General features: G+C 54.6%; 40 protein-coding genes. 30 read left to right on the top strand and 10 right to left on the bottom strand.

Annotated features, from left to right (window positions below):
- Positions 1 to 309: 309 nt before the first annotated feature.
- The gene (locus IAD09_00005) at positions 310 to 2,499 is read right to left on the bottom strand and encodes a glutamine synthetase III (protein HIT80620.1); all 2,190 of its coding nucleotides are present in this window, start codon (positions 2,497 to 2,499) and stop codon (positions 310 to 312) included.
- Positions 2,500 to 2,680: 181 nt separating this feature from the next.
- Here IAD09_00005 and glmS point away from each other — a divergent pair, with 181 nt between their 5' ends.
- From glmS to IAD09_00075, 14 genes are all read left to right on the top strand, one after another.
- Positions 2,681 to 4,525, top strand: coding sequence for a glutamine--fructose-6-phosphate transaminase (isomerizing) (glmS, locus tag IAD09_00010; GenBank protein HIT80621.1), 1,845 nt, complete (start codon positions 2,681 to 2,683; stop codon positions 4,523 to 4,525).
- A gap of 42 nt (positions 4,526 to 4,567) precedes the next feature.
- On the top strand, positions 4,568 to 6,463 hold the full coding sequence (locus IAD09_00015; protein HIT80622.1) for an amidophosphoribosyltransferase: 1,896 nt from the start codon (positions 4,568 to 4,570) through the stop codon (positions 6,461 to 6,463).
- Positions 6,464 to 6,473: 10 nt separating this feature from the next.
- The gene (carA, locus tag IAD09_00020; GenBank protein HIT80623.1) at positions 6,474 to 7,547 is read left to right on the top strand and encodes a glutamine-hydrolyzing carbamoyl-phosphate synthase small subunit; all 1,074 of its coding nucleotides are present in this window, start codon (positions 6,474 to 6,476) and stop codon (positions 7,545 to 7,547) included.
- 12 nt (positions 7,548 to 7,559) lie between these two features.
- The gene (carB, locus tag IAD09_00025; GenBank protein ID HIT80624.1) at positions 7,560 to 10,781 is read left to right on the top strand and encodes a carbamoyl-phosphate synthase (glutamine-hydrolyzing) large subunit; all 3,222 of its coding nucleotides are present in this window, start codon (positions 7,560 to 7,562) and stop codon (positions 10,779 to 10,781) included.
- Positions 10,782 to 11,014: 233 nt separating this feature from the next.
- Positions 11,015 to 13,366 carry a glycoside hydrolase family 127 protein gene (locus tag IAD09_00030; protein HIT80625.1) on the top strand — a complete coding sequence of 784 codons (2,352 nt, stop codon included), beginning with the start codon at positions 11,015 to 11,017 and terminating at the stop codon, positions 13,364 to 13,366.
- A gap of 320 nt (positions 13,367 to 13,686) precedes the next feature.
- Positions 13,687 to 13,965 (top strand): hypothetical protein, encoded by a 279-nt coding sequence (locus IAD09_00035; protein ID HIT80626.1) that lies wholly within the window; start codon positions 13,687 to 13,689, stop codon positions 13,963 to 13,965.
- Positions 13,966 to 13,979: 14 nt separating this feature from the next.
- On the top strand, positions 13,980 to 14,510 hold the full coding sequence (locus tag IAD09_00040) for a DUF2807 domain-containing protein (protein HIT80627.1): 531 nt from the start codon (positions 13,980 to 13,982) through the stop codon (positions 14,508 to 14,510).
- Between the two features lie 86 nt (positions 14,511 to 14,596).
- A complete protein-coding gene (locus IAD09_00045) occupies positions 14,597 to 14,998 on the top strand; it encodes a hypothetical protein (protein ID HIT80628.1) in 402 nt (133 codons plus the stop codon).
- 101 nt (positions 14,999 to 15,099) lie between these two features.
- A complete protein-coding gene (locus tag IAD09_00050; protein ID HIT80629.1) occupies positions 15,100 to 16,056 on the top strand; it encodes a type IX secretion system membrane protein PorP/SprF in 957 nt (318 codons plus the stop codon).
- A gap of 8 nt (positions 16,057 to 16,064) precedes the next feature.
- Positions 16,065 to 17,480 carry an SUMF1/EgtB/PvdO family nonheme iron enzyme gene (locus IAD09_00055; protein ID HIT80630.1) on the top strand — a complete coding sequence of 472 codons (1,416 nt, stop codon included), beginning with the start codon at positions 16,065 to 16,067 and terminating at the stop codon, positions 17,478 to 17,480.
- Positions 17,481 to 17,504: 24 nt separating this feature from the next.
- Positions 17,505 to 18,491: a gliding motility protein GldL gene (gene gldL / locus IAD09_00060; GenBank protein ID HIT80631.1), complete on the top strand. Its 987-nt coding sequence runs from the start codon at positions 17,505 to 17,507 to the stop codon at positions 18,489 to 18,491.
- A 21-nt stretch (positions 18,492 to 18,512) separates the two neighbouring features.
- Positions 18,513 to 20,081 carry a gliding motility protein GldM gene (gene gldM, locus IAD09_00065; GenBank protein ID HIT80632.1) on the top strand — a complete coding sequence of 523 codons (1,569 nt, stop codon included), beginning with the start codon at positions 18,513 to 18,515 and terminating at the stop codon, positions 20,079 to 20,081.
- Positions 20,082 to 20,107: 26 nt separating this feature from the next.
- Positions 20,108 to 21,220, top strand: a complete 1,113-nt coding sequence (gene gldN, locus IAD09_00070; protein ID HIT80633.1) for a gliding motility protein GldN — start codon at positions 20,108 to 20,110, stop codon at positions 21,218 to 21,220.
- A 200-nt stretch (positions 21,221 to 21,420) separates the two neighbouring features.
- Positions 21,421 to 21,912 (top strand): PaaI family thioesterase, encoded by a 492-nt coding sequence (locus IAD09_00075; protein HIT80634.1) that lies wholly within the window; start codon positions 21,421 to 21,423, stop codon positions 21,910 to 21,912.
- A gap of 111 nt (positions 21,913 to 22,023) precedes the next feature.
- Here IAD09_00075 and IAD09_00080 read toward each other — a convergent pair whose 3' ends face one another.
- Positions 22,024 to 23,433: an undecaprenyl-phosphate glucose phosphotransferase gene (locus IAD09_00080; GenBank protein HIT80635.1), complete on the bottom strand. Its 1,410-nt coding sequence runs from the start codon at positions 23,431 to 23,433 to the stop codon at positions 22,024 to 22,026.
- Between the two features lie 647 nt (positions 23,434 to 24,080).
- Between IAD09_00080 and IAD09_00085 the strand changes: the two genes are divergently transcribed.
- The 7 genes from IAD09_00085 (at position 24,081) to IAD09_00115 (ending at position 32,091) form a co-directional block, all read left to right on the top strand.
- Positions 24,081 to 25,757 (top strand): nucleoside kinase, encoded by a 1,677-nt coding sequence (locus tag IAD09_00085; GenBank protein ID HIT80636.1) that lies wholly within the window; start codon positions 24,081 to 24,083, stop codon positions 25,755 to 25,757.
- Positions 25,758 to 25,765: 8 nt separating this feature from the next.
- Positions 25,766 to 26,398, top strand: a complete 633-nt coding sequence (locus IAD09_00090) for an HAD family phosphatase (GenBank protein ID HIT80637.1) — start codon at positions 25,766 to 25,768, stop codon at positions 26,396 to 26,398.
- A gap of 54 nt (positions 26,399 to 26,452) precedes the next feature.
- A complete protein-coding gene (gene rpoN, locus IAD09_00095; GenBank protein HIT80638.1) occupies positions 26,453 to 27,907 on the top strand; it encodes an RNA polymerase factor sigma-54 in 1,455 nt (484 codons plus the stop codon).
- 9 nt (positions 27,908 to 27,916) lie between these two features.
- A complete protein-coding gene (locus IAD09_00100) occupies positions 27,917 to 28,540 on the top strand; it encodes a hypothetical protein (protein HIT80639.1) in 624 nt (207 codons plus the stop codon).
- A gap of 9 nt (positions 28,541 to 28,549) precedes the next feature.
- Positions 28,550 to 29,056, top strand: coding sequence for a 5-(carboxyamino)imidazole ribonucleotide mutase (gene purE, locus IAD09_00105; protein ID HIT80640.1), 507 nt, complete (start codon positions 28,550 to 28,552; stop codon positions 29,054 to 29,056).
- 88 nt (positions 29,057 to 29,144) lie between these two features.
- Complete coding sequence (locus IAD09_00110) at positions 29,145 to 30,935, top strand: 4-hydroxy-3-methylbut-2-en-1-yl diphosphate synthase (protein ID HIT80641.1); 1,791 nt, start codon at positions 29,145 to 29,147, stop codon at positions 30,933 to 30,935.
- Positions 30,936 to 31,005: 70 nt separating this feature from the next.
- Positions 31,006 to 32,091 carry a choloylglycine hydrolase family protein gene (locus IAD09_00115; GenBank protein HIT80642.1) on the top strand — a complete coding sequence of 362 codons (1,086 nt, stop codon included), beginning with the start codon at positions 31,006 to 31,008 and terminating at the stop codon, positions 32,089 to 32,091.
- 59 nt (positions 32,092 to 32,150) lie between these two features.
- On the opposite strand, the gene IAD09_00120 is transcribed toward IAD09_00115, so the two are convergent.
- Positions 32,151 to 33,995 (bottom strand): silent information regulator protein Sir2, encoded by a 1,845-nt coding sequence (locus IAD09_00120; GenBank protein ID HIT80643.1) that lies wholly within the window; start codon positions 33,993 to 33,995, stop codon positions 32,151 to 32,153.
- A 241-nt stretch (positions 33,996 to 34,236) separates the two neighbouring features.
- On the opposite strand from IAD09_00120, the gene IAD09_00125 reads away from it, so the two are divergent.
- From IAD09_00125 to IAD09_00140, 4 genes are all read left to right on the top strand, one after another.
- On the top strand, positions 34,237 to 34,794 hold the full coding sequence (locus tag IAD09_00125; GenBank protein ID HIT80644.1) for a DUF308 domain-containing protein: 558 nt from the start codon (positions 34,237 to 34,239) through the stop codon (positions 34,792 to 34,794).
- A 187-nt stretch (positions 34,795 to 34,981) separates the two neighbouring features.
- Entirely contained in the window at positions 34,982 to 36,037 is a 1,056-nt protein-coding gene (locus IAD09_00130) for a hypothetical protein (protein ID HIT80645.1), read from the top strand.
- 49 nt (positions 36,038 to 36,086) lie between these two features.
- Complete coding sequence (locus IAD09_00135; GenBank protein ID HIT80646.1) at positions 36,087 to 37,706, top strand: outer membrane protein transport protein; 1,620 nt, start codon at positions 36,087 to 36,089, stop codon at positions 37,704 to 37,706.
- A gap of 77 nt (positions 37,707 to 37,783) precedes the next feature.
- Positions 37,784 to 39,877, top strand: coding sequence for a thioredoxin family protein (locus IAD09_00140; GenBank protein HIT80647.1), 2,094 nt, complete (start codon positions 37,784 to 37,786; stop codon positions 39,875 to 39,877).
- A gap of 118 nt (positions 39,878 to 39,995) precedes the next feature.
- On the opposite strand, the gene IAD09_00145 is transcribed toward IAD09_00140, so the two are convergent.
- From IAD09_00145 to IAD09_00175, 7 genes are all read right to left on the bottom strand, one after another.
- Complete coding sequence (locus tag IAD09_00145; GenBank protein ID HIT80648.1) at positions 39,996 to 40,490, bottom strand: dihydrofolate reductase; 495 nt, start codon at positions 40,488 to 40,490, stop codon at positions 39,996 to 39,998.
- Between the two features lie 10 nt (positions 40,491 to 40,500).
- Positions 40,501 to 41,295 carry a thymidylate synthase gene (locus tag IAD09_00150; protein ID HIT80649.1) on the bottom strand — a complete coding sequence of 265 codons (795 nt, stop codon included), beginning with the start codon at positions 41,293 to 41,295 and terminating at the stop codon, positions 40,501 to 40,503.
- 12 nt (positions 41,296 to 41,307) lie between these two features.
- A complete protein-coding gene (gene rsgA / locus IAD09_00155; GenBank protein ID HIT80650.1) occupies positions 41,308 to 42,243 on the bottom strand; it encodes a ribosome small subunit-dependent GTPase A in 936 nt (311 codons plus the stop codon).
- A gap of 78 nt (positions 42,244 to 42,321) precedes the next feature.
- Complete coding sequence (gene frr, locus IAD09_00160) at positions 42,322 to 42,882, bottom strand: ribosome recycling factor (protein HIT80651.1); 561 nt, start codon at positions 42,880 to 42,882, stop codon at positions 42,322 to 42,324.
- Positions 42,883 to 42,957: 75 nt separating this feature from the next.
- The gene (locus tag IAD09_00165) at positions 42,958 to 43,668 is read right to left on the bottom strand and encodes a UMP kinase (GenBank protein ID HIT80652.1); all 711 of its coding nucleotides are present in this window, start codon (positions 43,666 to 43,668) and stop codon (positions 42,958 to 42,960) included.
- A gap of 609 nt (positions 43,669 to 44,277) precedes the next feature.
- Positions 44,278 to 44,691, bottom strand: coding sequence for a nucleoside deaminase (locus tag IAD09_00170; GenBank protein ID HIT80653.1), 414 nt, complete (start codon positions 44,689 to 44,691; stop codon positions 44,278 to 44,280).
- Positions 44,692 to 44,741: 50 nt separating this feature from the next.
- Positions 44,742 to 45,452: an SIMPL domain-containing protein gene (locus IAD09_00175; protein ID HIT80654.1), complete on the bottom strand. Its 711-nt coding sequence runs from the start codon at positions 45,450 to 45,452 to the stop codon at positions 44,742 to 44,744.
- Positions 45,453 to 45,586: 134 nt separating this feature from the next.
- On the opposite strand from IAD09_00175, the gene IAD09_00180 reads away from it, so the two are divergent.
- The 5 genes from IAD09_00180 to IAD09_00200 are packed head-to-tail and all read left to right on the top strand — an operon-like array spanning position 45,587 to position 49,676.
- A complete protein-coding gene (locus IAD09_00180; GenBank protein HIT80655.1) occupies positions 45,587 to 45,955 on the top strand; it encodes a YraN family protein in 369 nt (122 codons plus the stop codon).
- A 6-nt stretch (positions 45,956 to 45,961) separates the two neighbouring features.
- A complete protein-coding gene (locus IAD09_00185; GenBank protein ID HIT80656.1) occupies positions 45,962 to 46,357 on the top strand; it encodes an MmcQ/YjbR family DNA-binding protein in 396 nt (131 codons plus the stop codon).
- Positions 46,347 to 47,093, top strand: coding sequence for a biotin--[acetyl-CoA-carboxylase] ligase (locus IAD09_00190; GenBank protein HIT80657.1), 747 nt, complete (start codon positions 46,347 to 46,349; stop codon positions 47,091 to 47,093). The genes IAD09_00185 and IAD09_00190 overlap by 11 nt, the downstream gene beginning before the upstream one ends.
- 5 nt (positions 47,094 to 47,098) lie before the next feature.
- Positions 47,099 to 48,361 carry a zinc-dependent metalloproteinase lipoprotein gene (locus IAD09_00195; GenBank protein HIT80658.1) on the top strand — a complete coding sequence of 421 codons (1,263 nt, stop codon included), beginning with the start codon at positions 47,099 to 47,101 and terminating at the stop codon, positions 48,359 to 48,361.
- Between the two features lies 1 nt (position 48,362).
- A complete protein-coding gene (locus IAD09_00200; GenBank protein ID HIT80659.1) occupies positions 48,363 to 49,676 on the top strand; it encodes an MATE family efflux transporter in 1,314 nt (437 codons plus the stop codon).
- Positions 49,677 to 50,879 lie beyond the last annotated feature (1,203 nt).

Below are 50,879 nucleotides of genomic sequence, written 5' to 3' on the forward strand. Positions count from 1 at the left end.
CAGCGAGTTCCGCAGCCCCCGCGCGAGGCGTCGGCGACCGAGCGAAAAAGCCCGATACCGGGCGGCGGTTCTTCTTGGTTCGTTCTTCTCACCGAAGAGAAGAATGAACAAAAAAGCCCCTTGGATTCCCCATCGAGCGGGGAATGACAATACCCTTAAATTCTGTGAGATGCCCGGCGCACGCCTCTTGGAGGCTACTTACGCCGGTATTTGGGGCGCACGACTGCGACGCACCGCTCGTCACACTTCGGCATAAAACAACAGGTCTGCCCCGAGATCGGGGCAGACCTGTTGTTTTATGCAACGTTATCAACGAATGAAAAGGAGTTCGCGATACTTGGGCAGCGTCCACAGCCGGTCGTCGACAGCCAGTTCGAGCTTGTCGATGTGGTAACGTATCTCATCGAGTTTGGGAGCAATCACATCGTGATAGGCAATAGCCTTTTCGCGTTCACCGACGATGCGGTTGGCCACCTTGCGGGCCTCAATCAGTTCGTCGACCTTAGCCTTGATGGCGATTTCGCGCTCGGCAATGTCCTCGATGATTTCGAGGTTCTTGGCCGAGAGACGCGCAGCCTTCTCGGCGGGGAAGAGGTCGCGCATCTTGTAGACGTTGTCGATGAGGGTCGACTGGTAGGAGGTGGCCACGGGTATGATGTGGTTCATGACCAGGTCGCCCAGGACGCGAGCCTCAATCTGTATCTTCTTGGTGTAGGTTTCCCACTTGACTTCGTTGCGGGCTTCGAGCTCCTTGCGGGTCATGACGCCGGTCTCCTCGAACATCTTCACCGAGCTCTCTTTGAGGTAGTTGTCGAAGATGAGGGGCACACTCGTCTCGCAATCGAGACCGCGGCGGGCGGCTTCGGCCTTCCATTCATCGCTGTAACCGTTGCCGTCGAAATGTATGGCCTTGCACTCCTTGATGTAGCGGCGCAACACATGCAAGATGGACACCTGCTGGTCGGTGCCCTCTGCAATCAAGGCGTCGACATCGTGCTTGAACCGGGTCAACTGATGAGCCACGGCGGCATTGAGGGCAATCATGGCCGAGGCGCAGTTGGCCTCGGAACCGACGGCGCGGAACTCGAAACGGTTGCCGGTGAAGGCAAAGGGCGAGGTGCGGTTGCGGTCGGTATTGTCGATGAGCAGCTCGGGTATGAGCGGAATGTTGAGGCGCATGCCGTGTTTGCCGCCGAGCGAGGAGAAGTCGTTGTCGTCGCTCTCCTCGATATGGTCGAGCACCTGCGAGAGCTGTGAGCCGAGGAAACTCGATATGATGGCGGGAGGTGCCTCGTTGGCTCCCAGACGGTGGGCGTTGGTAGCGCTCGAAATGGAGGCTTTCAACAGGCCGTTGTGTTTGTAGACGGCCATCAGCGTGTTCACGACAAAGGTGATGAAGCGCAGGTTGTCGAGCGGTGTTTTGCCGGGGGCCATGAGCAACTCGCCGGTATCGGTACCGAGCGACCAGTTGTTGTGCTTGCCCGAGCCGTTCACCCCCTTGAAGGGTTTCTCATGCAACAGCACGCGGAAACCGTGGTTGCGGGCCAGTTTGCGCATGAGGGCCATGATGAGGAGGTTGTGGTCGTTGGCCAAGTTGCACTCCTCGTAAATGGGTGCCAACTCGAACTGGTTGGGCGCCACCTCGTTGTGACGGGTCTTGACGGGGATTCCGAATTTCAAGGCTTCGATTTCGAGCTCTTTCATGAAGGCGGCCACCCGGCTGGGAATGGCACCGAAATAGTGGTCTTCGAGCTGCTGGTTTTTGGAGCTCTCGTGCCCCATGAGGGTGCGGCCGGTCAGGAGCAAGTCGGGACGGGCGGCATAAAGGCCCTCATCGACCAAGAAATATTCCTGTTCCCAACCCAGATAGGCGTAGACTTTCTTGACTTCGGGATTGAAATAATGGCACACGTCGACGGCGGCCTTGTCGACAGCCCGCAGGGCTTTGAGCAAGGGGGCCTTGTAGTCGAGCGATTCGCCGGTGTAGGCGATGAATATGGTGGGAATGCAGAGCGTGTCGTCGACGATGAACGCGGGTGAAGAGGGGTCCCAAGCCGAATAGCCGCGTGCCTCGAAGGTGTTGCGGATACCGCCGTTGGGGAAGCTCGACGCATCGGATTCCTGCTGGGCCAGCAGTTTGCCCGAGAACTCCTGAATGACGCCTCCGTGGCCGTCGGGTTCGATAAAAGAGTCGTGCTTCTCGGCCGTTCCCTCGGTAAGGGGGGCAAACCAGTGGGTATAATGGGTGGCGCCCATCTCCACAGCCCAGGTCTTCATGCCCTCGGCTATGCGGTCGGCAATGGAACGGTCGAGCGGAGCGCCGTTGCAGATGACATTCATCAACTGCTCGTAGACGTCGGGCGAGAGATACTGCTGCATCTTGGCCTGATTGAAGACATATTTTCCGAAATATTCCGAAGGGTGTTCCGCGGGAGTCGGAACCTCGACCGGCTTTTTCTTGAAAGCCGTCTCGACAACTCTGAATCGAAGTGTTGACATTTTTCTGTTGCTTTTTTAGTAAAATGGTCTCCCCCAATGACGAGCAAGGGAGTATCTGTTGCAGCGACAAAGGTACGCAAAAAAATTTTATCCGATTCGCTCGTCAATTATTTTTAGAGATAACTTTAAAATGCCATAGAATATCACTACCTTTGCCCAAATTTTAAAGAGACTCGACAGTATGTGCGGAATAGTAGGATATTTAGGTGATCAAGAAGCATATCCGATACTCATCAAATCTCTGAAACGACTGGAATACAGAGGTTACGACAGTGCCGGAATTGCCCTTATCAATAATGATGATGAACTGAACGTGTACAAAACCAAAGGCAAAGTAGCCGATTTGGTGCACATGGTCGAAAACAAAGACACGACCGGACACATCGGTATCGCCCACACCCGTTGGGCCACCCACGGCGAGCCGAACCAAATCAATGCCCACCCCCACTATTCGGCTTCGGGCAACTTGGCGCTCATACACAACGGCATCATCGAGAACTACGCCACCATCAAGGAGAAACTCCAAGGCGTGGGCTACACTTTCAAGAGCAGCACCGACACCGAAGTCCTCGTGCAACTCATCGAATACATACAAGTCTCGCACAACCTCGACCTGCTGGCCGCCGTGCAGTTGACGCTGCACGAAGTCATCGGCGCCTACGCCATCGCCATTCTCGACCGTCGGAACCCCGACACCATCATTGCTGCCCGCCAAAGCAGCCCGCTGGCCATAGGCATAGGCAAAGATGAATTTTTCCTGGCGTCGGACGCGTCGCCCATCGTGGAATACACCAACCGCGTGGTGTATCTCGAAGATGGAGAAATCGCCGTGCTGAAAAGAGGCGAGAAACTGCGTGTCGTCACACAAAACAATGCCAAGGTAAATCCCAAAATCAACACGATAAAACTCAATATCGGCCAACTCGAAAAGGGGGGCTATCCGCATTTCATGCTGAAAGAAATCTTCGAGCAACCCGATTGCATCAAAGACTGCATGCGGGGTCGCGTGAACATCGAAGGCACCGACATCGCTCTCTCGGCCATCATCGACAACAAGAAACGCCTGCTCCAAGCACGCCGATTCATCATCGTGGCCTGCGGCACCTCATGGCACGCCGCGTTGATAGGGAAATATCTCATCGAACAGTTCTGCCGGTTCCCCGTAGAGGTGGAATATGCCTCGGAGTTCCGCTACCGCAACCCCGTCATCAACGAAGACGACGTGGTCATCGCCATCTCCCAGTCGGGAGAGACGGCCGACACGCTGGCCGCCATCGAAGAAGCCCGCAAAAGAGGAGCCTTCGTCTACGGCATCTGCAACGCCATCGGCTCGTCGATTGCCCGAGCCACCAACACGGGGTCGTTCATACATGTAGGTCCCGAAATCGGTGTGGCATCGACCAAAGCATTTACGGGACAAGTCACCGTACTCACCATGCTGGCCCTCTCGCTGGCACACGCCAAAGACTGCATCTCGCCCGAAGAGTTGCAGAAAATCGTCTGCGAGTTGAACCAGATTCCCAATAAGATGAAACAAGTGCTGAAACTCAACGACAGCATCGCCCAACTCTCAAAAATCTTCACCTATGCCCATAACTTCATCTATCTGGGCCGCGGCTACAACTACCCGGTAGCACTGGAAGGGGCATTGAAGTTGAAGGAGATTTCTTATATCCATGCCGAAGGGTACCCGGCCGCCGAAATGAAACACGGCCCCATCGCCCTCATCGACACCGAAATGCCGGTCGTGGTGATTGCCACCCACAACCAGCAGTACAAAAAAATCATCAGCAACATACAAGAGATAAAGGCCCGTCACGGCAAGGTCATCGCCTTTGTAAACGAAGGCGACACCGAGATAAAGAAGATTGCCGACTTCTGCATCGAACTGCCGCATACCCTGCCTTGTCTCGAACCCCTTATCACGACCATACCCCTGCAACTGCTCGCCTACCACATCGCCATTTGCAAGGGCAAAGATGTAGACCAGCCACGAAACCTCGCCAAATCGGTCACTGTCGAATAAGAATAACGAGAAAAGATTGGAATAATTTATAGGTTATAATTTATGGAACTCCTCAAACACGAATGCGGCGTAGCCATGATAAGACTACTGAAACCGCTATCGTACTACAAAGAAAAATACGGCACATGGTTGTATGGGCTCAACAAGCTCTATCTGCTCATGGAGAAGCAGCACAACCGCGGGCAGGAGGGCGCCGGGCTCACTTGCGTGAAGATGCAGTCGCAGCCGGGCGAAGAGTACATGTTCCGCGAACGGGCTTTGGGCACGAGCGCCATCACCGAAATTTTCGAAGCCGTGCATCGCAACATCGCCTCTTCGACGACCGACAAGGCCCTTCTCAACGATGCCGACTACGCCCAACGCTACATACCTTTTGCAGGCGAACTGTATATGGGACACCTGCGATACAGCACGACCGGCAAATCGGGGCTCTCGTATGTGCACCCGTTCCTGCGCCGCGATAATTGGAGGGTCAAGAACCTGAGCCTCTGCGGGAACTTCAACCTGACCAATGTCGATGAAATCTTTGCCGAAATCACCGGACAAGGCCAGCACCCCCGCCAATACGCCGACACCTATATCATGCTCGAACAGGTAGGACACCGCCTCGACCGGGAAGTGGACAAAATGTATGACCGTCTCAAAGCCACCGGGCTCTCGGGCACGGAACTCACCCGTGCCATCGAAGACCATATCGACCTGGCACAGGTACTGCGCCGCACCAGTCCGGCCTGGGACGGAGGATACGTCATCTGCGGAGTCAACGGCAGCGGCGAGATGTTCTCGATACGCGACCCGTGGGGACTGAGACCGGCCTTCTGGTATGCCGATGACGAAGTGGTTGTCGTGGCATCGGAACGCCCCGTCATACAGACCACGTTCAACCTCTCGGCCGACACCATTCACGAATTGCAACCCGGCCAGGCCCTGCTCATCGACAAACACGGGAAATACCGCACCGAAGCAATCAACACTCCCCGCGAGAAAAAAGCCTGTTCGTTCGAGCGCATCTATTTCTCCCGGGGCTCGGACAAAGACATTTATCAAGAACGCAAACAATTAGGGAAAAATCTGGTAGGACCGTTGCTCAAAGCTGTCGATAACGACATTGAGCACACGGTCTTTTCTTTCATTCCCAACACGGCCGAAGTAGCCTTTTTCGGTATGATGGAAGGTTTTGAAGAATACCTCAACCGGTTGAAAACCGACTACATACTCTCCCACCCCAACGTCACGCGCGAAGACTTGGAGCGCATACTCTCCATGCGTGTGCGTCCCGAGAAAGTCGTCATCAAAGACATCAAGTTGCGCACCTTCATCGCCGAGGGCAACACGCGCAACGACCTCGCCGCACACGTCTACGACATCACCTACGGCAGCCTCACGCCGCATGTCGACAACCTGGTCGCCATCGACGACAGCATTGTGCGAGGCACAACATTGAAACAGAGTATCATCGGCATACTCGACCGTTTGCACCCGAAGAAAATCGTCATCGTGTCGTCATCGCCACAAGTGCGTTATCCCGACTATTACGGCATCGACATGGCCCGCATGGACGAGTTCATCGCCTTCAAAGCCGCCATCGCACTGCTGCGGGAGCGCAAGATGGACGACCGCATTCTCGATGTTTACCACCGCTCGCTGGCCCAACGGGCCCTTCCCAAAGAGAAGATGGTAAACCTCGTGAAGGAAATTTATGCCCCCTTCACCGACGAAGAGATTTCGGCCAAGATTGCCGAATTGCTCACGCCGGCCGGGACACAGGCCGAAGTACAAATCGTGTACCAAACCCAGGAAGGTCTGCGCGCGGCTTGTCCCAATCACACCGGCGACTGGTACTTCTCGGGCAACTATCCCACGCCCGGCGGCACCAAACTGGTAAACGAAGCCTACATCAATTATATTGAAAAAGAGATATTATCCCACAAAAACTAAGCGCACGACAATGCAAGCAAGAAAAGAAGTTCAATTGATTCTCGACGACGGAAGCCGTTTCAGCGGGTACTCGTTCGGCTACGACAAGCCCGTGGCCGGAGAGGTGGTATTCAACACCGCCATGACCGGATATCCCGAAAGCCTCACCGACCCCTCCTATTCGGGGCAGATGATGGTACTCACCTTTCCGCTGGTAGGAAACTACGGCGTACCCCGCCAGACGTTTGAAGCCAACGGACTATCGACGTTTCTCGAATCGGAAAAAATCCATGCCGAAGCCATCATCGTATCGGACTACTCCGAAAATTACAGTCACTGGAATGCCGTGGAAAGCCTCGGTGAATGGCTGAAAAAAGAGAAAATAGCAGGCATCACCGGCATCGACACGCGCGCACTCACCAAACTGCTCCGCGAAAAGGGCAGCATGAAAGGCAAAATCGTTTTCGAAAACGAGAACGAAATCGACTTTGTCGACCCCAACCTCATCAACCAGGTAGCCCGTGTGAGCTGCCGGGAGGTCATCACCTACGGCAACGGAAAGAAACGCGTGCTTCTCGTCGACTGCGGCGTGAAACACAACATCATTCGCTGCTTGTTGAAACGCGACGTCACGGTCGTGAGAGTACCTTGGGACTACGACTTCAACACCCTCGAATATGACGGGCTCTTCATCTCCAACGGCCCCGGCGACCCCGATATGTGCGACATCACCGTAGGACATATCCGTGAAGCGATGAAGAAAGAGAAACCCATCTTCGGCATCTGCATGGGCAACCAGCTCCTGGCCAAAGCCGGCGGTGCAAAAACCTTCAAACTCAAATACGGGCACCGCAGCCACAACCAACCCGTGCGCATGGTAGGCACCAACAAATGCTTCATCACCTCGCAGAACCACGGATACGCCGTCGACAACAACACGCTGGGCGACGACTGGGAACCGCTCTTCCTGAACATGAACGACGGCACCAACGAGGGCATACGCCACAAACGCCTGCCCTTCTTCTCGGCGCAGTTCCACCCCGAAGCCGCCAGCGGCCCCACCGACACCGAGTTCCTGTTCGACACATTTATTGACATGATTTAAAGCCTTGCCCCTATGGATACTACGATAAAAAAAGTTTTGCTATTAGGCTCAGGAGCCTTGAAAATAGGTGAAGCCGGAGAGTTCGACTATTCGGGTTCGCAAGCCCTCAAAGCACTGCGCGAAGAGGGTATCGAGACCGTGCTCATCAACCCCAACATCGCCACGGTACAAACCTCGGAAGGGGTGGCCGACCACATCTACTTTCTCCCGGTAACCCCCTTTTTCGTGGAGAAGGTCATCGCCAAAGAGCGTCCGCAAGGCATTCTGCTCTCCTTCGGCGGACAGACGGCCCTCAACTGCGGCGTTGCCCTCTACCAAAGCGGCATACTCGAACGCTACAACGTGCAGGTGCTGGGCACCCCGGTGCAGGCCATCATGGACACCGAAGACCGTGAGCTCTTTGTCAAGAAGCTCGACGAGATAAACGTGAAGACCATCAAGAGCGAGGCCGTCGAGAACATCGCCGATGCCCGTGCGGCCGCCGCACGGCTGGGCTATCCCGTCATCATACGCGCCGCCTACGCACTGGGCGGACTGGGCAGCGGCTTCTGCGACAACGAAGAGGAGCTCGACCGGCTGGTCGAGAAAGCCTTCTCGTTCTCCCCGCAAGTGCTGGTGGAGAAATCGCTCAAAGGCTGGAAAGAAATCGAATATGAGGTGGTGCGCGACCGCTTCGACAACTGCATCACGGTGTGCAACATGGAGAACTTCGACCCGCTGGGTATCCACACCGGCGAAAGCATCGTCATCGCCCCGTCGCAGACCCTCACCAACAGCGAATACCACAAATTGCGCGAACTGGCCATTCGCATCATACGCCACATCGGCATCGTGGGCGAGTGCAACGTGCAATATGCCTTCGACCCCGAATCGGAAGACTACCGCGTCATCGAGGTCAATGCCCGTCTGAGCCGCTCCTCGGCCCTCGCCTCGAAAGCCACCGGCTACCCGTTGGCGTTCGTTGCTGCCAAACTGGGTCTCGGCTACGGACTCTTCGACCTGAAAAATTCGGTCACCCAGACGACGTCGGCCTTCTTCGAACCGGCCCTCGACTATGTCGTGTGCAAAATTCCGCGTTGGGACCTGGGCAAATTCCACGGTGTGTCGCGCGAACTGGGCAGCAGCATGAAGTCGGTGGGTGAAGTCATGGCCATAGGCCGCACCTTCGAAGAAGCCATACAGAAAGGTCTGCGCATGATAGGCCAAGGCATGCACGGTTTCGTCGAAAACAAGGAACTGGTCATCGACAACATCGACAAGGCCCTGCACGAGCCAACCGACAAACGCATCTTCGTCATCAGCAAGGCCATGCGCGCCGGCTACACCGTCGACCAGATACACGAGCTTACCCGCATCGACCGCTGGTTCCTCGAAAAGCTCCACAACATCGTGCGCACGGCCGATGAGCTCGAAAAATACAACCAACTCGAAGCCCTGCCCCTCGACTTGCTGAAACAGGCCAAACGCGAAGGCTTCTCCGACTTCCAGATAGCCCGCGCCGTACTGAAAGGGGGCGACATGGACGCCAACATTCTGCGGGTGCGCCTCTTCCGCAAAAGCCACGGCGTCGTGCCGGTGGTGAAACAAATCGACACCCTCGCCGCCGAATATCCGGCTCAGACCAACTACCTCTACCTCACATACAGCGGCACCGAGAACGACGTGCACTATCTCGGCGACCACCGCTCGGTCGTGGTACTCGGCTCGGGAGCTTACCGCATAGGCAGCTCGGTAGAGTTTGACTGGTGCGGCGTGAACGCCCTCAACACCATTCGCAAGGAGGGGTACCGCAGCGTCATGATCAACTACAACCCCGAAACGGTGTCGACCGACTATGACATGTGCGACCGCCTCTACTTCGACGAACTGACCTTCGAACGGGTGCTCGACATTCTCGACCTCGAAAACCCGCACGGCGTCATCGTATCGACCGGCGGCCAAATACCCAACAACCTCGCCCTGAAACTGGCCGACCAGGGAGTGAACATTCTCGGTACCTCGGCCAAGAGCATCGACAACGCCGAAGACCGCAACAAGTTCTCGGCCATGTGCGACCGCCTCGGCATCGACCAGCCGGCCTGGCGCGAGCTCACCTCGATGGACGACATCAACGAGTTTATCGAAGAGGTGGGATTCCCCGTGCTGGTGCGCCCCTCCTATGTGCTCTCGGGCGCGGCCATGAACGTGTGCTCGAACCACGACGAGCTGGTGCGCTTCCTCGAACTGGCCGCCAACGTGTCGAAAAAACACCCCGTGGTCGTCTCGCAATTCATCGAACACGCCAAAGAGGTGGAGATGGACGCCGTGGCCGACAAGGGCGAAATCATCGCCTACGCCATTTCGGAACACATCGAGTTTGCCGGCGTACACTCGGGCGACGCCACCATACAGTTCCCGCCGCAAAAGCTCTACATGGAGACCATTCGCCGCGTAAAACGCATCTCGAAACTCATCGCCAAGGAGCTGAACATCTCGGGACCGTTCAACATACAGTTCCTCGCCAAGGAGAACGCCATCAAGGTCATCGAGTGCAACCTGCGGGCTTCGCGCAGCTTCCCATTTATCAGCAAGGTTCTGAAAATCAACTTCATCGACTTGGCCACACGCATCATGCTCGGCTTGCCGGTGGAGAAACCGCACCACACGCTCTTCGACATCGACTATGTGGGCATCAAGGCTTCGCAGTTCTCCTTCTCGCGTCTGCAAAAGGCCGACCCCGTACTGGGCGTCGACATGGTCTCGACCGGCGAGGTGGGCTGCCTGGGCAACGACACCGACTGCGCCATACTCAAAGCCATGATTTCGGTAGGCCAACGCATACCCGACAAGAACAAGGGCATACTGCTCTCGACCGGTACGGCCAAGCAGAAAATCGACATGCTGGCCGCCGCCGAGAAACTGCACGAGAAAGGCTATAAGCTCTACGCCACCGGCGGTACCCACAAGATGCTCGCCAGCAACGGCGTGCCCTCGACCCTCGTGGCATGGCCCGGCGAAGAGGGTGCCCCGCAAGCACTCGACCTCTTGCACAAAAAAGAGATTGACCTCGTGGTGAACATTCCCAAAAACCTCTCCGTGGGCGAACTCGACAACGGCTACAAGATACGTCGTGCCGCCATCGACCTCAACATTCCCCTCATCACCAACTCGCGACTGGCCTCGGCTTTCATCTCGGCCTTCTGCGAGATAGACCTCGACACGCTCGAAATCAAATCGTGGGAAGAGTATCGATAATCCAATCTCCGCATCTTCTACCGACAGCCCGCCGCACGGCGGGCTGTTTTTTTTGCATGACCGTGCACACGAGGGGCACAGCCGGGGCTTCTGCAAGGCGCAAAAAAGGGGCATTTCCCAAAAATCCACTTTATGAGAATAAAAAATCCCCTTGCCGCTGCGATTATATGCCTACATTTGTCTCGATAACTCTTATTTGTCCTGACACACGACCCGAAAAAAACATACAACGCATGAAAATCACAAAATCTTTTTTTCTTGGAACAGTCCTTTTACTGTCGGTGGCACCGGCCACTGCGCAACTCGAAAAGCGCATAGCATGTTTCCCTGTCGGAGATGTACGCCTGACGGAAAGTCCCTTCAAACATGCGCAGGAAATGGACATCTGCTACCTGCTGGGTCTTGACCCCGACCGGCTGCTGGCTCCCTACCGGAAAGAGGCCGGGCTCACACCCAAAGCCCCCAACTACGGGAACTGGGAAAACAGCGGGCTCGACGGCCACATAGGCGGCCACTACCTGTCGGCTCTCTCCTACATGTATGCCGCTACCGGGGACACCGAGATAAAAGCCCGACTCGATTACATGCTCGACGAACTGCAAACCTGCCAAGAGGCCGCCGGCGACGGTTACCTGTGCGGCGTTCCCGGCGGACGGGCCATGTGGGAAGAGATAGCCCGCGGCAACATTCGGGCCAGCCGTTTCGACCTCAACGGGAAATGGGTCCCGCTCTACAACATACACAAGACCTTTGCCGGCCTGCGCGACGCCTGCCTGCAAACCGGCAGCAGCCAAGCCCGGACGATGTTGGTCAAGCTCACCGACTGGTGGCTCGACCTCGTTTCGCAACTGAGCGACGACCAGATACAAGAGATGCTTACCAGCGAGCACGGCGGGCTGAACGAGGTATTTGCCGACGTAGCTGCGATAACCGGCGATGAAAAACACCTGCAACTGGCCCGCCGCTTCTCCCACCAGGAGATACTGCAACCGCTGCTGCGGCACGAAGACCGCCTCACGGGCATGCACGCCAACACCCAGATACCGAAAGTCATCGGTTTCAAGCGAATAGCCGACGTGGGAGATGATGCCTTGTGGAGCGAAGCTGCCGCCTACTTCTGGAAGAGTGTCGTCGAGAACCGTACCATCTCCATCGGAGGCAACAGCGTCAGAGAACATTTCAACCCGACCGACGATTTCAGCAGTATGCTCCACAGCGAACAAGGCCCTGAGACCTGCAACACCTACAACATGCTGCGGCTCACCAAGATGCTCTACGAGACCAGCGGTAACCCGCATTACATCGACTACTACGAACGGGCACTCTACAACCATATACTCTCGACGGTAAACCCCGTGCAGGGAGGGTTTGTATACTTCACCCCCATGCGTCCGGGACACTACCGCGTATATTCCCAACCGCAGACCTCCTTCTGGTGCTGTGTGGGTTCGGGGCTCGAAAACCACGCCCGCTACGGCGAAATGATTTACGGACACAGCGACGACACGCTCTATGTCAACCTTTTCATTCCGTCGGTCCTGCAATGGGGAAAAAGCGAAATCGAACAGCAGACGGCTTTCCCCGAGGAGGAAGGGACGACCCTGGTCATTCGCCGACAGAAAAGCCGGCGGAATTTCACGCTCCGCTTCCGCCTTCCCGAATGGGTCGATGAGAAAGAGGTGCAGCTGTCGGTAAACGGCACACCGCAACCTGTTGAGGTTGTCGACGGATACATCACACTCACCCGCACCTGGTCACAAGGCGACAAGGCCCGGTTGCGCCTGCCCATGCACCTGCAAGCCGTGGCCCTGCCCGACGGCTCGGCCAACTACTCGTTCCTTTACGGTCCCGTGGTACTGGCGGCACAGATGGGCAAGCAGGAACAAACCGGCCTCTTTGCCGACGACAGCCGTGGCGGGCACATAGCCGCCGGGAAACGGCTACCCCTGCAAGAAATGCCTGTCGTGGTAAGCGAAGAAGCAACCCTGCTCTCGCATCTCGAAAAGGTCGAGGACAGCCCCCTCACCTTCAAACTGCACGATGTATATCCACAACGCTATGAGGGAATGGTACTACAACCCTTCTATCGTCTCTACGAGTGCCGATACATGGTCTATTGGCCAGTGATTAGCGATACCGAGCTGCAAAACCGTATAGAACATCTGGCGGCCGAAGAGGCCCAACGAGCCGTCCTCGACGCCATCACCACCGACAAGGTCGTGTGCGGCGAGCAACAACCCGAGAGCGACCATGCCGTGCAAGCCGAGCAATCGCGCATCGGCGACGATGAAGGTTGCCATTGGCGCGAAGCCAACAAGTGGTTCAGCTACCGCATGAAAACAAGGGAGGGAGCAGCCAACCGGGTCTATATGGTCTATCGTCCGGAGTTCCGAAGAGATGCCCGCATCGAAATAAACGGGCAAGAGGTGGGGATACTCACCGACAGCCGCTTGTCGGACACGGCCGTGGCCGAGATTGAAATTCCGCAAACGATGCGCGGAGAAGAGGAACTGACGATACGCATAAGCAAAGGGGTGCAAAAGGTGACCCCACACATCTACGAAATACGCCTCATCGCCCGATAGTCGGTGGTAAAGGCGAGGCCATGCCGAGCCATCATTTCGCCACGGGCCACTCGTAACAGCAGCAACGGTCGGCGCCGGAGACCCCATTCGGGATTTTACCTTCACTTATGGTATAAAACGCGGACCCACCCCCGAAAGGGCTGGCCCGCGCTTTTATTTCATGCATATCACTGAGGGGTGGGCAAACATGTGCACTGCATAAATAGCGTCGACAAAGCATTTTTTCAAAGAATATGGAAACTCGCCGAAACTTTTTGACCTCCTTCTTCGTCTAAATCATAAAAAAGGCTTTCATTTGTTACACCCGAACTTCTCGCGTCATGAAAAAATCGGTCCTCTCATTTGTGCTCACAACCCTGCTGTTGTTCGGCAGCACATCGTTCACCCCCACCAATGCCTCACCGTCGAGCCGCAGCAAGGCTGACGACACAACGATAACAGCCGGTAAGACATACCAGACCCGAAGCGTCGAGGTCGAAGCCTTCAATGCCATAACGGCCGGCTCGGCGATAGACGTCGTCTACACTCAGGCCGAAGGAGAACCCACGGTCGAGATTTATGCCCCGACAACATCATCGACCATATCACCGTCGAGGTAAAAGATGAAACACTGGTGATAGGACAGGAAAGCCATATCCGTATAAAAGGGAGATGTCAGAAAGTAGTACGCGTGTCGGCTCCCGCCGTGCAACGCCTCCAATCATCGAGTGCGGGCGACATCATACTGAAAAACGGGCTGACCACAACCGGTAAAGTAGTAATAAAAGCCAGTAGCGGCGGCGACATCACGGGCGAAGGCATCGTCTGCACCGACCTGCATATCGACGCCAGTTCGGCGGGGGATATCCAACTGAAAGAGATTACCTGCACCCATATCGAGGCCAAGGCCAGTTCGGCCGGCGACATCGAGCTCTCGGGACGATGCGAGAAGGCCATCTACAAGGCATCGAGTGCCGGCGACATAAACGCAAAAAAGATGGAAGCCGTCGACGTAGATGCAACCGCCAGCTCGGCCGGAGACATCAGTTGCCATGTATCGGGCCGGCTGACAGCCCGTACGTCGAGCAGCGGAGAAATTTCCTACAAAGGCAACCCGTCGACCATCGACTATTCTCCTAAAAAAGGGTTAAAAAAAATCGATTAAGAGAGGACAGCCACACAGCCATTTCACTATCTTTGCATCGTTGATACATCATTTAATAATTAAAAGAAAAAACTATCATGAAAACGATGTTCCGATCGCTCCTGGTCAGCGCGATCATTCTGTTGAGCATGACTTTCACCTCATGCAGCAAAGACGATGAACAATTCGGCATAATCGGTAGCAGCGACAATGCCGAGATGATAATCGGTGAATGGTATTTCACGGGAAACATTGCTCCCTCACTCGTTCTCAATGCCGATGGCAGCTGTGCCATTTACTACGATTCCAGCTCCATCAGAAACGACGGTACAGGAAATTGGGTTTACGAGAAAGATTCCCGCACGCTGGTATGCATCATATACAATAGCGACGGCTCGGTGAACACATCGTTTACCTACTCTGTAAAAGCCTTGACCGACCAGATATTGACCGCCGAATGGTCTTCGGTCAAATATGGAACGAGAACCGATACCTGGATAAGGAAATAACAGCGCAATTTACAAAATTGGAAAAAAGTGCCGGTAAATACAATTTATCGGCACTTTTCGAGTTTATTGATTGAGCCTCGCCGAAAAGCGGTGCTCCATTCATGCGCATGAAAAATAAACGATACCTGCTCCTCCTGCTGATGGTGCTGCCGAGTATGGGTCTGTTGCGGGCGCAAGACGACACGCAACTGAGCCAATACTGGGCCATGCCGTCGTATTACAACGCCGGAGCCGCCGGTATCTACGAGAAACTGAACTTGCGCGCCGCCACCCGGCAGCAGTGGGTGGGAATGCCGGGCGCACCCAAGTCGTTCCTGGCCTTGGCCGACATGCCGTTGCGCTTTCTCAAAGCCGACCACGGCGTGGGCCTCATGCTGGCCAATGACAGCTACGGACTCTTCAAGACTACATCGCTCGGACTGCAATATGCCTACAAGGTGCGGCTGTGGGGCGGACAACTGAGCCTCGGCCTGCAACTGGGGCTCGTCAGCCAGACATTCGACGGCACCGAAGTTTTTATTCCCGAAAGCGATTACCACCAGCAGACCGACAATGCCATTCCCACGACCGAATTGCAGGGTACGGCCTTCGACGTGGGGTTTGGCATGTACTACACCCATAAATATTTCTACGCCGGGCTCTCTTCGACCCACCTCACACAACCCACCATTTCGTTCGACGAAAATTACGAAGGCTCCATTACCCGCGCATATTATTTCATGGCCGGAGGCAATATTCCCCTGAGAAACGCGTTATATGAAGTGCAGCCGTCGATGATGGTGAAAACGACCTTCCAGATGACGCAAGCCGAGCTGACCCTGCGGTTGAAGTATAACCGCTTCATCTGGGGCGGATTGGCCTACCGATGGAAAGAAGCGGTAATCTTCATGGCGGGCTGCGAGTTCAAGAATTTTCTGCTGGGGTACTCCTACGACTACTCCACTTCGGCCATACAGAAAGCATCGAGCGGCAGCCACGAGGTTTTCGTCGGATACAGCATGAAACTCGAACTATCGAAAGGGAAGAAAAACAAACATAAAAGCATAAGGATTTTATAAACATGTATATGAAACGATACATCTCATTCCTCGGCCTGGCAGCACTACTGAGCGGCTGCGCCGCCACAGGGAGCTCCAACGGCGGAGAACTCACCGGCGTGGGCGGCATGGCTTGGGGCGAACCCACTCCTTACGGCATGGTCTTGGTGAAACGAGGGTCCTTTGAAATGGGGCACAACGAGAGCGACAGCCTGTGGGGCACACGGCCCAACGCCCGTTCGATTTCGGTTGATGCCTTTTGGATGGACGATACCGAAATCACCAATTCGGAATATAAGCAATTTGTATATTGGGTACGCGACTCCATTATCCGTGAACGGCTGGCCGACCCGGCCTACGGCGGCAACGAGACATTCAAAATCGAAGAAGACCGCGATGGCAACCCGGTGACCCCGCACCTCAACTGGGCCAAAGCCATTCCCTGGCGCAATCCCACCGAAGATGAGGCCCGCGCCATCGAGAGCGTGTACCGCATCGACCCCATCTCGGGGAAACGGGTACTCGACGTTGCCCAACTCAACTACCGCTACGACGTGTATAACCACACCGAAGCCGCCAAACGCCGCAACCGCATGGACCCGGCGCGCCGCATACTCAATACCGACATCACACCGAGCAATGCCGAAATCCTCATTTCGAAAGATACGGCCTATATCAATGACGACGGACAAATCGTCACCCAAACCATCATACGGCAACGCCAGAGCGAATTTGACTTCCTCAACACCTACATCATCAATATCTATCCCGACACGACCGTGTGGGTCAACGACTTCGACAATGCCTACAACGAGCCCTACATGCGCATGTATTTTGCACACCCGGGCTACAACGACTATCCGGTCGTGGGTGTGTCGTGGGAGCAGGCCAATGCCTTCTGCGTATGGCGCACCAACCTCCTCCGTTCATCGATGATGCAAGACCGCATGACCGAGCCTTACCGCCTCCCCACCGAAGCCGAATGGGAATATGCGGCACGAGCCGGCAAGAATGAGAACAGCTACCCGTGGGACGACAACGGAACCCTGACCGACAAAGGTTGCTTCTATGCCAACTTCAAACCCATGAAGGGCAACTACCTGCAAGACGGGAACCTGATTACCTCCCGCGTCGGCATCTATCCGCCCAACGAATTCGGCCTCTATGACATGGCCGGTAACGTATCGGAATGGACCTCGACCGCCTACACCGAATCGGTCGACCGCTACACCAGCGACATGAACCCCGACTATCGCTACAATGCCGCCAAGGAAGACCCCTACCGCATGAAACGGAAAATCGTGCGCGGCGGCTCCTGGAAAGATGTGTCGAACTTCGTCCGCTCCGACATTCGCATGTGGGAATACCAAAACGAACAACGCTCCTACATCGGATTCCGCTGCGTGCGCACACAAGTGGGATTTGCCAAAGGTCGCAGAAATTAAAAAACGAACAAACTGTTAGCCATTATGGGAAAATACAAGAGATATAAAAACAGCATCGAAAAATTCCTCTCAGGTGACTCGGGAAAACGATTTTTCAACTTTGCATACAGTATAGGCGCCGCCATCGTCATTTGGGGTGCCCTCTTCAAGATACTGCACCTCCCGGGCGGCAATGTCATGCTCTCGATAGGCATGGGCGTGGAGGTCCTGATGTTTATCCTCACCGCCTTCGACCGCCCGGCCAAAGAATACCACTGGGAAGAGGTGTTCCCCGTGCTGGCCTCGAAAGACCCCGAAGACCGTCCCGACTTCAAGGGCGGTAACGGCGGTGGCATCGTCATCAATGGAAACATCTCGGGCGACGGCGGCGTGGTCGTCTCGGGCGACGATGCCCGGCGCATCGCCGGCATTCCCTCGAACATCGACGTGAGCGAGGAAGATACCAAGAACCTCTCCGACAGCATACAGAAACTCTCGGCAGCCGCCGACCAGATTTCCCGCATGGCCGAGCTTACCGACGCCACCCAAAAATATCTCGACCAGATGGCCGCCATCTCGGAACAGATGATGCAGTTCCGCCAAGCCACCCAGTCGCTCACCGACGTGTCGAACCTCCTGCTCGACTCCTACCGCAACATCACCGACAACAGCGACGGCATCACCAACAACACCCAGGGCTACGTCGAACAGATGGAATCGCTCAACCGCAACATCGCCGGGCTGAACACCATCTATGAAATACAGTTGAAGAGCATCAGTTCGCAGCTCGACAACATCGACCGCGTGAACGTGGGCCTGCGCAACATACGCGAGATGTATGAAGGCTCGATGCACGACAGCTCGCGCTACTGCGAAGAGGTCGAAAAGATGACCCGCTACATGGCACAACTCAACTCGGTATATCGCAATATGCTCACCGCCATGACGGTCAACATGTATAACCAACCGGCTCCCCGACAGGAACAACCGCAAAACCCGACTTCGACCGAGGATACCCCGGGTAACGCATAACCCACCCAGCAAAAACGGAATATGGCATCACACAACTCAAATCTGTCGCCCCGGCAAAAGATGATAAACCTCATGTATATCGTCTTGACCGCCATGCTGGCCTTGAACGTGTCGTCGGACGTCCTCAACGGATTCCGGCAGGTCGAGGAAGGGCTGGTGCGCACGACCGAGAACGTCGCGGCACAGAACGAGTCGCTCTATGACGAACTGTCGACCTACTACCACAACAACCCCGAGAAATCGGGCGAGTGGTACCACAAGGCGACAGCCGTGCACCAGCATACCGACTCGCTCTATGACTACATCGCGACCTTGAAACAACGCATCGTGCGCGAAGCCGACGGGAAAAATGGCGACGTCAACAACATCGAACGGCAAGACGACCTCGAAGCCGCCTCGTTCATCATGCTCTCCCCCACGACACGCGAGGGGCGCAAACTGCGCGAAGCCCTCATCGGATATAGCGAAATGGTGAACGAAATGATCAGCGACACGGTAAAACAACGGCTCATCAACGAATACCTCTACCCCCGCATGTCGAAAACCGCCGTGGGCGAAAAGAAAACGACCTGGGAAGAAGCCAACTTCGAAAACATGCCGGTCATCGCAGCCATCACGCTGCTCACCAAGATTCAAAGCGACCTGCGCTCGGCCGAAAGCGAGATTCTGCACACGCTGCTGAAAAACATCGACAAGGGCGATGTGCGTGTAAATCAACTCAACGCCTATGTCATTCCCTCGTCAAAGACCGTGATTCGAGGCAGCAAATACTCGGCCAACATCGTGCTGGCAGCCATCGACACAACAATGGCCCCCATCATCAACATCGGTGGCGAGCAACTGCCCCAAAGCAAGGACGGGCTCTATGAAGTGACCTGCAACCGCTCGGGCATCTACACCATCGACGGGTACCTCGAAGTGCCTCACGGCGACGGTTCGTCGACCCAGCACCCCTTCCACACCACCTACACGGTGGTAGAACCCTCGGCCACCGTCTCGGCCACGATGATGAACGTGCTCTATGCCGGCATCGACAACCCGCTGAGCATCTCGGTACCCGGTGTTCCCAACCACGCGGTATCGGCTTCGGTCACGGGCGGACGCATCACCCGGCAAAGAGACATCTGGCAGGTGCGGCCCTCGAAAGTGGGCGAGGACGTCGTCATCACCGTAACGGCCAACATGAACGGCCGCAACCAGGTGGTGAACACAACCACATTCAGGGTGCGCCAACTGCCCGACCCCATGCCCTTCATCGCCTACAAGGACGACAATGGGAACATACAGCGGTATAAAGGCGGCCGCCCCTTCCCCAAAGCCCGCCTGCTCGCGGCTCCTGGCATAGAGGCCGCCATCGACGACGACCTCCTGAATGTCGAATATACCGTGTTGAGTTTCGAAACCGTATTTTTCGACTCCATGGGGAACGCCATACCCGAAGTATCGGACGGCAACAAGTTTTCACAACGGCAGAAAGACAGTTTCCGCCGACTCTCGCGCGGCAAACGCTTCTACATCTCCCGTGTGAGGGCCATCGGTCCCGACGGCATAGAGAGAGACCTCTCTCCCATCGAAATCATTGTAAACTGATAGTAACGCACAAGTAACATATGAATATGAAAATCACGGTAAAACATCTGTTGGTCCTCCTCGGCCTATGTGCCGTACTCCCGATATGCGAGGCACAAAACACGGTGGTACGCCGTAGCAGTACGGCAAACAGTAGCAGAGCCGGACAAAGCGGACTCACCACGAGAGCCAGAACGCTCTACCAGACAGAGGCCGCCTCAGAAGCCGACGTACCTTGGAGCCGCAGCATCTATCGACAAATAGACCTTACCCAAGAAAAGAACATGCCCCTTTATTACCCCGAAGAGGTCATCGACGGACAGGAAAATCTGTTCCGGGTTCTGCTGGGTCTTGTCGCCACCAACAAAATCACGGTCTATGAATACCTCGACGGCCGCGAAATATTCACCGAAGAGTACGAGGTGAAAGTCGAAGACATGCTCGAACGCTTCCACATCTTGTATGAACTGAAAGCCGGCCGCACGGCCAAACGCAACACCTACATCATCGAAGAGAGCGACGTGCCGTGCAACGAGGTGTTGTCGTACTATGTGAAAGAGAAATGGATATTCGACCAGCGTTCCTCGACCTGCTACCCGGTCATCGAAGCCATCTGCCCGGTACTGCACCGTGTGGGCGATTTCGGGGGAGAACCCATACGCTACCCGATGTTCTGGGCCAAGTATGAAGATATCCGTCCTTTCCTGGCCCAACACTACATCATCACCGACAACATGAACAACGTGCGCAACTATACCTACGACGATTTCTTCAAGCTGCGCATGTTCTCCGGTGAAATTTACAAGACCCAAAACCTGCAAAACATGTCGCTCATGCAACTCTATCCCACCCCCGAGGCCCAAGACAGCGCCCGGCAGGTCATAGAACGCCAGCTGCAACAGTTCGACAACAGCTTGTGGGTAGCCGACACCGAAGAGGAAACAACGACATCGAAAAAATCGGCTCGCGACGAAGTGAAAAGCGAAGCGACGGCCACAGACGTCATGGCCGAAGAGCCGAAAGCATCGACACGTTCATCGAGAGGTACCGTGAAAAACGATGAACCGAAAGCCTCAAAAAGTAGTCGTACCAAAACCGTAAAACAACGCAGCAGCAGTCGCAGCTCGGCTCCCACCTACTCGGTGCGCCGCACCCGTTGACAAGAATCAATAACTAAACGAACAGAGGCAGTAACCATACTTGATTTTTGGTTACAGCCTCTGTTCGTTTATACTACACATCGAGCGGCAAAAAAGAGGCGGCAAGATATCGCCTTTAAGAAAGAATCGTTACATTTGTAGAGTGTACCTCCGGCCTTTCCCGCGAAGCCATGGTACAACAACACAAAAAATTTACGATTATGAAAAAAATCATCAATCCCTGGCTACACAAGGAGGGATATTACTGTTTTGGCTGCGCCCCCAACAACGATGCCGGCGTAAAGATGGAATTTTATGAAGACGGCGACGAGGTGGTGAGCGTGTGGAAACCCCAACAGAAATATCAAGGTTGGATCGACACCTTGCACGGCGGCATACAGGCCGTGTTGCTCGATGAAATCTGCGCATGGGTCATCTTGCGCAAATTGCAGACGACGGGGGTCACGTCGAAAATGGAGACCCGCTACATGAAATCGATTGCCACGACCGACCCCTATGTCATACTGCGGGCTCATATCACAGAGCAAAAACGCAACATTGTCTTTCTCGAAGCGACCATAAGCAACACCAAGGGTGAAGTATGTACCAAAGCCGTGTGCACCTACTTCACCTTCTCTCCCGAAAAAGTGCGTGACGAGATGCGCTTCCTCGGTTGTGAGACCGAAAACGAAGAGGTCAACCCGCTGCCATAGGCACCGCTTCCGGCACCCGGCTATCCCGACTTTTTTATACCCCCTTCATGCCACAAGGCCCCGCTCTTTTCGCAAGAGCGGGGCCTTGGCTTTATATCGAAGGAGAAGGCGTCAATAAGCTTTTTCCTCGCCGTGTATCATGTTGGAAACGGTCTTGAATATGATGCGCACATCGAGCCAGAAGCTCCAATGTTCGAGGTACCAAATGTCGGCCTGCACGCGACCAGCCATCTCCGAGAGTTTCTTGGTCTCTCCGCGGAAACCATTGACCTGAGCCCAACCGGTAATACCGGGCTTCACAAAGTGACGCACCATATAGCGGTCGATAAGGTGGGAGTATTCTTCGTTGTGTTTGAGCATGTGGGGACGCGGTCCCACAATACTCATATCGCCCTTGAACACGTTGATAAACTGCGGCAACTCGTCGAGGTTGGTCTTGCGCAGGAAATTGCCCACCTTCGTCTTCCGGGGATCGTCCTTGGTCGCTTGCAACGTATCGCTTTGCGCATTGACCTTCATGCTTCGGAACTTGATGCACTCAAAGACCTTACCGTCCAGTCCGTTCCGTTTCTGTTTGAAATAGATGGGGCCGGGCGACGAGAACTTGATGGCAATGCCCACGGCAATGTATATAAACGGATAAATCGTGCACAAGAAAAGGCCCGAAACCACTATATCGAAGAGACGTTTGACAAAGCGTTTGCCGGGGCTGCTCAACGGCTCCCGGCGAATGGCCAGTACGACGACATCGTCGAAAGTTTCCATCACCATATTGCGTTTCAAATAATTTCGCATATTGGGAACGCTGTAAAAGCGGATAAGATTCCCTTCGCAATAATCGATGATGGGCAATATGTCGGCCGCCCGGTCGGAAGTCAAACCGCAATAAAGCTCTCCAATATCGTTGTGCCGGGCAAGCCAAGGAAGCGTATCGGCGACATTGCCCAACTTCACCACCTTCGGGGGAAAGCCGACCAACTCTTTATCGGTAAACACCCCCAAGAGATTATACCCCATAAAAGAGACCTGCATTTTTTCGGCAATCTCTTTCAGGTTGTCTCCATCTCCGACAATGACCACATTTACCGTATCGCGCTTTCTTATACGCAAATTCTGAACGATACGGCGCAAGAACAGGCGTTCGAGTGAGACGAATATGAAGAGCAACAAATAATAAAGCAACATGAGTTTCCACGACTGGGAGAGCGTGTTGTCCATGTAAGAAAGGAATGCCATGATAAGGAAATGATCGATAACAAGCCGCATTACTCTTGCCAACACATGTTCGGTTCTGACAATACGGTTGAAAAGGACCACTCCGGTCAACTTGAAGCAAATGACATAAAAGACATTGACCGTAATCCAATGATGTGGGTCGGTCATGTCGATGACATGCCACGACAGGTAGTTAGCGAGTGCATAAAGCAACCAGTAAAGACCATTCGCGACGAGCAAGTCGCCCAATAAGGCAAGGAATTTATAGTAGGGATAGTTCCGCGTCGAGGAGTAACTGTTGAGCATACAATTCTTTTTTTGTCTGTTGAGGTACCGTCATGAATCTTTGAGATTCCCAAAAACAGGACCTTTCCATTCCACCAAACTTCTTATAACACAAAAAACATATTCTATTAGAGAAGAGATATTTCTCTCCTTCAAAATTTTCCCCTTTCGTCATCACCTCCCTACATAGAAGAGATGCGACAACAACATCAGTAGGACAAAAATACAACACCAAAAAGATTCTCACAAATTTCTGCTCTTTTATTTTATAAAAATATTTTTCAAGCTTTCATACCGAATGCAAAATCAGTCCTAAACACTACTAAAAATCAATATATTACAGTTCGCATTTCATGATAATATTTTTTGAAATCGGTATATTAACCCCATCAAACGGCAAAAAGCACAAAATGGCTCCCCGAAAAAGGGGCGCAAATCGGGGAAACAGGCAAAAGTGGAGGAAAACAAATGCGGTAGATGTAACAAAAAGTCGAAAAAAGTATAAAGTATCGCTTATAATATGCCGCTGACATGGTATTCTCGAAATAAATGCCTATCTTAGCTACGCAGACTCTTGCCCGGCCCCCCTACAGCAGGAGATGCAGAAACGACGACCGATGTCGAAGGGCATTGCTTTTTTGCTTTCACGGCGAAATCAAGAAACGATTATGGGAAATCAAGTAGAAATCATTTGTAAAAACAACGGTAAAACCCTTCTTGTCGATGAGGGTACGGCACTCATCGACATCTATAAGAAGGCCGGTGTAGAACTGCCTTACGAGGTACTGTGCGCACAGGTAAACAACCGCACCCGCGACCTGTCTTACCGGGTGTACCAGCCCAAACAGGTGGACTTTGCCGACGCGTCCCACATCATGGGAATGCGCATGTATGTACGCTCGCTCTGTTTTGTTCTCTACAAGGCGGTCACCGAATTATACCCCGGCACTCGATTGCGCATCGAGCATTCGGTTTCGAACGGCTATTTCTGCTGTCTCAACCAAAGAGAGGAAATTCCCGACTCCACGGTGGCGCTTCTCAAAGAACGCATGCACGAAATCATCAAAAAAAATCTGCCCTTCGAGCGCATACAATCGGCAGCCGATGTGGCAATAGAGCACTTCAAGTCGCAAGACATGATAGACAAGGTCGACCTCATCGAAACCCTGCAACCGCTCTATGCCACCTATTACAAACTGGGAAATCTCTACGACGTATATTATGAGTACCTGTTGCCTTCGACGGGATACCTCAAAGTCTTTGACTTGATAAAATACCACGATGGCATGCTGCTCATTCCGCCACAAAGGAAAAACCCGAATGAACTCTCAGAGGTCATTCCGCAAGACAAGATGTTCAACGTATTCAAAGAGAACCTCAAAATATCTGAAATCGTCGGGCTGAACAATGTGGGCGACATGAACCGTTCGATATTGAGACATACCTCGGGCGACTTGATAAAAGTAACCGAGGCGTTGCACGAAAAACAGATTTCCCGCATCGCCGACCAAATCACGGCACGCCACAACAGCGAGAAGGGCGGGGCCAACATCATTCTCATATCGGGTCCGTCCTCATCGGGAAAAACGACATTCTCGAAACGGTTGTCGATACAACTCATGACCAACCTGCTGATACCCATTACCATCTCGCTCGACAACTATTTCCTCGACCGTGACCAAACTCCACGCGACGAAAACGGCGACTACGACTACGAATCGCTTTATGCCCTCGACTTGGAACTCTTCAACCGGCAACTCAACGACCTGCTGCAAGGCAAGGAAGTGAGCCTGCCCACCTACAATTTCGAAACCGGAAAAAAGGAGTATCACGGCAATACCCTGCGCATGAAAGATTCGGACGTACTCCTGCTCGAAGGAATCCATGCCTTGAACCCGGCACTAACACCCAACATCGAAGCACGGCAAAAATTCCTCATCTATGTGTCGGCGCTCACGACCCTGTCCATTGACGACCACAGCTGGATACCGACGGCCGACAACCGCCTCTTGCGGCGCATCATCAGAGACGAGAAATATCGGGGCACGTCGGCACAGAAAACCATTGCCCGCTGGGCCAGCGTGCGAGCCGGTGAAGAGAAGTGGATATTCCCCTACCAGGAAAATGCCGACGCCATGTTCAACTCCTCCCTGCTCTTCGAGCTGGCCGTCATCAAGCAACAGGCCGTGCCCGCGCTGATGTCGGTACCCGAAAGTTGTCCCGAATATGATACGGCCAAGCATCTCCTGAAACAGCTCTACTATTTCCTGCCTCTCGAAGAGAACGAAATACCCTCGACTTCCCTCCTGCGCGAATTCCTCGGAGGCAGCAGTTTCATCTATTGACACCGACCATGCGCAACGACATCGACGCCGTGTTCACCGATTTCGGAGGAGTCCTTCTTCGTCTCGATTTCAACCGGTGCTTTGAAGCATTCAGGCAACTGGGCGCTACAATGGCACCCGAAGAGGTACTGTTCCGCTCCCCCGCATTTATCGAGGCCATGCACCGCCTCGAAACCGGAGAAATGAGTGGTGACACATTTTTCGCCACCTTACGCGAATTATTGCATCTCTCCGCCCCGAACGAGGCCATACAATCGGCTTGGAACACAATCATCGGAGACATACCTCGCTACAAAATCAATGTCATACGCGAAATACGCCGCCACTACCGCCTCTACATGGTGAGCAACACCAATGCACCGCACTTCGACTACACACGGGAGGTGCTTTTCAGAGAAGAGGGGCTGACGGTCGATGACTATTTCGACAAGCTCTACCTCTCGCACGAATTACATGCATTGAAGCCCAACGCCGACTTCTACGACAAAGTACTGAAAGACAGCGGAGAGAATCCATCGCGAAGCCTGTTCCTCGACGACCTCGCCGCCAACATTCAAGGAGCACAACGAGCCGGATTCCAAACCTGCCTCATCGACCCCGAGGAGAATCTACGGAAAAAGATAGATGAATTATTGGCGTAATCGAAGAAAATGAGCTATCTTCGTTTGCGGAATCGAACCCCAGAGAACACTGCCATGCTCAAACAAGAACAGAAACTTCAACAACGCCAGACTTTGTCTCCGCAACAAATACAGGCCATACGTCTCCTCGAATTGCCCGAGATAGAGTTGGAAGAGCAAATCAAGCAGGAACTCATCGACAATCCCGCCCTCGATGAGGGCGATGCACATGCCTCGGCCGAGGAAGAAAACGACATAACGCCCGAAGAGGACGCCTCGGGCAACGAAAGTGCCGAAGACCTGCTCATGGGCGACTACAACAACAACGACGAAGTACCTTCTTACATCGACCGTGAGATTCCCGGCGAAAATGCGCCCCGCGAAGAGATTCCCGTCTCGGGGGGCACCACGTTCCACGACTACCTGCTCGAACAGCTGCACCTGCGGGAATTGTCCGAAGCCGACAAGCAGATTGCCGAATACATCATCGGAAACATCGACGACAACGGTTACTTGCAGCGTACCCTGCCGGCCATATCGGACGACCTGATGTTCCAAGTGGGACTCGACGTGCCGATCGGGAAACTGAGCGAATTGTTGCAAGTCATTCAAGACTTCGACCCGGCAGGCGTGGGAGCCACCGACCTGCAAGAGTGCCTGAAACTCCAACTCGAACGCCGCCGGGGCACGGCCGCCACACAACTGGCCTATGAGATAATAGACAAGGCTTTCGAGGCATTCAGCAAACGCCACTATGAAAAGATACAACGGCAGTTCGACATATCCGAAGAAGAACTCAAAGCCGCCGTGCAGGAAATTTCACAACTCAACCCCAAACCGGGAAGCAGCTGGAACGACAGTTTTACCGAGAGCATGACCCACATCAGCCCCGATTTCCTCGTCGAGGAAAACGATGGCGAGCTCTCCCTGTCGCTCAACAACAGCAACATACCCACCTTGCGCATCAGTCGCAACTACAACGAGATGCTGAGCGACTACACGGGAAACAGGGCCAACCAGACCCGCGAGAAACGGGACACCCTGCTCTTTATCAAACAGAAAATCGACGCCGCCCAGTCGTTTATCAACGCCATCGAGCAACGGCAACAGACCCTCCTGGCCACCATGCAAGCCATACTCGACCGGCAACGCGACTTCTTCCTCACAGGCGACGAAAGCCGCCTGCGCCCCATGATTCTGCGCGACATTGCCGAAGAGACCGGCTATGACATATCGACCATCTCCCGCGCCACGAGCAACAAATATGTGCAAACGCCCTATGGGGTGTATCCGCTGAAATATTTCTTTTCGGAATCGATGCAAAGCGAGTCGGGCGAGGAGTTCTCGTCGCGCGAAATCAAAAAAATCTTGCAAGAAAGCATCGACAACGAAGACAAACGCGCACCGCTCACCGACGACAAGTTGTGCGAACTGCTGAAAGAGAAAGGCTACGCCATCGCCCGGCGCACCGTGGCCAAGTACCGAGAGCAACTGGGGGTTCCGGTTGCCCGCCTGCGAAAACTCATTTAACATTGAGACATGAAGAAAACGGCTCAAATCTTATCGATACTGTTCCACCCTTACCTCCTGCCGCTCTACGGGGGGCTCCTTGTCGTATCGTACAGTTTTCTCGAAATACTTCCCCTCGCCATCAAGGCGCTCATCGTGGGTGGGATATTCCTCTTCTCGGGTGTATTGCCCATGCTGTTCCATCTCACCCTCTCCCTCTTCTACTGGAACAAAAGCGACAAAAAACCCTATGTGCGGCTCACCGAAATCCTGCTCTACACGGTGTTTCTCTTTTTTGCCGCGTTCTACATGCACCGGCTCAGCCTGCCGTTCTGGGTCGAAAGCTATCTGGCCGGAGCCGGCTTGGCATCGGCCATCGTGTGGATTGTCAACGTCACCGGCTGGCGCATCAGTTTCTTCATGAGCAGCTTGGGAGCTCTCATGGGACTCGTCATTGTCCTGCTGATTGCCGGATTCCCGATACCCGTCGGCCTGTTTGTCCTCCTCATCGCCATCACCGGCATGGTGGGTACCGCCCGACAACTGCTCGACCGCAACACCTTGGCACAGATTCTGACCGGCTGGGCCAGCGGAATCATTGCCGTATTGGTGGTCATGCTACTCATTCAACGACATTTATTACCCTATCTATAACCGACTCTTATGAATCCGATTGTAAGCATTATCATGGGCAGCACCTCCGACCTGCCCATCATGGAAAAAGCCGCACAACTGCTGAACGACTTCGAAATACCATTCGAGATGAACGCATTGTCGGCACACCGCACCCCCGAAGAGGTTGAGACATTTGCCAAGAATGCCGAAGCCCGCGGCATCAAAGTCATCATCGCCGCCGCCGGCATGGCCGCGCACCTGCCCGGCGTCATCGCCGCATCGACCCCGCTGCCGGTCATCGGCGTACCCATCAACTCGTCGCTCGACGGCATGGACGCCCTGCTCGCCATCGTGCAGATGCCCCCGGGCATTCCCGTGGCAACGGTAGGCATCAACGCCGCTCTCAACGCCGCCATACTGGCCGTGCAGATGCTCTCGCTCGGCGACGAGAAAATCGCCGGCAAACTGAAAAACTACAAGAAAGGACTGGCCAAGAAAATCGTCGATGCCAACGAAAAACTGGCTCAGGTAAAATATCCTTTCAAAACCAACTAATCTGTCAACAACTCCGATTGCCGATGCCGGGAGATGCCACAAAGGCTTCTATTGCCCGACGCGGCAATCGTTTTTTATTTTTCGCGCCATGGACCTTTTTAATTACCACCGCCGCCCCACCACCGAAGTTCACATCGGCAACACGCCCCTGGGGGGAGACAACCCCATACGCATACAGTCGATGACCAACACGCACACCCACGAAACCGAAGCCAGTGTCGAACAATGCGTGCGCATCATCGAGGCCGGAGCCGACTATGTGAGACTCACGGCACAGGGTACCCGCGAGGCCGAGAGCCTGGCCGTCATCGAAGAGGAGCTGCACCGCCGGGGCTACCACACCCCGCTGGTGGCCGACATACACTTCAATCCCCATGTGGCCGACCTGGCCGCCGGTATCGTGGAGAAGGTGCGCATCAACCCCGGGAATTTCGTCGACAGTGCCCGCACCTTCAAGCACATCGACTACACCGACGAGGAGTATGCCGCCGAGTTGCAGCGACTGCGCACACGGTTTGTCGCCCTGCTCGACATTTGCCGCGCACACCACACGGCCATACGCATCGGCGTCAACCACGGCTCATTGTCGGACCGCATCATGAGCCGCTACGGCGACACGCCCGAGGGCATCGTCGAGTCGTGCATGGAGTTCCTGCGCGTGTGCCGCGAAGAGAAGTTCGACGACGTGGTCATCTCCATCAAGGCTTCCAATACGGTGGTTATGGTAAAATCGGTGCGGCTGCTTCTGGCCGCACTGGACAAAGAAGAGATGCACTACCCCCTGCACTTGGGCGTGACCGAAGCCGGTGAGGGGGAAGACGGTCGCATAAAATCGGCCGTAGGCATCGGCACGCTCCTGGCCGACGGCATCGGCGACACCATACGGGTATCGCTGAGTGAAGCCCCGGAAGCAGAAATCCCCGTCGCCCGCAAACTGGTCGACTACATCACTGCCCGCGCCGGGCACCCGCACATCGAAGGCTCAGCCTGCCCCGCTCATGATTTCCTGTGCATGGAACGGCGAGAAACTCTCGCCGCAGGCAACATCGGAGGTGGGAAAGTGCCGGTCACCGTTGCCGATGCCAAAGGCAGCGGTGAAGTATCACCCGATTATGTATATTCATCTCGCGAGAAACAGATAATCGCCGGCGGCGACGAGTCGTTCAAGGCCCCGCTTTACACCTGTGGCGAATTGTCCCGGCTGGCAGCTTCGACAGCCGAGGTAAAATTCCTGCAACTCTCCTACCCCGAACTGAACGATGCGGTGTGGGAAACCCTTGCCCGCACAAGCGGTCTCGTCGTCGTGCTCACGACCCGGCACATCAACCCCGTAGGGGAATGCCGCGCATTCTTCCACGCCCTGCTCAACCACGCATGCCGCGTACCGGTCATCGTGCAACTCTCTTACCAGGAAACCGAACTCGAAAATCTGCAAATCAAAGCGGCGGCCGACTTCGGTGCCCTGCTGCTCGACGGTTTTGCCGACGGCATCTGGTTGCGCAACGAGGGGAATATCCCGGCCGGAAAAATCACCGCCTGCATGTATGCCATCTTGCAGGCTGCCCGCCAACGCACCAGCAAGACCGAGTACATCTCCTGTCCGGGTTGCGGACGCACGATGTTTGACCTGACGCAGACCATAGCCCGGGTAAAGGCGGCCACGTCGCACCTCAAAACGCTGAAAATAGGCATCATGGGGTGTATCGTAAACGGGCCGGGCGAAATGGCCGACGCCGACTACGGATATGTGGGAGCGGGCCGCAACCGCATCAGCCTCTACAAAGGGAAAGTGTGCATCGAAAAGAACATTCCCGAAGAAGAGGCGGTGGAACATCTCATCGCCCTTATCAAAACGAATGGTGACTGGATAGATCCGTAAACTTTTATGCCTTCCTATCGGTTATAACATAAGACCTTCCATAAGGAATCATCTCTAAACACTCAACAATATGGTACGTTTTCATACGCCCTTTTGGGCACTTCTCGTGCTACTGACTTTGGCCACCGACCCGGCCAAAGGCTGCACCGGCATCACCCTCAAAACGACAACTGGTACCTCCATCGTCGCCCGCACCATCGAATGGGGCGGCAGCAACCTCAACAGCCGTTATGTCATCGTACCCCGAGGGTATGTCCAATCGTCGTACCTACCCGACGGGAAAAAAGAGGGCATGACATTCAGCGCCCGGTATGGCTATGTGGGACTGGCTGTCGAGCAAGACGAATTCGTGGCCGAAGGCATCAACGAAGCCGGTTTGTCGGCAGGACTCTTCTACTTTCCCGGCTACGGGAAATACCCGGCTTACGACCCGGCCCTGAAATCGAGGAGTATCGCCGACCTGCAACTGGTATCCTGGATTCTCGGTGAATGCGAGACCGTCGACGACGTAAAAAAGGCCGTCAACCGCGTTCGTGTTGTCTCCATCAATCCACAGGCTTCGACCGTACACTGGCGGTTCACCGATACCAGCGGCCGCCAAATCGTGCTCGAAATCATCGACGGGAAAGCGCAATTCCATGACAACACGCTGGGTGTGCTCACCAATTCGCCCGACTTCACCTGGCAAATGACCAACCTCAACAACTATGTAAACCTTGCACCGGGCACAAGCCGGCCCCGCCAACTGGGGAGCGTATCTCTCGCCTCATTTGGAGCCGGGAGCGGCATGCTCGGCCTGCCCGGCGACATCACCCCGCCCTCCCGATTCGTGCGAGCCGCCTTCTACCAATGTTCCGCACCGCCGCAACAAGACGCGGAGCAAACGGTAAGGCAGTGTTTCCAGATTCTCAACAACTTCGACATTCCCATCGGCATCGAATTTTCCGAGGGGGAGACTCCGACCGATATTCCCAGCGCCACGCAATGGACCTCAGCAACCAACCCGCAAGACAAAACGATTTATTACCGGACGATGTATAACAGCCTCATACGCTGCATCGACTTGAAGAAAATCGATTTCGGGAAAATCAAATATCAAGCAACCCCACTCGACAAAGTCGACCGTCAACCGATAGAACGCATATCGATAAAATAAAACAAAGCGCGATGAAATGATTTTTCATCGCGCTTTGTTTACAGGGACAACAGCCCGCCTTATTCACCCAAATAATAAGAAGGAACCGGGGCTTGCGGATAGCCCATGGAACGATGGGCCACATAATTGCGGTAGAGGGCATCTTGCATGAGCGTGACACGCCGGTCGCGCGCCGGTATGTTGGTCGTGTAGATGCGAATCTCACCCGGCAGGGCGGTAACAATCTCTTCGCGCCAATCGCCGAAGAGGTCGGCAATCATGAGTATGTCGCCACGAATGCCATCGGTAACAGTCTCTCCTTTCCACTTCACGATTTTCTGTGAACGTCCTTCGGAAGAAGAGCCTGCCCCCCAACGGCTGCCATCGCCGACAAAGGTCTCACGCAACAGGTCGGCGTCCCACCAAGCCCAGTTGCGGCAAGGGGGAACCGCTTCGTTCTTGCCCAAATAGGTTCCGTCGGCCGCCAGGAGGTATTTGTCGGTGCTTCCCCCTTTACGGTCTTCGCTGGCAAAGCATTCGAGGCCGGGACGCGTGGTATCGATGTCGGTCACCATGCCGTCACCGACATGGAAGGTCTTGTGACCGATGTTCCATATCGACTCGCCGGTGCGCGCATCGACCATGCAGACGCCACGACCCTGGTCGTTCCAAGGCTCAATGCACAAAAACACTTCGAGACCGGGACGATTGGGGTCGATGTCGGTGAGATAGACTTTGTCGGGGTGTCCCAATCCGGCCGACCACAACAGGGTGCCGTCATCGTCGAGCATGCACGACCCGAGCAATATCTCGTCGCGGCCGTCCTCATCGACATCACCGCATACCATGTTGTGGGCTCCCATGCTGCGCACAATGGGATTCTCTTCGTCCCCGTCCCAGCGCCAAGCGCGTTCGAGTCTCGTACCGTTGAGCTGCCAGGCATCGACCACCATGAGCTTGTAGGTTCCGCGGCACGCCAGTATGTAGGGAGTCTTGCCGTCGAGGAAGGCCATGCCTATCTGGTTGCGGTTGCGGCGAATCAGATTGCCATAACGGAAATTTCGCTCGGGCCAATCGACGCGGTCTATCTCCTCGCCGGTCATTCCGTCGAGCACCGAAAGATATTCTTCTCCGGTATCGACACGACCTTTGGCGTCACGCTGCACATTGTCGGGCGCCGTCTTCAAGGCCACTTCGGCCTTGCCGTCGCCATTGAAGTCATAGACGACATAAGGCGAATACCAAATACCGGGCTCTATGCCCTGTCCCAGGTCTTTCGACCACAAGAAGGTACCATCGCTCAGATAGGCTTCGATTTGGTAAGTCTTCCCGTTCAAGTCACCGGGCATGCCGGGGTCGACATTGCTTTCGGGGGTGCGTATGATATAATCATAGACCCCGTCGCCGTTCAGGTCGGCCACGGCCACCTTACCGGCTTTGACGGGACGGTTGAGTTTTATCGACAGGTAATTTTTGCCCGACTCGGGAGCGAAAGCCACGAAAGGCGACTTTTCGAGCACTTTTCCACGTCCGTCGAGAGTGGCCACTTGGTAACGAGCACCTTCGGGAGCCGGCGATTCATCGACGAAATCGGTCGTCGTTTTCAGCGGTTTACGGTTGAGCTTTTTCACCTTGCCGTCCACTTCGCGATATACGTTGAATGCCACGTCGGGGGCATCACTCTGCAACAGTCGCCAACTGAGATAGAGGGTTCCCTCTTCTTTTCCCGGCAAGATTGTCAGTCCGCGGTCGAGACGTTCCCCCACCCGGGTCGTGGCAAACCCTTCGACGGGGGCTTTGGGTTCATGCGAAGGGCTGAGTATTTCGTAATAATAGTGCCGTTCGCGGGAATCTTGGGCATTCGCGCCGACAGGCACACTTCCGAGCAACAAGGCCGCAAGGGCTATCCAAGACTTGTTTTTCATGAGACAGGATTTCGATTAAAAAGGTTAAACTTCGATATATTGAGAAACGAAATAACGATATTCCCGCTACATATCCAATCGTGGGCAGCTAATTATTGTTAATGATGCCGGCCAAGAGCGACGAAGAAGGAGGGCGAAGGAGACAAAGGACAAGGGGGTGGATACTCAAAAATGAGGGAATGGGCAAAACTTTCGACCCCGGGGATTGTTTGTAGGGTATACTTACTTAAAAAAAACGTTTATGGAAATGACAGTAATTTCTTTCTGGGGGAAAAGCCGCTATTGGTGGGCGCTCCTGGTGATCGGGGTACTCTTGATACCCTGTGGCGTGTGGCTGGTGGCAAGCCCGGCAGCCGGATATGCAGCCTTGTCGTCGCTGCTGGGTTGGGCCCTGATTCTGCTCGGTGTGCTCGAACTGGTCATTGCCAGCGACACGGGCCGTCACACACACGGCTGGGGCTGGTGGATTGCCGGCGGCATACTCGACATTCTCATCGGATTCCTACTTGTGGGCAATTTGGTGCTGAGCGAGATTGTCCTGCCCTACTTCTTCGCCTTTGCCTTACTCTACCGCGCCATAAAAAACATCATTGCCGGCATTACCCTCGACAAGGCTTATCAGGGCCGTTGGCTCTATCTGCTTCATGGCATCTTACTATTGGTCGCCTCGCTTTTCTTCTTCCTGGCGCCCTTCCTGGCCACCATCGTCATGGTGTATGTCTGCGCCTTCATTTTCATTTATTGGGGAATCAGCCTCATCGTATTTTCGTTTGACTTGAAACCCGAACGCCGCGCATAACCGCCGGCCATTCTCCTAAAAAAACGAAAAACGCCGATGTGTACCGGCGTTTTTCGTTTTTATTCACTATTCCGGGAGAGCTTTTTTCGCTCTTTAAGACTATCTTTGCCTTTGATTCATTAAACTTTACCGTGGATTTTGTGTCAAAAAAGAAACGACAAAATTCGCAAAGGAAAGGAGGTCCATCATGAAAAATCTTTGCCACATACTGGCGATTGTCTCAATCCTCATCGGAGGGACGGAGATAGCATCGGCTCAATATTGGGACGACTTGTACATACGCCCCAGCACACGCGACGAAATCAGACAACAGAGAGAAAAACAGGCCGAACAGGAACGTGCCGAGGCCGAGAAAAAACGGGCCGAAGCCGAACAGACCTATGTGCCCGACAGCCTGTGGAACGTCGACGCATACAACCGCCGGTATGAAGTACCCGAAGAGACGGCCTATGACCCGGAGGCCACCGTCGAAACCGCGGGGGAAGACACCACCCCGTATGCCGACAACGAGGGGTACTACCTGAACGGTTTCTACGGCACGCAAAGCGACCTCGAATATGCCGAACGCATACGCAAATTCCATAACCCGCGTTTCACGGTACACATCACCGACCCGGCTTATACCGAGATTTATTTCTTGAATTCCAACGATTGGAACGTATATATCGACGGCACTTATGCCTATGTCACCCCCACATGGACCAATCCCTGGTATTGGGACTACATGTGGTCGCCATACAGCTATTGGGGACCGTCGTGGAGATGGAGCTCATACTATTGGGGCTGGGGATACCCCTACTACGGATTCGGTTGGAGCTGGGGTTATCCCTACTATCATCACCATCATCACCATTACGGACCGGCCCCTCGTCCCCCGCACCGACCCGACTACCGCCCCGCCCCGTCTCAACGGCCGTCATACAGCCCCGGCGGGTGGAGTTCCCGTCGTCCCGGCAGCAATACCAGCGTCACCCGGCCATCGGGCACCAACAGCAACCGGGTCATCACCAACTCGCAAAATCAACGGGTACGGCTGGGCAATACCTCGCGGTCGTCGCAACGGCAAAGCACGACCCGGCAAATCGAGACACAACGCAATTATAACCAACGTTACACCCCGAGCTACAACAGCAACTCATCACGCGGAAGCAGCATCAGCAGCGGAAGCAGCGGTTCGTCGAGAGGCAGCATGAGCGGGGGAAGCCGCGGAGGAACCGGCGGAGGCAGCCGCAGCCGCCGATAAGAGAGGGACCGTTTGGAACAATATCGAACGTTTATAAGAGCATATCATCATGTATAAGATAACGAAAAAAATAGGGCTGCTGCTCTTCCTGACCGCCGGATTCGCAGCCAACACCTCGGCACAATCGGCCATCGAGGCGCTGAAACTGACCGATACCGACCTGCTCGGCACCGCCCGCTTTGTAAGCATGGGCGGCGCATTCACCGCTCTGGGTGGAGACATCAGCACCTTGTCGCAAAACCCGGCCGGGATAGGCGTCTACCGCACCAATGAGGTGGTCACGACCCTCACCATCGCCCCCCAATCGACACAGGTCACCAATTTGGCCGGGAACAGCCGCAACAGCAAGACTCGCGTCAACTTCGACAATCTGGGATTTGTGGGCACCTTCAATTTCCGCGGCACCATGCTACGCAACATCAACTTCGGCGTGGCCTACAACAGCCGCAAGAACTACGCCCGCAACTACCGGGTCAATTACAACTCGCTCAACGGCTCACTCACCAACGCCATCGCGGGGCTGTGCAGTGAGAACCCCAATAACCTGCTCACGTCAAACGGGGCTTATGAGAACGGTGCGGCATGGCTCGACGTGCTCGCCTACGACAATTTCCTCATCGCCTACTCCCCCACGGCAACGGCAGCCAACAACAGCTATTACGGCCTGTTTGCCGACGGAAGCACTTCGGGCAACGGATACCTCGATGTGCGGGAAAGCGGGTATAACAACGAATACACCTTCAACTTCGGCGGGAACATCGCCGACCGCGTATTCTTCGGCATCGGCGTCGGGGTGACCGACCTCAAATACGAACTCATATCGGACTATGGCGAAAACCTTTACGGGACAAACGGCGAGACCGAAATCGACGCCACGCTCTATCCCATGACCACATCGGAATATTCGCTCTACAACGAGCTGGTTCTCAACGGGACGGGCGTCAACTTCAAGGCCGGACTCATCGCCTACGTCACCAACTCGTGGCGCATCGGAGCCGCCATACACACCCCCACCTATTATTCGGTGCGCCGCACCGCCTATGGCGACATCATCAACAACTACATTTACCTCGAAAATCAACTCGAAACGCAAGCCCGCTCGCAAAGCGACACCCCGGTGTCGACCCAGCACTTCTCGTTGCGCACCCCCCTGCGTTTCATGGTGGGCACCTCCTACCAGATAGGCTACAAGGCCATCATCAGCGCCGACTATGAATACACGGCCTACTCAAAAATGAAGATGAGCGACGAGAACGGCTATGAAGATGTTTATGCCTATGACAACAGCGACATCGGCAACTACTTGAAAAATACCCATACGATACGCGTCGGCGGGGAATACCGCGTCACCCCGCAGTTGAGCCTGCGGGTAGGCTACTCCTACACCAGCAGCCCCGTCTCGGACGACTGGCTCGACAACCGCGTGTATGTCCCCACGGCCGGCACCTTGCCCAGCTACTCCCTGGGACGCACCAAGAACAACTACTCGGGAGGCATAGGATACCGCTTCCGTCACGTTTACATCGATGCGGCCTACATGCACCGCCGCACCAGCGAAGAGGTCATGGCCTACTCGGCGATTCCGGAGAAAAATATCTCCGGGTCGGAAATTGCCCACTTGATAACGAAAAATAACAATATAATTCTTACCTTTGGGGTGAAATTTTAAGAATAGAACCAAGCGGCTCTTTTTTTCACGAAAGAGGATTTATAATAGAGACAATAAAAACAACCTGAAATAAAACAATGAAAAAACTGATTTTCCTTCTCGGATTCCTCCTGACATTCGGTTTGGGACAAGCACAGATGCAAGACCCGGTTCATTGGAAATTCTCCATGACCGATGTGTCTAAAACCGAAAAAGAGTTACAATTCACAGCCAAAATCGACGACCATTGGCATGTCTACGGATTACACATTCCCGAAGACGGACCCAATCCCACCTCATTCACCTTCACCTCGGTCGAAGGAGCCGAACTGGTGGGTGAAGTAACTTCGCCGTCGAATCTGATTACAAAGTATGACGAGACTTTCGGCATGGAGCTCAACTGGTATGAAAAAGAGGTCACCTTCGTCCAACGCATCAAACTCACCGGCGAGACCTTCACGGTAAAAGGCTATCTGCGCTATATGTGCTGCGACGACCAGTCGTGCCTGCCCCCGACCAGCGAAGAGTTTGAGTTCACTGGGAAAGGACTTTCGGCTGCCGACATAGCAGCTGCCGCCGCCAAAACGGCGCCGAAAAAAGAGGTGAAAAAAGAATCGGCCAAGCCGGTTGAAAAAAAAAATAACGAGACCGTAAAAGCCGAGACGCAACCCGCTACCCCGGCAACCGAGGCTGCCCAACCCGCACAGGAGCAAGTGGTCGAGAACACACCGGCGCCCCAAACGGCAACCATCGATTTGTGGACTCCCGTCATCGACAAACTGCAAGCCCGCGGAGAGACAACAGCCGCGGCCGACACCTCGTTCTGGTTTCTCTTCTTCTCGGGATTCGTAGGCGGCCTGTTGGCCCTTCTCACCCCCTGCGTGTGGCCCATGATTCCCATGACGGTAAGTTTCTTCCTGAAACGCTCCAACAACCGCCGCCGCTCGATACGCGACGCCATCATTTACGGGCTGGCCATCATCATCATCTACGTCGGCCTGGGATTGCTCATCACCGCCATCTTCGGCGCCAGCGCCCTCAACAGCCTCGCAACGAACGCAGTCTTCAACATCTTGTTCTTTGCCCTGCTGGTGGTATTTGCCATCTCCTTCTTCGGAGCTTTTGAACTGACTCTCCCCGCTTCGTGGACTACGAAACTCGACAGCAAGGCCGACTCGACCAGCGGTCTGCTGAGTATCTTCTTCATGGCATTCACCCTGGTTTTGGTATCGTTCTCCTGCACAGGTCCCATCATCGGCACCCTGCTGGTACAAGCCGCCTCGATGGGCGTCGCCATAGGCCCGGCCATCGGTATGTTCGGTTTCGCCTTGGCACTCGCCATTCCGTTCGCCGTGTTTGCCATCTTCCCCTCGATGCTGCAATCGCTGCCGCGCTCGGGTGGCTGGCTCAACTCGGTAAAAGTGGTACTGGCCTTCCTCGAACTGGCCTTCGCCTTGAAATTCCTCTCGGTAGCCGACTTGGCTTACGGCTGGCACATTCTCGACCGCGAAGCCTTCGTTGCCCTGTGGATCATCATCTTCGCCCTGCTCGGTATCTACCTGCTCGGTAAAATACGCTTCTCGCACGACAGCGAGACGCAACATGTGTCGGTTCCCCGCCTCTTCCTGGCCATGATTTCCCTGGCTTTTGCCCTATACATGGTACCCGGCCTGTGGGGCGCTCCGCTGAAAGCCATCAGCGCCTTCGCTCCCCCGTTGTCGACCCAGGACTTCAATCTCTACAAAGACGAAGTACACGCCGCTTTCATGGATTATGACGAGGGCATGGCCTATGCCAAGAAGGTGAACAAACCCGTTCTTATCGACTTCTCGGGCTATGGTTGCGTGAACTGCCGCAAAATGGAGGCCGCCGTATGGACCGACCCCGCCGTGAAAGACGTCATCGAGAATGACTATGTGCTCATCACCCTCATGGTCGATGACAAGGAGTCGCTTCCCGAACCGATAAAAATCGAGGAGTATGGCAAAACCCGCACCCTCTACACCGTGGGTGACCGTTGGAGCTACCTGCAACGCCATAAATTCGGAGCCAATGCACAACCGTTCTATGTGCTGCTCGACACCAAAGGCGAACCGGTAGGCCCCTCCTACTCCTACAAAGAAGATGTTCCCGCCTATCTCGAATTCCTGAAAAACGGATTGAAGGTTTTCAACGCCGAGAACAAACGCTGATACATCACAACCGTCCATAAGAAAAGGGCCGCTCTCCAAGGAGCGGCCCTTTTCTTATTTTATGCACATCGGGAGATGCAGGCAGGCGGTATTAGCCGCGCCGATGAGAAACCCGGCATCAACGACGCCGGTAGGTCACAAAAGAATAGGGATAGGCGTGACGGTCGTCGGCCGGGAAATCCTCCCGCTCCACCTCTTCCCACACAGCGGGGTCTATCGCGGGGAAAAAGGTATCAGCATCGGGAAAATCGTGGTGTATCTCGGTGATGTAGAGCTGCCGGGCATCGTCGATGGCAGCCTTGTATAGAGTCGCTCCGCCGATAATGAAAAGCTCCTCTTCATCGGCGGCCGACGCCAACGCCTCGGGCAACGAAGCATAGGCCGAGACCGTATCGGGCAACTGCCCGGGACGCGACGAGAGCACCACATTGCGGCGACGCGGCAGGGGTCCGGCCGGGAGCGACTCGAAGGTGCGACGCCCCATGACGACGGTATGTCCGAGCGTCAACGCCTTGAAATGTTTCAAGTCATTGGGCAGATGACACAACAAGTCATTGTCTTTGCCTATGGCTCCATTGGCAGCCACGGCGGCTATGAGTGAGAGATTCGTCATAAGGAAGGAATTAAACCGAGACGACACCTTTGATATGCGGGTGCGGGTCATACCCGACGAGGGTGAAGTCTTCGTATTTGAAATCGAAAATCGATTTCACCTCGGGATTCAATATCATCTGCGGCAAAGCCCGGGGCTCGCGGGTGAGTTGCAGATGCACCTGTTCGAGATGATTGGTGTAGATGTGCGCGTCGCCCAACGTATGGACGAAATCGCCGGCTTTGAGTCCCGTCACCTGTGCCATCATTTGCAGCAACAAGGCATATGAAGCGATGTTGAAGGGCACCCCGAGGAAAATGTCGGCACTACGCTGGTAGAGTTGCAGGCTGAGACGCCCGTTGGCCACATAGAACTGGAAGAAGGCATGGCAGGGCGGGAGATTCATGTTGTCGAGGTCGGCCACGTTCCAAGAGCTGACGATGATGCGGCGCGAGTCGGGATTGTGTTTGATGGTCTCCACCGCCTCGGCTATCTGGTCGATGTGGCCGCCCTTGTAATCGGGCCACGAACGCCACTGGTAACCATAGATGTGACCGAGGTCGCCGTTGGCATCGGCCCATTCGTTCCAGATGCGCACTCCGTTGTCTTGCAGATATTTGACGTTGGTATCACCTTTGAGAAACCAAAGCAACTCATGGATAATCGATTTGAGGTGCAGTTTTTTTGTCGTCAAGAGAGGGAAACCCTCTTCGAGGTTGAAGCGCATCTGGTGCCCAAACACACTGATGGTGCCGGTGCCCGTACGGTCGGACTTCTTCACCCCTTCGTCGAGAACGCGTTGCAGGAGAGCGAGATATTGTTTCATGATTTTTCGATATTAATAGCCCGAGCGGTACTTACCCTCGGTACTGTCGTCGATGATACTTAAATAGCTGGCATAACGCGAGGCGCTGATGCGATGCTCTTCGAGAGCCTTCAACACGGCACAGCCCGGCTCGTGGCGATGGGTGCAGTTCCCGAAGCGGCAATCGTGGGAGAACTTGAATATCTCGGGGAAGAAATGCGCCACCTCCTCGGGAGCGAAATCGATGGTTCCAAACCCCTTGACACCCGGCGTGTCGATGATATAGCCGCCATCGGGCAATGGGAACATTTCGGAAAACGTCGTCGTGTGCATACCCTTGTGATGCGACTGCGAGATGGCTCCCGTCTTCAAATTGAGCCCGGGCAAGATAAGGTTTATGAGTGACGATTTCCCGACGCCCGAATTTCCGGCAAAGAGGGAGACCTTCCCCCGCAGCAACGTCCGCAGGGTATCGACGCCTTCGCTGGTGGCGGCAGACACAGAGAGGCACTCATACCCGATGTAGGCATACAAGTCGATGAGCCCGCGCAGCAACTGCATGTCGTCATCGTCGTAAAGGTCGATTTTGTTGAAAACCAATTTCACCGGTATGCGATAGGCTTCGGCTGTCGCCAAAAAACGGTCGATGAAGATGAGATTGGTCTGCGGGTGATTGACCGTAACGATGAGCAGAGCCTGGTCGATATTGGCCGCCAGGATATGCGACTCTTTCGAGAGATTCGACGCCCGGCGTATGATGTAATTCTCCCGGTCGTCGATGGAGACGATAAAGGCGGTTCCCTCGTGATTTGCTTCGATGGTCACACGGTCGCCCACGGCAACGGGATTGGTGCTGCGTATGCCTTTGAGGCGGAAATTTCCTTTGATTTTGCACTCGACAAGCGAGCCGTCATCGGTGCGCACCTGATACCAGCTGCCGGTGTTTTTTATGACTAGACCGTGTTGCATATTCGTCTCTCATAGAGAAAGAGAGGAGCCGCCCCCGGCGGGAGTGAATCCTCTCTCTCATGTTGGTTTCGGAGTTTTTTATACGGTGAGTATCTCTTTTTCCTTGGCGGAGAAAATCTCGTCGATTTTCTTGATGAAACGGTCGTGCACTTTCTGCACTTCGTTTTCGCCGTCCTTCTCCACATCTTCGGGCATACCGTCCTTGATGGCCTTTTTCAGTCCGTCGATGGCATCGCGGCGGGCGTTACGCACGCTCACCTTGGCATTCTCGGCCTCTTGCTTGGCCTGTTTTACCAACGACTTGCGACGCTCCTCGGTGAGCGGCGGCATACGCAGGAATATGACTTCGCCGTTGTTTTCGGGCGTGATGCCGATTTCGGAATTTTGCAAGGCTTTCTCTATTTCCTTGAACATGGATTTTTCCCAAGGCTGTATGGTAATCGTCTTGGCATCGGGCGTGGATACGGTGGCTACGTTACTGATGGTAACCATGCTGCCGTAATATTCGACGCGTACTTGGTCGAGAATACGGGGATTGGCCTTCCCGGCGCGTATCGTGGCCAGGGCTTCGTCGAGGAAAGCAACGGTGAGATTCATTTTATCCTCGGCCTCACTGATGTAAGTTTTAACGTCGTTCATATGATATAGGGTATTATATGTTTCGCGATAGCAAAGATAAACGATTTTATCGAATTGACAACACCTGCCGCCCCATCAATATACAAGGGTGCCGATGTTTTCGCCGGTCATCACCTTTTTGAGATTGCCCACCGTGTCCATATCAAAAACGATGATGGGCAGGTGATTTTCCTTGCAGAGCGTGGTAGCGGTGAGGTCCATCACTTTGAGGCCGCGATTGTAGATTTCATCGTAGGAAATCTTATCGAATTTCGTGGCGGTGGGGTCTTTTTCGGGGTCGGCCGTGTAGATGCCGTCGACACGCGTACCTTTGAGCATCACCTCGGCGCCCACCTCGATACCGCGCAAGGCCGAGGCCGTATCGGTCGTAAAGAAGGGGTTTCCCGTACCACCCGAAATGATGGCTATCTCACCGTGTTGCAACGAGTCGATGGCCCGGGCCGGGCTGTAATGTTCGCCTATCGGGTGCATGGGAGTGGCGGTGTAGACACGGACCCGCTGGCCGATGGATTCGAGAGCCGAGCTCAACGCCAAGCTGTTGATGACCGTGGCCAACATACCCATCTGGTCGCCCTTCACACGGTCGAAACCGCGCGAAGCACCGCTCAGTCCTCTGAAAATGTTCCCTCCGCCGATGACAATGGCTATTTCGATACCAAGGTCGGCGATTTCCTTTATCTGTCGGGCATACTCTTGCAAACGAGTTTCATCGATGCCGTACTGTTTTTTACCCATGAGGCTCTCGCCACTGAGTTTCAAAAGAATGCGTTTATACGGTTGTGCCATAATTATTGTGTTGTTTCTGTTTATCGGCAAAGATAATGAAAGGCAAGCGCAGAAGCAAATGAGAAAAGGAAGTTTTCAGATTGGCATGTCCGAACCACCCTGTCATCTACAAAGATAGCGAAAGGTTAGCGCAAAAAAACAAAACTTGTGTAAGATTTTTTGCCGAGCCACCGCATTTGTCAGTCCGGGCGCAGCCCCAAAATCCAATCCTTTATGAAGAAAGAGTCGTTTCCACGGTAACGTTCCATACCAAAGGCTGCAAACCTTGGATTTCCCGTCAAGCGGGGAATGACAGAGCCCTCACCCTTCAAGTGAAAAGGGAGAAGGGGGACAAAAGGGAAACACGCAAAGACACGCAAATAGGAAAAAGGGAAAACCGCCCTTATCGGGCCGGGAGGGCGGCAGCCGAGAGCGGAAAGAGGGCGAGGAGTGTGTGAGCGCAGCGAGTTCCGCAGCCCCCGAGCGAGGCGTCGGCGTCCGAGCGAAAAAGCCCGATACCGGGCGGCGGTTCTTCTTGGTTCGTTCTTCTCACCGAAGAGAAGAATGAACAAGAAACGCCCCTTGGATTCCCCATCGAGTGGGGAATGACAATGCCATGTGCGAGGGAACTTATCGTCTTTCCTTGAAAAATTCAGTGAGAAGCCCGGCGCACTCCTCTTGCAGGATACCGTGTGTTACGCCGGTTTTGGGGTGCAGGGCTGCGGCGGCAAAGCGGCGGTACCCCCGTTTCTCGTCGCCGGCACCAAAAACGAGCCGTCCCATTTGGGCCCAGCCTATGGCACCGGCGCACATCACGCAGGGTTCGAGCGTGACATAGAGCGTGCATTCGGGCATATACTTCCCGCCCAAGACGTCGGCGGCAGCCGTGATGGCCTGCATCTCGGCATGTGCCGTGACGTCGCGGAGTGTCTCGGTGAGGTTATGAGCCCGGGCTATGATGCGGTCTTTGTGTACAATAACCGCCCCTACGGGTATCTCACCCCGGTCGCGGGCGGCTTGGGCTTCGGCCAGGGCTTGTTGCATATAGTACCGGTCGCGTTGTGCGACCGACGGCTGTTGATTCTCCACGGGCGTCAGTCTTTCAGATAATAATCGATGGTGGTTACGACGCGCACCTGCTTGATGTATGGCGTGTTGTTGTCACGGTCACTGATGACGAACTGGCCTTGATTGGCTCGCCGTATCTTGCCCAACTTGCTGTCGGAGTCTTTGGCAAATTTCTCGGCGGCATTCCGGGCGGCCACCGTAGCCTCTTCAATCATTTCGGGTTTGATGTCGTTGAGGCGAGTAAACTCATATTGTGTCGTGTAGCGGTAATCGTCTCCGGTGATGGCCACCCCTTTTTTCAGCAGGTCGGCTTGCCGGGTGATGAGTTGCCGCACCTTGTCGACTTGTCCCGAAGAGACGGTAATGATTGAGGTTACGTTGTAGCGGTAGTTTATCTCGTTGCTGTTGACGTAACGTTCGGCACGCATGTCGATGATTTGGGGGGCGGCAATCGAAATTTCGGCCTCTGTTATCCCGTTTTCTTCGAGGAAATCGCACACGATACCGTTCTTCCGGTTTATTTCATTGTAGATGCTTGTCATGTCGTTACCGATTTCCTTGAACACCAGCGGCCATATCACACGGTCGGCATTGACCTCGCGTTCGGCGAGACCCTTGACGGTAACGATGCGGTCACGGTCTTTGACGGTGATGATGCCATAACTGAGGATTGCTCCCATGACGATGAGGCCGAGGCCGATGCAGAGCCCCGACAGGGCTTTGTTGAAAGTTTTCATGACATTGTTTTTTATCGTTTGGGACAAATATACAATAATGGATTTGATAACGGGCTTTTGCCCCGTTAATTTTTATGGTAAAGACAAATTGATTATTTTTGTTGGCAAGAACCGATGATATTCGACACCACGACATGGCACGACACAACGAGACGGGAAAGAGCGGTGAAGAACGAGCTGCGGAATATCTCCTTGCCCGTGGGTATGTCGTGCGCGATGTCAACTGGCGCAACGGCAAGTATGAACTCGATATTGTGGCTTGCAAGGACAATGTTCTGGTCGTTGTAGAGGTCAAGACCCGCACTTCGCTCGAATTCATGCGGCCCGAGGAGGCCGTGACACCGGCCAAGTGCCGCCGCATCATCGACGCGGCCGATGCCTATGTGCGCCATTTTGACTTGCCCCATGAGGTGCGGTTCGATGTCATTGCGTTGGTGAAGAAACCCGATGGCACCTATGATGTAGACCATATCGAAGATGCCTTTTTCCCGACATTGCGTTGAATGATTATGGATATAGAGACCTTGCGTGATTTTTGCCTTTCATTGCCGGCGGCGACCGAATGTTTCCCGTTCGACGAGAATGTCTTGGTTTTCAAGGTGGGGGGAAAGATGTTCCTTTTCACCGATTTGAGCGCGGTCGATACATTGGCCAATGTCAAGTGCGACCCCGACCGCGCCCTTCTCTTGCGCGACCGTTATGACTATGTGCAGCCCGGTTATCACTGCAACAAGAAATATTGGAACACGATCGATTACGGGCGAGCTCGCGATTGCGAGATGGAGGCGTGGATATGCCATTCTTATCTCGAAGTGGTGCGCAAGTTCCCCCGACGCGAGCAGCCGTTCTATTTCGACGCCCTCCGAAACATTTACCCGCAATACAGTGAAGCGTATGACCGATGAACATCTGATATATCTGCCCGAGACCGATTCGACCAATGCCGAGATGCGCCGCCGCCTCGCGCTTAATGCGGCACTGCCGCATGGTACGACGGTGTGGACCGATTTCCAGTCGGCCGGCCGGGGACAACAAGGCAACAGTTGGGAGAGCGAGCGGGGGAAAAATGTGCTTTTCAGCGTCTTGCTGCGCCCTTCCGCAATGGCGGCCACCCGCTCGTTTGTGCTCTCACAACTGGTCTCGCTCTCGATTGTCGAGGTGTTGAGCCGCCATATTCCCAGTGTCACGGTGAAATGGCCCAACGATATCTATTGCGGGGACAAGAAGCTGGTGGGCATTCTCATCGAGAACGACATGCAGGGTTGCGAGGTGTCGCTCTCGATTGCCGGCATCGGAGTGAATGTCAACCAGACGCTCTTCCGCTCGTCGGCACCCAACCCCGTTTCGATGGCTCAGGTATCGGGCGCACCCCTCGACCGCCGCAGATTGCTCGACGAGCTTGTCGACACGATTGCGGCAGCCATTGCCGGCTACACTCCCGGCGACGATGAGGCCGTCACGGAGCGATACCGCGAGATACTCTATCGGGGCAGCGGGTTTTATCCTTATTTCGACGTGCTGGCGCAAGAACCCGTTTACGCCGAGGTCGTGAAGGTGGAGCCGTCGGGTCGCCTCACGTTGCGTACCGATGCCGGAGAAGAGCGAAGTTACCTATTCAAGGAAATTCAGTATATAATATGAGAAGAATGATGAAAAATATCGCTTTATATGTAGTGGCGGCCTGGTGCGCCGTTGTGCCGCTGAGTCTTGTCTCTTGTTCGAACCAGGAAGAAGTCGAGCAGGTGAAGTCCGAAAAATCATACACGCTCGATGAAGGAGAGAACCAACTCGTCGTGGAGATACCTTGCCGCCAGGCGTGGACGATTACGGGAGCCAGCGAGTGGTGCGTCCCCTCGACGACTTCGGGTCGAGGAAAGACATCTATTTCGGTAACTGTTGAGTCAAACGGCAGTGAGGAAAACCGCACCTGCACGTTGCTGGCCGTCTCGGACGATACCCGGCATACCATAAAGATAACCCAGTATGGCGCCGGAATCATTACCCTTCCGTTGGTGTTCCATGTCTTGTATGACGACGAGACCGATTCGTTGCAGTACCTCGATCCCCGGCGGCTGGGCGTACTGCTCGAAACAGCCAACGACTGTTATGCCGGAGCCTTTGGCGGCGAGAACCTGCGGGTGAAACTGGCCTTGGCCACCGAAACACCGGCAGGTGAAGCAATGGCCGTCGCCGGGGTGGAATATGTGTTGCGGGACAACGCCGAGATGAACTGTGACGAGTTTATGTACGACAATTCCGGCAAATACGTCAAACTGTTGTGGGATCCCAATCGCTACATCAATGTCATGTGCTATCCTTTCTCGTCGGACCTCGACAATGAGAATGGTGTTGTGCTGGGTATTTCACACTTCCCATATACTACAACCGAAGCTTATCTTCCCGGACTGACAACCGTTCCTTATGAATATTTGACCCTTGAAAATTTACAATATCCCTATTGCGTCTCACTGAACAGCCGATATATATACGATGAGAGTATGCACTATACGTTGCCCCATGAATTGGGACACTACTTGGGGTTGTATCACGTCTTTTCCGAAGATGATAACGAGGCCATGTGCATCGACTCCGATTATTGCGACGACACACCGAGTTACAATCGTGAAGATTACTTACGATACCTCTCTTGGGCCTCGATGCATCTCCCCTATGATGCATACCTTTCCGAGGCACAGTTGCGGGAAGGGTGCAGCGGCGAGCAGTTCCGCTCGGTCAATGCCATGGATTATAACTACGGTGCGCAGAACCAGTTCACGGCCGACCAGCGTACCCGCGTGCGCCACGTCTTGCGGCACAGCCCTCTGCTGCCTACCGAGCATAACGGTTATATACAGCGCAGTACCTTGCACGACGGGCCTCTCGACCTGCCTATCGTAACCATGAAATAATATGCGTCGGGGCGAAGGGCACAGAGAGATTTTGCGCATAGCCTTGCCGGCCATCGTCTCCAATATCACGGTGCCGCTGCTGGGTCTTGTCGATGTGGCCATTGTGGGCCATCTCGGCTCTCCTGCCTATATCGGCGCGATAGCCGTGGGCGGCATGCTCTTCAATATTTTCTACTGGGTATTTGCCTTCTTGCGCATGGGAACGAGCGGATTGACTTCGCAGGCCTACGGCCGGCACGACCTCGACGAGGTAACGCGCTTGCTGGTAAGGGCCTTTGGCGTAGGTGTGATGGTTGCCCTGCTGCTCATCGTCTTGCAATATCCGTTATGTCGCATGGCGTTTCTTTTTATCGAGGCCACTCCCGAGGTCGAGCGTCTGGCCTCGCTCTATTTCCACATCTGCATTTGGGGGGCTCCTGGCGTACTGGGGCTCTATGCCTTCTCGGGTTGGTTCATCGGTATGCAAAATTCGCGTTTCCCCATGTGGATAGCCATTACGCAGAATGTGGTGAACATTGCGGCCAGCCTGTTGCTGGTCTATGTCGTGGGGTTGAAGGTCGAAGGGGTGGCGTTGGGTACGCTCATTGCCCAATATGCCGGATTCCTGATGGCAATAGTTCTGTGGCGGCGGTTCTATAAGCCGTTGCGCCGGCGCCTCGACTGGCGGGCGTCGTTGGGAAACAAGGCGGCCATGACTGCCTTCTTCAAGGTGAACCGCGACATCTTCTTCCGCACCCTCTGCCTGGTGGCCGTGACGCTCTACTTTACCTCGGCCGGAGCCTCACAAGGGGAGGTCGTGCTGGCGGTCAATACGCTGCTCATGCAGCTTTTTACCCTCTTTTCTTATGTGATGGACGGGTTTGCCTATGCCGGCGAAGCCTTGGCCGGGAAATATATCGGAGCCCGCAACGAAACATCGCTGCATCGCACCGTGCGGCAGATTTTTGCGTGGGGGGGCGGATTGGCGTTGCTCTTTGTCCTCCTCTACGGAGTGGGGGGCGAGGCTTTTCTCTCGTTGCTTACCGACGACCGCTCGGTGATAGCGGCTGCCGACACTTATTTTTATTGGGCCTTGCTTATCCCGGTGGCCGGCTTTGCCGCCTTTATGTGGGACGGCATCTACATAGGTGCCACGGCCACGCGGGGCATGCTGCTGTCGATGTTTGTCGCATCACTGCTTTTTTTCGTCATTTATCTCTCGGGACGTGCCACCTATGGCAACCATGCTTTGTGGGGAGCCTTTATCGTCTACCTCTTCTCCCGTGGTGCGGTGCAGACGCTGCTGGCACCAAAAGTCTTGCGTGTCATGAGATGAAATACCCGGCTCGATGCCGAATCCGTAACAACACAGTCGTGTCTTTCACGACTATTTGCCATTTCCATTTTCTGTCTGTCATTTCCGTTTTCTGTCATTCTCCGCTTGACGGGGAACCCATGAAGGACTTTTCTTGTTCATTCTTCTCTTCGGTGAGAAGAACGAACCAAGAAGAACCGCCGCCCCGTATCGGGCTTTTTCGCTCGCTCGCCGACGCCTCGCGCGGGGGCTGCGGAACTCGCTGCGCTCACACAGTCCTCGCCCTCTTTCCGCTCTCGGCTGCCGCCCTCCCGGCCCGATAAGGGCGGTTTCCCCTTTTCCCCTACTTGTGTGTCTTTGCTTGTTTCTCTTTTGTTCCCTTCACCTTTTTATTTGAATGGGGGCATTGTCATTCCCCGCTCGACGGGGAATCCAAGGGTTTTTTCTGTTCATTCTTCTCTTCGGTGAGAAGAACGAACCAAGAAGAACCGCCGCCCGGTATCGGGCTTTTTCGCTCGGACGCCGACACCTCGCTCGGGGGCTGCGGAACTCGCTGCGCTCACACAGTCCTCGCCCTTTTTCCTCTCTCGTCTGCCGCCCTCCCGGCCCGATAAGGGCGGTTTTTTCTTTTCCCTATTTGTGTGTCTTTGCTGGTTTCCCTTTTGTTCCCTTCTTACTTCACTGGATTCCTGCTCGACGGGGAATCCACGACGGCGGTTCTTTTTCCCTTATCGGGAGACTTTGCCTTTTTCCTTTTTCTCCCTTATCGCTTGAAGGGGGGAGACTGTCATTCCCCGTATGATGGGGAATCCATGGGGTTTTTTGTTCATTCTTCTCTTCGGTGAGAAGAACGAACCAAGAAGAACCGCCGCCCGGTATCGGGCTTTTTCGCTCGCTTGCCGACGCCTCGCTCGGGGGCTGCGGAACTCGCTGCGCTCACACAGTCCTCGCCCTCTTTCCGCCCTCGGCTGCCGCCCTCCCGGCCCGATAAGGGCGGTTTCTCTTTTTTCCCTATTTGTGTGTCCTTGCTTGTTTACCTTTTGTTCCCTTCACCTTTTTATTTGAATGGGGGCATTGTCGTTCCCCGCGTGACGGGGAATCCAAGGGGCTTTTTTGTTCATTCTTCTCTTCGGTGAGAAGAACGAACCAAGAAGAACCGCCGCCCGGTATCGGGCTTTTTCGCTCGGTCGCCGACGCCTCGCGCGGGGGCTGCGGAACTCGCTG

Source organism: Candidatus Caccoplasma merdavium (genome assembly GCA_018715595.1).
Lineage (GTDB): Bacteria > Bacteroidota > Bacteroidia > Bacteroidales > UBA11471 > Caccoplasma > Caccoplasma merdavium.

Bases quoted from the DNA above. Each gene is read 5' to 3' on its own strand.
- IAD09_00005 (HIT80620.1), bottom strand. From the start codon at position 2,499: ATGTCAACACTTCGATTCAGAGTTGTCGAGACGGCTTTCAAGAAAAAG.
- IAD09_00015 (HIT80622.1), top strand. From the start codon at position 4,568: ATGGAACTCCTCAAACACGAATGCGGCGTAGCCATGATAAGACTACTG.
- carB (HIT80624.1), top strand. From the start codon at position 7,560: ATGGATACTACGATAAAAAAAGTTTTGCTATTAGGCTCAGGAGCCTTG.
- rsgA (HIT80650.1), bottom strand. From the start codon at position 42,243: ATGCAACACGGTCTAGTCATAAAAAACACCGGCAGCTGGTATCAGGTG.
- IAD09_00085 (HIT80636.1), top strand. From the start codon at position 24,081: ATGGGAAATCAAGTAGAAATCATTTGTAAAAACAACGGTAAAACCCTT.
- IAD09_00140 (HIT80647.1), top strand. From the start codon at position 37,784: ATGAAAAAACTGATTTTCCTTCTCGGATTCCTCCTGACATTCGGTTTG.
- IAD09_00055 (HIT80630.1), top strand. From the start codon at position 16,065: ATGAAACGATACATCTCATTCCTCGGCCTGGCAGCACTACTGAGCGGC.
- IAD09_00130 (HIT80645.1), top strand. From the start codon at position 34,982: ATGAAAAATCTTTGCCACATACTGGCGATTGTCTCAATCCTCATCGGA.
- IAD09_00120 (HIT80643.1), bottom strand. From the start codon at position 33,995: ATGAAAAACAAGTCTTGGATAGCCCTTGCGGCCTTGTTGCTCGGAAGT.
- IAD09_00150 (HIT80649.1), bottom strand. From the start codon at position 41,295: ATGAAACAATATCTCGCTCTCCTGCAACGCGTTCTCGACGAAGGGGTG.
- IAD09_00125 (HIT80644.1), top strand. From the start codon at position 34,237: ATGGAAATGACAGTAATTTCTTTCTGGGGGAAAAGCCGCTATTGGTGG.
- IAD09_00165 (HIT80652.1), bottom strand. From the start codon at position 43,668: ATGGCACAACCGTATAAACGCATTCTTTTGAAACTCAGTGGCGAGAGC.
- purE (HIT80640.1), top strand. From the start codon at position 28,550: ATGAATCCGATTGTAAGCATTATCATGGGCAGCACCTCCGACCTGCCC.
- IAD09_00195 (HIT80658.1), top strand. From the start codon at position 47,099: ATGATGAAAAATATCGCTTTATATGTAGTGGCGGCCTGGTGCGCCGTT.
- IAD09_00080 (HIT80635.1), bottom strand. From the start codon at position 23,433: ATGCTCAACAGTTACTCCTCGACGCGGAACTATCCCTACTATAAATTC.
- rpoN (HIT80638.1), top strand. From the start codon at position 26,453: ATGCTCAAACAAGAACAGAAACTTCAACAACGCCAGACTTTGTCTCCG.
- IAD09_00045 (HIT80628.1), top strand. From the start codon at position 14,597: ATGTTCCGATCGCTCCTGGTCAGCGCGATCATTCTGTTGAGCATGACT.
- IAD09_00115 (HIT80642.1), top strand. From the start codon at position 31,006: ATGGTACGTTTTCATACGCCCTTTTGGGCACTTCTCGTGCTACTGACT.
- gldL (HIT80631.1), top strand. From the start codon at position 17,505: ATGGGAAAATACAAGAGATATAAAAACAGCATCGAAAAATTCCTCTCA.
- IAD09_00090 (HIT80637.1), top strand. From the start codon at position 25,766: ATGCGCAACGACATCGACGCCGTGTTCACCGATTTCGGAGGAGTCCTT.
- gldM (HIT80632.1), top strand. From the start codon at position 18,513: ATGGCATCACACAACTCAAATCTGTCGCCCCGGCAAAAGATGATAAAC.
- gldN (HIT80633.1), top strand. From the start codon at position 20,108: ATGAAAATCACGGTAAAACATCTGTTGGTCCTCCTCGGCCTATGTGCC.
- IAD09_00190 (HIT80657.1), top strand. From the start codon at position 46,347: ATGACCGATGAACATCTGATATATCTGCCCGAGACCGATTCGACCAAT.
- IAD09_00185 (HIT80656.1), top strand. From the start codon at position 45,962: ATGGATATAGAGACCTTGCGTGATTTTTGCCTTTCATTGCCGGCGGCG.
- frr (HIT80651.1), bottom strand. From the start codon at position 42,882: ATGAACGACGTTAAAACTTACATCAGTGAGGCCGAGGATAAAATGAAT.
- IAD09_00050 (HIT80629.1), top strand. From the start codon at position 15,100: ATGCGCATGAAAAATAAACGATACCTGCTCCTCCTGCTGATGGTGCTG.
- IAD09_00110 (HIT80641.1), top strand. From the start codon at position 29,145: ATGGACCTTTTTAATTACCACCGCCGCCCCACCACCGAAGTTCACATC.
- IAD09_00100 (HIT80639.1), top strand. From the start codon at position 27,917: ATGAAGAAAACGGCTCAAATCTTATCGATACTGTTCCACCCTTACCTC.
- IAD09_00170 (HIT80653.1), bottom strand. From the start codon at position 44,691: ATGCAACAAGCCCTGGCCGAAGCCCAAGCCGCCCGCGACCGGGGTGAG.
- IAD09_00030 (HIT80625.1), top strand. From the start codon at position 11,015: ATGAAAATCACAAAATCTTTTTTTCTTGGAACAGTCCTTTTACTGTCG.
- IAD09_00180 (HIT80655.1), top strand. From the start codon at position 45,587: ATGGCACGACACAACGAGACGGGAAAGAGCGGTGAAGAACGAGCTGCG.
- IAD09_00175 (HIT80654.1), bottom strand. From the start codon at position 45,452: ATGAAAACTTTCAACAAAGCCCTGTCGGGGCTCTGCATCGGCCTCGGC.
- IAD09_00135 (HIT80646.1), top strand. From the start codon at position 36,087: ATGTATAAGATAACGAAAAAAATAGGGCTGCTGCTCTTCCTGACCGCC.
- glmS (HIT80621.1), top strand. From the start codon at position 2,681: ATGTGCGGAATAGTAGGATATTTAGGTGATCAAGAAGCATATCCGATA.
- IAD09_00145 (HIT80648.1), bottom strand. From the start codon at position 40,490: ATGACGAATCTCTCACTCATAGCCGCCGTGGCTGCCAATGGAGCCATA.
- IAD09_00035 (HIT80626.1), top strand. From the start codon at position 13,687: ATGAAAAAATCGGTCCTCTCATTTGTGCTCACAACCCTGCTGTTGTTC.
- IAD09_00200 (HIT80659.1), top strand. From the start codon at position 48,363: ATGCGTCGGGGCGAAGGGCACAGAGAGATTTTGCGCATAGCCTTGCCG.
- IAD09_00075 (HIT80634.1), top strand. From the start codon at position 21,421: ATGAAAAAAATCATCAATCCCTGGCTACACAAGGAGGGATATTACTGT.
- carA (HIT80623.1), top strand. From the start codon at position 6,474: ATGCAAGCAAGAAAAGAAGTTCAATTGATTCTCGACGACGGAAGCCGT.